Origin of the sequence: Pantoea ananatis PA13, assembly GCF_000233595.1 — a bacterium.
Lineage (GTDB): Bacteria > Pseudomonadota > Gammaproteobacteria > Enterobacterales > Enterobacteriaceae > Pantoea > Pantoea ananatis.
Window position 1 is genome coordinate 3500328 of the sequence record NC_017554.1, and the last position, 56643, is coordinate 3556970.

The window sequence follows — 56643 nt, forward strand, 5'->3', positions numbered from 1 at the left end:
CGATTATATGCGCAACGACGGACTGAAAAAGGGCAATCCTGTTTTGCTGGCGAATGCGGTAATCTATCCGCAAATTAAAGCGCTGCTCGCCACGCACGAAATTGAGGATTGATGATGTCTGCCTACCTGCCCCGACATTGGTTTATGCTCTGCACTTTTTGGCTCCTGGCGGGGCCGCTGTACGCCGCCCCCGAGTACCAACTTGAGAAAGTCGTGGAGCTGAGCCGACACGGGGTACGTCCGCCGACGCCGGGTAACCGCACAGAGATTGAAGCGGCAAGCCAGCAGCCGTGGTACGTCTGGAGCACGGCGGACGGCGAACTGACGGGCCATGGCTACAGCGCGGTCGTCAATAAGGCCCGCTGGGAAGGCGACCACTATCGCCAGTTGGGTTTACTTAACGCAGGTTGCCCTGACGCGAAGGCGATCTATGTCCGTGCCAGCCCGCTGCAGCGCACGCGGGCGACTGCCGAGGCGTTGGTGGATGGCGCGTTTCCCGGCTGTGGCGTGGCGATTCATACCGTTGCCGGCGACATCGATCCTCTCTTTCAAACCGAGAAACTGCCCTTTGCCCATACCGATCCCCAACGTGAACGAGAGGCAAAACGTGACGCGGCCGGGGATTTAGCGCAGCGTCAGCAGCAGCTTCAGCCCGCGATCACGCTGCTTAAACAGTCGGTATGCCGGCCCGGCAGCGATTGCCCCTTTTTCGATCGTCCGTGGGCGTTGAAACAGACGAAAAGCGGAAGCGTCTATGTTGAGGGCCTTAGCGCCATGGCCGCCATGGTCGAGACGTTGCGTTTGGGCTACAGCGAGAACCTCCCTTTCGCGAAACTGGCATGGGGACACATCACCTCTGCCCGGCAGATCACCGCTCTGCTTCCTCTGCTCACCACTAATTATGATCTCAGCAATGACGTGCTCTATATGGCACAACGTCACGGTTCCCTGCTGCTGTCCCAGATGCTTGAGGCCATTAAAGGTAACGACCCTGACGTGCGCTGGCTGCTTCTGGTGGCACATGACACCAACATTGCGATGGTGCGCCGCTTAATGGGATTTGAATGGCAACTGCCTGGTTATACGCGGGGCAATATCCCCCCTGGCAGCAGTCTGGTACTGGAACGCTGGCGCGACAGTAAGACGCATCAGCGCTTCCTGCGCCTCTATTTTCAGGCACAAAGTCTGGACGGCCTGCGTCAGTTACAACCCGTGAACGACAGCCATCCGCTTTTACGTCAGGAGTGGCGGCAGCCCGGATGTCAAATCACCGCAGTCGGGACGCTGTGCCCGTTGCAGGCTGCCCTGACGCAGTTGGGTAAACACCTGGATAACGACGCGATGGCTCCGGTCAGCATGATCTTGCCGCCTTCGGGCTAATGAACCCAGACAGGCCGGGCGTTTACGCTGATGCGCGCGCTGGCATTTGTCTTATTTTACGGCAACTTATTTAACGGGGATGCATTTTGCATTAGCATGATTTTGTCAATCATCCCTCTGTTTGTTTCACTTGCCCTGTCCCGTTTCGGCGAGTCATTTCGCCGATTTTATTTTGTGTTGCCGGTCATTATTGGCTGTCCCAACCCCGCACATATCGGGACCGGGACAGCAAGCGTGGGTTATTTGCGCACCAGCTTATAGCCCAGCAACAGCACCACGATCCATACCATCCCGACATACAGCGAAACGCGGGTATCCGGGAAATAGCCGATCAGGCCAATGATGAAACATAAAAACGCCACGCCTGCGCCTGCCGTCCAGCTTCCACCGGGCAAGGCAAAGGTTAACGTCCGGGCGGCCGCTTTGCCGATCTTGCGTCGAAACGCCATCTGCGACAGCAGAATCATGATCCAGACCCAAACGGTGGCAAAGGTCGCCAGCGAGGCGATAACCAGAAAGACTTTTTCTGGCATCAGGTAGTTGAGATACACCGCAATCAACATGGCGAACATCATCACCACCACCGTCACCCAGGGAATACCGCGTTTAGAGACCTTCATAAACATTTTGGGTGCATGGCCCTGCTGAGCCATGCCGTGCAACATACGCCCCACGCCGAAGACATCGCTGTTTATCGCCGACAGCGAGGCGGTCAGCACAACAAAATTCAGGATGGACGCGGCGGCGGCAATGCCCAGATGCTGGAACGTCAGAACAAACGGGCTGCCGTTAGTGCCGACCTGATTCCACGGGTAAATGGACATGATGACAAACAGCGTGCCCACGTAAAACACCAGGATACGCATCGGAACCGAGTTGATAGCGCGTGGGATAGAGGTTGCCGGATCTTTGGCCTCACCCGCCGTAATACCGATGATTTCAATGCCGCCGTAGGCAAACATCACCATCTGCAGCGACAGCAACATCCCAACGATACCGTGGGCAAAAAAGCCGCCATTGGTCCACAGGTTATGGATACCGGTCGGTTGGCCGCCGTTGCCAATCCCCCAGACGATCATGCCAAACCCGGCCAGAATCATCACAATAATGGTCGCGACCTTAAAGAAAGAGAACCAGAACTCCACCTCACCAAACACCTTCACGCTCATCAGATTGACCGCGCCGATGATCAGCACCACGCTCAGCACCCAGATCCAGTGCGGCACCTCCGGAAACCAGACGCCCATATAGATCCCGAACGCGGTGACATCGGCAATGGCCACGATCAAAATTTCAAAGCAGTAGGTCCAGCCGGTGATGTAACCCGCCATTGGCCCGAGATAATCCTGCGCATAGCGGGAAAAAGAGCTGGCCTGAGGGTTATTGACCGACATCTCCCCCAGCGCGCGCATGATGATGTACGCCACCGCACCGCCAATAATATAGGCCAGCAGCACGCTGGGGCCCGCCATTTTGATGGCGTCCGCCGAGCCGTAGAACAGCCCGGTGCCGATCGCCGATCCCAGCGCCATAAAACGGATGTGGCGCGTGCTCAGTCCGCGTTTGAGCTTGTTGGTTTCTTGCATAACAACCTGTACCTGTGAAATGAAAAAACCACGGGCAAGCCCGTGGTTAAAGAAGAATCGATCTTAGCCGTTACGAGTGAACCGACACCTGTTCAGCCCCTTTTAACCGATCAACCAGCGCCACAATCAGCAACATCACCAGTGATGGCGGCAACCAGGCAAGGCCCTGGTCGGCTAACGGCAGATGCTGACTCAATGCGGGTAACGCTGCTGTAAACCCGGTGGTTTTGATGGCGTCAAGGATACCAAAGAGCAGGCTGACCAGCATAGTCGGCGCGATAATACGGCTGCTTTTATTCCACCAGTTCAGCGTAAAACTCAGCACGACCAGCACGATACAAGGCGGATAAATAGCCGTCAGCACCGGAATCGAAATCTGAATCAGATGGCTCAGCCCCAGGTTCGATACCACCATCGAGAACAGGCCCAGTACAAAGACCAGCGTTTTGTAAGACAAGGGCAAATACTGCGCGAAAAACTCTGCGCAGGCACAGGTCAGCCCGACCGCGGTCACCATACAGGCAATAAAAATCAGGGCGGCAAGGAAGAAGCTGCCCATATCACCAAAGGTCTGCTGAACGTAAGCATGGAGAATTGCCGCACCGTTGGCATTCTGATCCACTAATGCACCACTGCCTGCGCCCAGTTTAAACAGACTAAGGTAAACCAGGGTCAAACCAATGCCGGCGATAACCCCGGCTAAAACCGTGTAACGGGTTAACAGCGCCGCATTATCAATCCCGCGCGAACGTGCGGCGTTAACGATGACAATGCCGAAGACCATTGCGCCCAGCGTATCCATGGTGAGATAGCCGTTAACAAAACCACTGGAAAATGCGGCGCGCTGATAGTCCGCCGTCGCAGGAATCGTTCCTCCCGCCGGCCACAGCAGAGCCGCGACGCCCAGCAGCGTCAGGGCTGCAATTTTTAGCGGTGCCAGAAAATGGCCGACCGTATCCAGCAATTTCCCCGGATAGAGGGAAATCACCATCACCAGCACAAAGTAAATCAGGCTGTAGATAAACAGCGGCAGCTCGCCATCGCCGGTAAGTGGAGCAATGCCCACCTCAAATGAGACCGTGGCGGTACGCGGCGTGGCAAAAAGCGGCCCTACCGCCAGGTAGCAGACCGTGGCCAGAACCACACCCGCAACTTTGCCGATGGGCGTGCTCAGGGCATCAATCCCGCCGCCGACGCGCGCAAGCGCGATCACGGTGATAACGGGCAGACCGACTGCGGTAAGCAGAAAACCAATAGCGGCCACCCAGACATGTTCGCCTGACTGAATACCCACCATGGGAGGAAAGATGATGTTACCCGCACCAACAAACAGGGCAAACGTCATGAAGCCCAGCGCGAGAATGTCTTTAACGGTTAAACGATGTGTCATACGGCCTGTCACTGATGTTGCGATGAAAGATAAGTTTGCGTTGCCCCCTCGCTGCGTTAATACAACGACCGACCAGATGATGACAGCGCATTATGCGCAGCGTCTGGTTTAGCGCAGGTGATTTAAGCTGCTTTTTTTCTGTTCACAGAGGGATAAATCGACAACGGCGGTAAGTAAAACGTTTATAGCGAAGAAAGGCAATACGGGATCGGAAAACCAGAGGGTTATTTCGCAATTTGAATCAATATTAGAGGATCACATCAATATTCTCTGCAACAGCATCAGATGATGTGCTTTAAAAATAAACAAGCGATGGTAAATATCAGCATAAATGCGGGTTTGTATGCACAAGTGGCGCATTTATTGCGCCACGCTGCACACATTCCGCTATCACCAGACCTGATTCGCGACGTTCACGACCAGTCGAATCTTCTGCCACTGCTCTGCTTCGCTCAGGCTGTTGCCCTCTTCCGTCGAGGCAAAACCACACTGCGGACTGAGGCAAATCTGATCGAGGCTGATGTACTGGGTCGCTTCCTGCAGGCGCGCTTTCACCTGTTCGGCATCTTCCAGTTCACCCACCTTCGTGGTAATTAAGCCAAGCACCGCCTGCTGATGGCCGGGCTTGATGAACCGCAGTGGTTCGAATCCGCCAGAGCGATGATTGTCGTATTCAAGGAAAAACGCATCCACATTCACGGAGCCGAACAGGATCTCGGCCACCGGTTCGTAGCCACCTTCAGAAATCCAGGTGGAGCGGAAATTGCCACGGCACACATGCAGGCCTACGGTCAGGTCGGCCGGTTTCCCTTCTAACGCCTTATTCAGGACGCGCGCGTAGGTGCGGGCCAGCTGGTCTGGATCGTCGCCACGTTCGCGGATCTCCCGCTTTTGATCGTCTGAACAAAGGTAGGCCCAGACGGTATCGTCCAGCTGTAAGTAGCGACAGCCCGCGTCGTAAAAAGCTTTGATCGCCTCTTTGTAGGTCTGTGCCAGATCGTCAAAGTACACATCGAGATCGGGGTAAACGTCAGCGTCGATGACTTTTCGGCCGCCGCGAAAATGCAGCACGCTCGGGCTGGGAATCGTCATTTTGGCTACCGCATCACCTGCTACGCTCTGCAGGAAACGAAAATGATCCAGCATCGGATGCCCGTCAAAACCCAGTTTGCCGGTGATTTTTACGCCGTGCGCTTTCGTCTGCACGCCGTTGAACTGAATGCCCTGCTCGGCTTCAAAATGCTCAACACCTTTCAGACCGTAGAAAAAGTCAAAATGCCACCAGCCGCGGCGAAATTCGCCATCGGTCACGACCTTAAGGCCATTTTCACGCTGCTTCGCGACCACGTCCCGAATCGCGTCGTTTTCAATATCGCGCAGTTCATCAGCGTCGATCTCACCCGCATGAAATTTTTCGCGGGCATGCTTAATAGCGGCGGGACGAAGAAAGCTGCCAACGGTGTCGGCGCGAAACGGGGCGGTTTGTCTTTGCATGATCACTCCTGGTCACCGGCCAGATAATTTCGGGCGGGAATAGTTACACAATGTTATTTTAGCCTTCCAGATGGCTAAACGTCTGGATGTAGATTCCCACGCGATGTGCTCACGTGCAAACGAATAATATTCACTTGAGATGAAATAATTTCATGTTGCGAGGCCGGATTCTGACTGTGCTCCCCTTGAGGTTTGCACCGAGGCAATCGGCGGGAATTTATGCCCCTGATGCGGCACAGGTCCCCGCCAGCCATGCGGCAGGAACGGGAAAACATGGGCGAAGGCGGTAACCCCTTCGCCTGTGGGCGAGCGGGGAAACTTACCGGAGGGAGGCGCGCGCCAGGTTCATTTGCGTTTCAGACAGCGGCAGATAGCCGGCCTCGATGACGCGCTGCTGCCCTGCACTAGACAGAACCTGTTCCAGAAAGGCGGCTAACAACGGCGGCAAGGGCTTACCTGGCACTTTATTAACGTACAGATAGAGCGGACGTGCCCAGGGATAGCGACCGCTGCGGATGGATTCAGGATCAGGCGCAACGGCTTCCCCCCTTTTTGTGATAACCGGCAGCAGTTTTACCCCACTCAGGTGAAAACCGAAGCTGGCATAACCGATGCTGCGCGGATCCCCGGCGACCGCCTGTACCACCGCCGCCGAGCCGGGAAACTCCGCCACGTCGTTGCGGAAATCGCCCTGACACAGCGCCTGCTGCTTGAAGAATCCCCATGTGCCGGAGGCCGAGTTGCGGCCATAGCGCTGGATAGATCGCTGCTGCCACTCAGCCTGATGCAGACCCAAATCGCCCCAGCGTTCGGGCACCTGGTTTGCGCCACACAGACGCGTGACGGAGAACAACGCATCAAGCTGGTGGGGATCGATGGACGTCAGCGGATTGCGCTGGTTGACCACCACCACCAACGCGTCCATCGCTACCGGCACGGCCAACGGAGGATATCCGTATCGCGCCTCAAACGCCTGGCGCTCATCCGCCTGCATGGGACGGCTCATTGCCCCTAACTGGACGGATCCGGCTGTCAGCGCGGTTGGCGCCGTTGAGGAGCCCGATGCCTGAACCTGCACATTTACCCCGGGTGACTGACGGCTAAAGTCATCGCCCCACAGGGTCATCAGATAGCCGAGCGTGTCCGAGCCTGCGCTGCTGAGATTGCCTGAAAGCATCACAGGCTGTGCCTGCACCAAGGCAGGCAAGAGAGAAAAGAACAGCAAAAAAAGAAGGCGCATCGTTCCGGTCCGTCAGCAGTTAATGAACCGCATTCTCCTGCATCCCGTTAGTCACAATCAACCGTGGTGCCAGGGTAAAGGTAAAACAGGTTTCCTGGTGCGGGATGCTGGTGATCTCCAGCCGCGCATTGTGATGGCTGAGCGCATGCTTCACGATGGCCAGCCCAAGACCGCTGCCGCCGGTCGCACGTGAACGCGCTTTATCCACCCGATAAAACCGCTCTGTCAGGCGCGGGATGTGCTCAGGTGGAATGCCGGGGCCGTTATCACAGACTGTAAATACCGCGCCCTGCTTGCTGCGCAGCCAGCTGATATCAATGCGCGTCCCCTCGGGCGTGTGGTTCACCGCGTTGTAGACCAGGTTGGAGATAGCACTGCGTAATTGTTCATCATTGCCAAACACTTTCAGGTGAGGATCGGTATGAAAATGGATGGCGTGACGTCCGCCGCTCAGGGTTTCAGCTTCATGCTGCAGGAGTTTGAGCATAACCGGTACATCAACCTTTTCTTTCAGATTAATGGCCGGAGCCGCCTCGATGCGCGACAGCGTCAGGAGCTGTTTGACCAGGCTATCCATTCGCCGGGTTTGCTCCGACATGGTGTGCAACGCTTTGTCCCGTGAGCGCTGATTCATGACGGAGTCATTCATCATTTCCAGATAGCCCTGAAGCACCGTTAAAGGCGTGCGCAGTTCATGGCTGACGTTGGCAAAGAAGTTTCGCCGTGCCCCTTCAAGCTGATGCATCTGGGTTACGTCGCGAGCCACCATCAGCCACTGGCCTTCGCTGTAGGGCATCACACGGAATTCCATGTGGTGCTGGTTATTCAGCACCAGCGTAAGCGGCTTATCGAAATCACGTTGCCGCAGATAGCGAGAAAATTCAGGATAACGCAGCAGATTAAGGATATTTTGCCCGTTATCTTCTGGCCAGCGCAGCCCCAGGTGCTGCTGGGCCAGGCCGTTGCACCAGAAAATAGTGCCCTCTTCGGTGGTAAGTATCACGGCGTCCGGCAGCGACTCCGCGCCGCTGCGAAACCGCTTAATCAGATTACCTAATTCGCGCCGCCGCCGCCGGTTGCGCAGTTGCATTTGATACAACCCGTAAAACAGCGGTTCCCAACTGGCCTGTCCGGACGGTGGCGTCATCGTGCGATCCAGCCACAGCCAGTGAGACAGGCGCATCAGGTTGTAAAAATGCCACAGTAAAATACCGACTACGCTCAGTAACAGCAGCCACGGCAAATAGCCGAACAGCAGGCCGAGCACCAGCGCAGGCAGACACGCCAGCACCAGTTCGGACAGTAATCTCTTCCAGGAGAGGCGTTCCAGCACGGTTAAAGCTCCGTTTAAAAGCGGGCAGAGAAACGATAACCTGTTCCGCGTACGGTTTGTACCATGCGATCGTGGCCGGTCAGTTCCAGCGCCTTACGTAAACGACGAATATGAACGTCAACCGTACGATCTTCAACATAGACGTTAGTGCCCCAGACATGATTGAGTAACTGCTCACGGCTGTAAACACGTTCAGGATGGGTCATAAAGAAATGCAGCAGCTTGTATTCTGTCGGCCCCATTTCCAGCGGTGTGGTTTCTGACATCACGCGATGCGAAGAGGGATCCAGGCTCAGGCCCTGCATTTCGATCACATCTTCTACCGCCATCGGCGAAATACGACGCATAACGGCTTTAATTCGCGCCATCAGCTCTTTCGGGGAAAACGGTTTGGTGATGTAGTCATCGGCACCGACTTCCAGTCCGCGTACCCGATCTTCTTCCTCGCCGCGCGCGGTGAGCATCATGACCGGTATATCACGCGTCATGGCTTCACGCTTAAGATGTTTAATAAATTGTATGCCGCTGCCGCCGGGTAACATCCAGTCCAGCAGGATCAGGTCAGGCCAGGGTTCAATCAGCTTGCTGACGGCGCTGTCATAATCTTCTGCCTCAATCGGCTGATAATCGTTTTGTTCCAGTACGAAACATAACATTTCACGGATTGGAGCTTCATCTTCCACAACTAAAATGCGCTTAGCCATTATTACTCCTGCAGGTAGGACGGCTTTCACTGATATTTGCGGCGCCATTATGCGTCAGTTTTGTGACACTTTTATGAAAAAGTTAGCCATAAAAACCGGCCTGCAACAACCATTTATGACAACATGACGACATGTTTTGTGGCTTTAGTGACTGAGCCAGTATAATTGCCGGGCAAATCGATTTGGCAGGGAGTTTTATGCGCATTATTCACACCGCGGACTGGCACCTGGGGCAGTTCTTCTATAACAAGAGCCGCGCCGCCGAGCACCAGGCCTTTCTTGACTGGCTGTTAATACAGATCGAACAGCATCAGGTCGATGCGCTGATTGTGGCGGGTGACCTGTTTGATACCGGTACGCCGCCCAGCTATGCGCGTGAAATGTTTAACCGCTTCGTGGTGGCGTTACAGCCCAGCGGCTGTCAACTGGTGGTGCTGGCGGGCAATCATGACTCGGTGGCAACGCTGAATGAATCGCGCGAACTGCTGGCCTGTCTGAACACCCGGGTCGTTGCCACGCCGCAGGAGAGTGACGACGTCATGATCCTGACAACCCGTCAGGGTGAACCCGGCGCGCTGCTGTGCGCGATTCCCTATCTGCGCCCGCGCGACATTATGCGCAGCCAGGCCGGTCAGTCTGGACGGGATAAACAGCTCAGCCTGCTGGAGGCCATCAGCGCCCATTATCAGCGCAGCTTTGCGGCGGCACAGGCGCTGAACATGTCCCTGCCGATCGTGGCGACCGGCCACCTTACCGCCCTTGGCGTCAGCAAAAGTGACTCCGTGCGCGATATCTACATCGGCACGCTGGATGCGTTTTCTGCCTCGGCGTTTCCGCCGGCCGATTACATCGCCCTTGGACATATTCATCGCGCTCAGCGCGTCGCGAACAGCGACCATATTCGCTACAGCGGCTCCCCTATTCCGCTGAGCTTTGACGAGCTGGGCAGCGAAAAAAGTGTCTGTCTGCTGACTTTCAGCCCGCGCGGCCTGGAAACCCTGACCCTGCCGGTTCCCACCTTCCAGCCGATGCAGATGCTTAAAGGCTCCCTGGCGCAAATCAGTGAGCAGCTCGCCCACCTTTCCCCTCCCAGCGGAGAGAAGCCGGTCTGGCTCGATATAGAAGTCACCACCCAGGAGTACTTAAGCGATCTGCAGCGCCAGGTTGAAGCGCTGACGGCAGATTTACCGGTGGAAGTACTGCTGTTACGCCGCAGTCGTGAACAGCGCCAGCACAGCCTGGCGCAAACGGATAACGAAACCCTGAGCGAACTTAAGGTCGAAGAGGTTTTTGCCCGACGCCTGGCGCTTAATGAGGAGCTTGATGACAAGCAGATCGCCCAGGTCACGACCCTGTTTAAGCAGACGCTGGCCGACCTGGAGGCGAACCCATGAAGATCCTCACGCTGCGATTCAAAAACCTGAATGCGCTGAAAGGAGAATGGTTTATCGATTTTCGCACCGAACCTTTCGCCAGTAATGGTCTGTTTGCCATTACCGGCGCGACAGGTGCCGGTAAAACCACCTTACTGGACGCTATCTGCCTGGCGCTGTATCACCAGACGCCGCGCCTGGGTGCGATTTCTCAGGGCCACAACCCGCTGATGACGCGCGACTGCGCCGAATGCCTGGCCGAAGTCGAGTTTGAAATCAAAGGCGAGGCCTGGCGGGCATTCTGGAGCCAGAACCGCGCACGAGGCACGGCCGACGGCAAACTGCAGGCTCCCCGCGTCGAGCTGGCTCGCTGCGCAGATAATCAGATCGTTGCAGACAAAGTGGGCGACAAGCTCAAGCTTACCGAAACGCTTAGCGGCCTGGATTTTGAACGTTTTACCCGTTCAATGATGCTGTCACAGGGCCAGTTCGCCGCATTTCTTAACGCCAAAGCGAATGAGCGCGCAGAGCTGCTGGAAGAGCTGACCGGAACGGAAATTTACGGGCTGGTTTCCATGGCCGCGTTTGAGCGCCATAAAGAAGCCAAAAATGCGCTGGAACTGATGCGCAGTCGGGCAGACGGCATGGCACTGCTTGATGAGGCGACCCGCGCCGGGCTGCAGCAACAGGAGGCAGCCCTGACTGAGGCCGAGCAGCAACTCAGCCGTCAGTTTGACACCGCTCAGCGGCAGCAGCAGTGGCTGCAGCTGGCACAGCAGCTGAGCGCGGATGCTGAACAGGTGAACGCCGCCCGTCAGGCCGCCGACGCGGCGAGTCAGGCGGCAGAGGCCGATCGCCAGCGTCTGGCACGAAGTGAACCGGCAGAAAAACTGCGCGGTGCGCTGCAACAGCGCGACAACCTGCAGACTGAACGCACGGAGCTGCAACAGCGTCAGCAGCAGTTAAACCAGCAGATGCAGGCGGCGGCCCACGAGCAGCAGCAGTTGCAGCAGCGTTATCAGGAAACCGAAGCGGCGCGCGAACAGGTGCGTTTGCAACAGCACCAGCAGGAAACGCTACTGAGCGGACAGGTTATTCCACTCGATCAGGCGCTCTCGGCCCTGCAGCAGCAAATTCAACAGCTGCAGCATGAAACCGCACAGCAGCAGGCGAGCTGTACGCAGCGTGAACAGGCGATGCAAACCGAGCAATATAAGGTCAGCGATCTCCAGCAGGCGCTGGCACAGCAGCAGTCGCGTCGGCAACAGCTGGCGGATATGCCGGTTTGGGGCGAAAATCTTCCGCTGTGGCAGGACCGCTTTGCTCAACTGGCCCGCCATGAAACCGATCAGGCGGCGTCGGCGCAGCAGATTCAGCAACAGGCACTGCAGCTTCATCAGCGCCAGCAGCAGGTCGAACAGCTGCAACAACAGCTTGCGCCATTGAAGCAGGCCGGGCAGCTTACGCAGCAGACCTTGTCTGACGCTGAGCAAGCACTAACATCGCTTCATAAGGCGCATCCTCCCGAAGCCTTGCGTCAGGCCTTAAAGCAGTTAACTCAACAGCGTGACGCACGTCAGACGCTGACGTTACTTGCAGCCCAGTGGCAGCCGCTACATCAGCAGCGCGGTCAGTATGAAAAACGGTTACAGGATCTGGAAAAAGCCTGCCAGCAGGCTGAGGCTGAATTACTGATGCTGCGGGAAACATGGAAGCGGGAGAAACAGCAACTCACCGATGTGGAGAAGATTTGCCAGCTTGAAAGCCATATTGCCGATCTGGAAGAACACCGGGCGCGGCTGGAGGCCGGGCAACCCTGCCCTTTATGCGGCTCCTGCGAACATCCCGCGGTTGAAACCTACCGCACGCTCGAAGTCAGCGCCAACCAACAGCGCAAAGCCGTGCTGCAAAAACAGGTGGAAGCGCTGAGCGAAACCGGTACGGCCAAAAATGAGCAGATAAAACACCTGAAGGGCCAGCAGCAGTCTCTGCGCGACGAGCTCGCCAGTATAATGCAGCAGCTGGATGCATTGACCCAGCGCTGGCAGGCACTGAGCGGTGAGCTTGCGCTTACCTTCACTCTGAACGACACCGACGCCCTGGACCACTGGCTGCAGGCGCAAAGCCGTCAGGAACAGGCATTAACTTCGCAGACAGAGACGCTGGAACACGCCGAGCGAACGTATCAGGCGGCAAAAGAACAGCATCTGCAGCAGCAGCAGACACAGCAGCAACACCAGCAAACGCTGCAGTTGGCGCAACAGCAGTTGGAGAACGAACACCAGGCGTTACTGACTATACAGCGCCATCACCAACAGGCTCAGGCGAATGCTCAGCCGCTCCAGGAGGGGCTGGCGCAACAATTCGCAGGCTTCGGCCTGACGCTGCCTGACAGCGCACAGCGCGACAGCTGGCTGGCTGAACAGCAACAGCGCTGGCAGCAGTGGCAGGAAAGTGAGCGGTTGCTTGCTAACTTGCAGCCTCAGTTGGCGCGTGCGGAAAGCCAGGCTGACGCCCTGCGCCAACAGCTGCAGCTTGAGCAGCAGCGCCTGAATCAGCAGCAGCAGCAGCTCGCCGCACTGGACCAGCAATACCGCGAAAAACGTCAGCAGCGTGAGGCGTTGTTTGGCGATCGGGATGTCATTCAGGCCCGTCGGCAGATGCAGGAGAGCGTCGAGCATCATGAGGCGCAGCTGACGCAGCAGCGTGAACGGCTGCAGCAGTCTCAGGCTGAAGCCAGCCGCCTCCACGGCCAACTGACGTTGCTGGAGAGCCAGCTACACAGGTTGGGCACTCGCCTGACGGACGCTGAGCAGCACTTCAACGCTGCGCTGGCTGCGGCGGAATTCCCGGACGAGGCGAGCCTGCGGGCCGCGTTGCTTGACGAGCATGAAGCGCAGCAGCTTCGCCAGCGACTGCAGCAGATCGATCAGCATCTGCTCCATCAACAATCCCGCCTGGCAGAGCTGCAGCAACGGCTGGCAACCCATGAGCAGGCTAAACCCGATAAGATGCCTGAGTCCGCCGATGCACTGACCACACAGCTGGAAGCGTTGCGGCATTCCCTGAGGGAGAACGCCAGTCAGCAGGGACAACTGCAGCAGCAGTTGCAAAGCGACGCCAGCCTGCGGACCCAGCAGCAAACGTTGCTGGCACAGATTGCGCAGGAGGAAACCACGCTGGCGCAGTGGGCGTTGCTTAACGATCTGATCGGCTCGGCGACCGGGGATAAATTCCGGCGCTTTGCCCAGGGACTCACGCTCGATCACCTGGTGGCGCTGGCTAACCGCCAGCTGGATCGTCTGCATGGTCGCTACCTTTTACAGCGCCGCGCCATCGATGCGCTGGAACTGGACGTGGTGGATACCTGGCAGGCGGACAGCGCACGCGATACCCGCACGCTGTCAGGTGGAGAAAGCTTTCTGGTGAGCCTTGCGCTGGCGCTGGCGCTGTCCGATCTGGTCAGCCATAAAACGCGCATCGAGTCATTATTTCTTGATGAGGGTTTCGGCACGCTGGACGCAGAGACGCTGGATACCGCCCTGGATGCGCTGGATGCGCTCAATGCCAGTGGAAAAACCATTGGCGTGATCAGTCACGTCGAGGCGATGAAAGAGCGCATTCCGGTGCAAATTAAGGTCCGCAAAATGAATGGCCTGGGTTACAGCAAACTTGAATTGCCGGGTACGTAAGAGGTTAATTATGTTGAGATGTACAGGAATCATGGCGGCCACGATGCTGCTGCTGGCAGGATGCAGTCATCATCCTGAGGCTTCCGAAGCGCAATGCGCGTCAGGCCTGCCCCAGGCGCAGTGCCAGGACGTGAACCGCTATATTCGCGAGGTTAACGCGTCCGTCATGCGCAATTTTCACAATGCGAAAAACTATGTGGGCCAGCGTTGCCTGGTGACGGCACAGCGTCGCCCGGATGGGCGCTATAACGTGATGCGAACGGAAGGAAATGAGTCGCTGTGCCTGAAGGCCTGGCAGAGCGTCAGCAGCGCGCGGGATATGCCTTTGCCTCCACCGCACGCCCCACAGCAGCTCGTCTTTGCCTTCGCGCCGGTTCGCTGAGCCAGCCCTGTGCATCCTTCAGTATGTTGCACAGGGCCGCAGGCCACGGCGGCGTTTATTCCGGCCACAGCCAGGCCGCGCCGCGCACACCACTTGAATCCCCGTGCATCGCTTTCAGCACCGGCGTTTCACACTCGCCGCCAAAAACCCATTTCTTCATCAGCGTGGGCACCGTCTGGTACAGGCGGTCCACGTTGCTCATGCCGCCGCCCAGCACAATCACGTCGGGATCGATCAGGTTGACAACCTGAGCCAGGGATTTTGCCAGACGGATTTCATAGCGGCTCATTGCCAGGGCAGCCACGGGATCCTGCTGCTCCAGCAGTTTGACAATCTCAGCGCCTTTGCGCGCCACACCGCTTAACCGCTGATAGTCGATAGCAAAGCCGGTACCGGAAACAAAGGTTTCAATGCAGCCCTGCTGGCCACAATAACAGGGGACTTCCGCGCGGTAACGCAACTCGTCTTCATCCATCCACGGCAAAGGATTATGACCCCATTCGCCCGCATTGCCGTTGCCGCCAATGCGTGACGCGCCGTTTATCGCTACGCCTGCGCCCGAACCGGTGCCGATGATTACCCCAAACACCAGTGCCTGCCCCGCGCCTGCGCCATCGACCGCTTCGGACACGGCCAGACAATTCGCGTCATTGGCTATGCGGATGTCACGATTCAGCGCCTGCGCCAAATCTTTATCCAGCGGCTGACCGTTTAGCCAGGTGGAGTTCGCGTTTTTCACCCGCTGCGTATAGGGCGAAATCGTGCCCGGAATACCTAAGCCTACCGTCCCGGTTTGGCCGGTTTTTTCTTCGGCGAGGCGGACTAAATCAACGATGGCCTGCACGGTCGCCCGGTAGTCGTCACGGGGCGTGGAAATCCGATGGCGAAACAGCTCTTTTCCCTCGCCGGACAGCGCAATCACTTCTGTTTTGGTGCCGCCCAAATCAATGCCTATGCGCACGGTTTATTCCTCATTATTCGTTAGGGTGTTTTCTACACTAAAAGGCGAATGCCTGAAAGGCAATGAAACCGCTCCGATGTTTCGCTATCATGCGCACACTTAGTGAGATTTGTGCGCCCGATCGCGCCACGGTAAGGAATCCCGATGTTGTGGTTTAAAAATATGATGGTTTATCGTCTGAATCGTGACATTCCGTTGTCCGCAGACGACATGGAAAAACAGCTGGAGGCTTTCACCTTCTCGCCCTGCGGCAGTCAGGACATGAGCAAGACCGGGTGGGTGGCACCGATGGGCAATCGCAGCGATGCCCTGACCCACGTCAACAACGGTCAGATTGTCATTTGCGCGCGCAAAGAAGAAAAAATCCTGCCCTCTCCGGTCGTGAAGCAGGCGCTGGAGGCCAAAATCGACAAGCTTGAGGCAGAGCAGAGCCGCAAGCTAAAAAAGACGGAAAAAGATTCGCTGAAAGATGAAGTGCTGCACAGCCTTTTACCGCGTGCGTTCAGCCGTTTCAGTCAGACCTATATGTGGATCGACACCGTGAACAACCTGATCATGGTGGACTGCGCCAGCGCTAAAAAAGCCGAAGACACGCTGGCTCTGCTGCGTAAAAGCCTGGGTTCGCTGCCAGTTGTGCCCCTGACGCTGGAAAGTCCGATTGAACTTACCCTGACCGAATGGGTGCGTTCCGGGGATGTTCCGGCCGGTTTTGCCCTCATGGACGAAGCCGAGCTCAAGGCCATTCTGGAAGATGGCGGCGTGATTCGCTGCAAGAAACAGGATCTGGTGTGCGATGAAATTGCCAACCATATCGAAGCCGGTAAGCTGGTGACCAAGCTGGCGCTGGACTGGCAGGAGCGTATTCAGTTCGTATTATCCGACGACGGCTCGGTGAAACGCCTGAAGTTCAGCGATACGCTGCGTGACCAGAATGATGATATCGATCGGGAAGATTTTGCGCAGCGTTTTGATGCAGACTTTATTCTGATGACCAGCGAACTGGCGGCCCTGACCAGCAATCTGGTTGAAGCGTTAGGTGGCGAAGCTCAGCGTTAATGCATTTGGCCGCAGATTGCCTGCGGCCGTTCTTCTTAGTCTTTCAGATAGCGGCAAAGATATGCGCTCGGCTCGCCTACCTGCAGATGAAACTCGCTGTGGCCCGGTACGTTAAACACCGATCCCGCCTCAAACCATTTCCACTCTGTCTCACCCGGCAGCAACACTTTCATTGAGCCGCTTACCACGGTCATCTCTTCCGGTTGGGCGGTGCCAAACGTGTATTCACCTTCTGCCATAACACCGACGCTGGCACGGCCGGTGCTCGCACTGTCAAAACCGATGGATTTAACTTTTCCGTCAAAATACTCACTTACATTGAGCATAAACCTTCCTCACAGCACATTAGGGTGACTGGCAGTGTAGAAGGGAACTTGCTGATCTGTCACGCGAAATAGTGAGTGATTGTGATCGCCGCGCGGCAATGGCTGCCGCGGGAACCAGGGGAAATCAATGGCTTCCTTGCCAGAGCAGAGGCTTACTCTTTTTCTACATCTTCATAGCGATCTTTTGCATCATGCGCTTCCTGCTCTGATTCGTGCTCGCTGATTAACGAATCTGGCTTGGGATGGTCGGCCCGCAGTTGCCATGACGTCACTTTTTTGCCTTCGGGGCCTTTTTCCACAGTGACAACGCGCGCTTCTCGGGGGTAAGGAGGTCTTGTCGGCATAATGTGTCCCTCTTCGCTAAATGACATTCCACACGACAGGCGATTGCCTGCCATGGGATAAGTATAGTCAATACGGCGGAAAGGACGGCGAAAGCGGGATAAATCTGAGGGTTAACTGGCACGCGCCAGAGATAACGACTGCAGGATCTGTTCAACGACGCGTTCAGGTGCCAGCATGGCGTTCACCTCGTGATGCGCGGCAGAACGGTACAGGTGCGCACGGGCGCGCAGCACTTCACCCATTTCTTCCGCGATGGGGCGTCCGGTTAACGTGGGGCGCTGAGCATTTTCCGGCTGGCTTTCCAGACGACGAGCCAGGATATCAGGCGGTGCACTTAACCAGATCACCTGACCGTGCTCACGCATATAACGGCGATTACCTTCCGCCAGCACCATTCCGCCACCGGTGGCGATAATGGTTGACGGGGCGGTTACGGCTTTGAGCGAGTCGGTTTCACGCGCACGAAAGCTCTCCCATCCTTCCGCAGCCACAATTTCCGCTACGGTACGCTGCGTCGTGAATTGCAGGTGATGATCGGTATCGCGAAACGCATAACCCAGCGCATGAGACAGGGCTTCACCGATAGTGGTTTTTCCGCATCCGCGCGCACCGATCAAAAAAATGGACAAGGACATCAGGGCAGTTCCTCCGCCGCGCAGCCCATCACAGCTGCAGGTTAGGCTCAATAATAGGACGCATCATAGCGGGAATTTATTTCGTCCTCTACCCATTGAGCGTATTTTACGCATGATTGCACCCAATCTTGCAAAAAAACAAAGAAATACAGAAGGTTAACGATGCACATTTTGTGCATTAGGTAAAAAAGTTTACGTCAGCAACATTTGCTTACCGCCACGAATTTACATTGCTGCACGTCGCCCCCATATACTGTTAACAGTCGCAACGGGAGAGTCATCATGCAACGCGAAGAACAAGAACTGATTGAAAATCTGTTTAGCCGTTTGAAACAAGCTGAAAGCCAGACTGTGGCACGCGATGCTGCTGCCGAACAACTGATCAAACAACACCTGCAGGCGCAACCAGGCGCGCCCTACTATATGGCTCAGGCCATTTTGATTCAGGAAGCGGCACTTAAAAAACTGAATGAGCGGGTTCAGGAGCTGGAAAATCATCTGGCTCAGCAACAGGCTCAGCAACAGCAGCAGCAGCCAAAAAGCAGTGGCGGGTTTTTATCCAGCCTGTTTGGCGGCGGCAGTCAGCAGGCCCAACCGGCTCAGCCATCGCCCCAGTGGAACAGCGCACCGCAACAGCCGCCGCAGCAGCCCTATGCCACCGCACCTGCGCCCCGTGGCAGCGGATTTCTGGGCGGCGCACTGCAAACCGCCGTGGGCGTAGCAGGCGGTGTGGTCATGGCCGATATGCTGACCAACATGTTCCACCACTCGCAGCCGGAAGAGATCGTTAACATCATTAACGAACCCCAGTCGCTGCCTCAGGTCGATGACAGCCTGAATACCTTTAATGGCGGGAACGATCAGTCGTTTCTCGATCAGGGAACAGGTGCCGACAATCAGTCCTTCCTGGATCAAAGCAACGGCTGGAGTGACACCTATGCCGACAATGGCGATCTGAATGACTTCGGCGGCAATGATTACGATGACGACGACAGTTTTGTTTGATTTAACGTTGTCGCTGTCTGAGCCAGCTGTCTAGTTCATTGGCAAACTGCTGGCGGTCCCGCGGGCTCATGGCGGCGGGACCGCCTGTCTGTACGCCGCTGGCGCGCATCGTGTCCATAAAATCACGCATCGTCAACCGCTCGCGTATGGTGGCAGGTGAATACCGTTCCCCGCGCGGATTCAGCGCCGACGCCCCTTTTTCAATCACCTCTGCGGCCAAGGGAATATCTGCCGTAATCACCAAATCGCCAGCCTGCACACGCTTCACGATTTCATTATCGGCAACATCAAACCCAGCCGGCACCTGTAGCGTGCGCAACCAGGGCGATGGCGGTACGCGTAAAAATTGATTCGCAACAAAGGTGACCATGGTTTGCGTTCTGTCCGCCGCCCGGTACAGCACGTCTTTTATGACGTTTGGGCAGGCGTCCGCATCGACCCAGATAGACATTGGTGTTCCTTATTCTGGAAAATAGCGACGATGTTAACCTGTTTTGCAAAACGGGGTTAAGTAAAATTCCCCGGCTTCCGGCATCCCCAGATCTCGCGTTTAGAACGCACGTCAGCCCCCCGAATATCGTCAACGATGAAGGGAGTGCTCAACGCGCGTTCACCACAAAAACGTGCCGCCATCACTCTCTTTTGCTCTCTGGCACCGGCCGCCGTGCGTTACCGCTAACTTGTTATTAATCCTGTCTGCAGTAAGCTACAGCGTTGATAACGGTGAAAACAGGAAAGGAGACGGTGATGCTGGAAAAGAAAATCGGATTTATTGGCGGTGGCAACATGGCAAAAGCCATCATTGGCGGGCTGATAAACAGCGGGCAAATGACACCGTCAGCTATCTGGATTTACGACCGCAAACCGAGCACCAATCAGCAAATGGCCGAACAGTACGGTATTAACGCCGCGGAGAGTGCGGAAGCGCTGGCCCAGCACGTGGATATTCTGTTTGGTGCGGTCAAACCCAATGTGATCCTCAAAGTGCTGAAAGAACTGGCTAACAGCCTGAAAAAAGAGGCAGTAGTCGTTTCAATTGCCGCGGGCGTGACGCTGGATAACCTGGCTTCCGTGCTGGGGCACGATCGTAAGATCATTCGCGCAATGCCAAACACCCCTTCCCTGGTCGGTGAAGGCATGACCTCCGTTACGCCCAACGTGCTGGTTGAACAGAGCGAGACCGATGAAGTGGTCGCGATATTTGAGAGCTTTGGTCAGGCGGCGGTCGTCGATGAATACCTGATCCACTCGGTGGTTGGCGTCAGTGGTTCAGCTCCGGCTTACGTGTTTATGTTTATTGAAGCCATGGCCGATGCCGCCGTGGCGGGCGGCATGCCGCGCGCGCAGGCTTACCGGTTTGCGGCCCAGGCTGTGAAAGGCTCCGCACAGATGGTGCTGGAAACGGGTAAACATCCCGGTGAGTTGAAAGATATGGTCTGCTCGCCCGGCGGCACCACCATTGAAGCGGTGAAAGTACTGGAAGAAAAAGGCTTCCGTTCAGCCGTGATCGAAGCCATGCAGCAGTGCATGGCCAAGTCGGACAAGCTGAGCCGCAGTTAACCGATATATCTGGCAAACATGCCGTTTGCCAGACGGTTTTGCGGGCCCATTATTGTGCAGAATGGTGGGCCTGATACCATGCCAGTGCCTGTTCCATCGTCATGGGCTCCTGCATCTTTTCGACCAGCGCGGCGGTCAGCGTGTAGAGTCCACACGAGAAAACCGCAGCCAGCCGCCCTTCCTTGCCGTAAAAGGCCATAAACGTTTTCTCTTCCAGCGATCCCACCTGCTGGTAGTCGTCCCAGTCTGTGGCATGACCAATATATTCATAGCGGGTACCATAATGCGCGGTCCAGAAAAACGGCACGCGGTCATAGTGATGAATATTTCCCAGCATATTCATTGCTGCGGTCTGGCCCTGCTGCTCTGCCACGCGAAAATGCTCGATGCGCAGCGGCCCCTGGGCGGAAGGATAGGTTGCAATATCGCCGGCTACCCAGACGTTTTCTGCCACGCGTAGCTGCTCATCAGTTTGCAGGCTGCCATCTTCAACCCGCGGCAGGTCGTGAATAAACGAGGTGGCCGGTTTAACGCCGGTGGCGAACAGCACCACATCGGCAGCGATCTGCTGACCGGTTTTTAACCGCACGCCCGTCACGTGGTTTTCGCCCTGAAGCGACGCAATCTCACCTTCCACAAATGTTACGCCGTTGGCCTGATGCAGTTGATGGAAATAACGGCCGATCGCCTCACCAAACTGCGCCGCAAACGGCAGCGCGTGACGTGCGATGACGGTCACCTCAACGTCACGGTTACGCAGCGACGAGGCCAGCTCCATGCCAATAAAGCTGTTACCGATAATCACAATCTGCTGGCTTCGATCGACGGCCGCTAGCAGGGACGCGGTATGCTGCTTGTTGCGCAGAATATGTACGCCCGCTAAATCAGCGCCGGCAAGCGACGGCTTGACAGGTTCTGCGCCCGTTGCAATTAATAATTTATCGAACTGCAACGTGCTATCGTCGGCAAACACCAGACGGTGCGCCTCATTATCAACTCGCTCAACGCGCTTTTGGATGCGCTCGACGTGATCGAGTATGTCACTGCCAAGCAGCGACGGCACATCATCGATATCCATTTTGCCTGAGGGAACAAATTTCGTCAGCGCCGTGCGGTCGTAAGGGGCTTCAGGCTCACTCTCTACCAGCACCAGGCGGCCCTTAAAGCCGTCGTGGCGTAATCGCCACAGTGCCGCACTCCCGGCCGCGCCCCCGCCCAGTACCACAAAGACCGGGGCGCTGGCACCGCTGCCCACTGGCGAAGCAGGTGACATCGCTTTAGGGTTAACCAGAATCTGGCCATTTTCGATGCGAACGGGATACTGTTTCAGGTCGGCCAGCGCCAGCGGCTCGCACATTTTACCGCTGCTCAGTTCAAACGCCGCTTTATGCCAGGGACAGATGAGCCTGTCGCCGCAGATAGCGCCCTGCTCAAGCGGCGCGCCTGCATGAGGGCATTTTGCCTGGAAAGCCTGGACGCTGTCAGCCTCACGGATGAGTAAAAACTCTGTTTCACCCAGCTTTTTTTTAACCGGCTGACGTTGCGGTAAATCCTTGAGAGCAATAACAAATTGATAGTTCACGACATGGCTCCTTTTCCAACCGTCACGGGTAAAAGCACCGCGCCCGCACGCGCGCGGCGCAATCCCTTATAAACAGTAAGTGTGGCAAAGGATTGGAAAAGCTTGCGCCTCAATGGCGATTTTTTTCGCTAATCATCTGTTTCTTCAGTAATTAAAAGCGTGCTGCAGCGCACTGATGGCAGGCGAAGAGAGGAGGCGGCCACCGAAATGGCCGGCTGAGTCTTAGCTTTTTTTGAGGCATTGACTCATAAAGGTTTTACGTGCGTCACCGGTCAGCTTTTTATCTCCGGCCTGGAGATTACAGGTTTTCATTTTTATTTGTTGCGGTGACATGTCCGCGACTTTGCTGTCTTTCTTCAGGCAATCGCTCATAAATTGCTTACGCACATCGCCTTTTAACGATTGGCTGCTGGCATGTTCATTACACATCGCCATTTTTTGCTGCTGCGGCGTTTTATCTGCTGCGCTGGCGTGGCTGCTCATCATTATTCCTGCCAGGACTATCATCAGGATATTGCCTTTCATTGTTTTCACTCCGTTGTGATAAAGACAGTATTTATTCTGGCATGCCAGAAAAGAATCAGACGACTTTTGCTTTGGAATAATACAGAGATCGCAATTTTATTCTGGTGATCGGCGTGATTTCAGCTGTGGGGCCGGTGAAGTAATCGGGTGACAGCGTTTTTTAATAACGCGGCATTGTGATCGTTGTGATCCACTTCGGCATGAATCATGGCCGTATCAATGCTGTTGACGAGGGACTGATGCTGCTCAGGCGGCATCATGCGCAGCATTGCGGTGATCACAAGTTCCAGCGCTTCGATCTGCACGACCTGCTCTTTAGACGCTTCTTCTTTTTCTGCCAGCGTAATTAATAGCTCAGCAATCAGATTTTTCATGCCGGTGCCTCTTCAGCAGGGTGAAGAAAAAAATATCACCCGCCAGAATAAAAAAAAAGGAATTTTTTATTCTGTTTATCAGTACATTAAAATAACAGCGCGGGGGCGGTGTTATCTTATTCTATTTATTGTGAGCGAAACGTTTTTATTCCACTGACAAGCGAGGCGTAACCATTTTGTCATCATGGTAAGCGTCGATAAATGCCCTGTTTTTGTTGCCAGCACGTTCTGCACTTAACTGGCAAAGCGTATCTGACGCTTCTCTGGCCACGGATTTATCATCATGGTAAGCGTCGATAAATGCCTTGTTTTTGCTGCCAGCACGTTCTGCATTTAACTGGCAAAGCGTATCAGACGCTTCTCTGGCCACGGATTTGTCATCATGGTAAGCGTCGATAAATGCCTTGTTTTTGCTGCCAGCACGTTCTGCATTTAACTGGCAAAGCGTATCAGACGCTTCTCTGGCCACGGAAAGACAGGGCAGGAAATCTTTCAGCGTCACCGCCTTTCGAAAGGTCAGATCCCGCAGTCCCATGCCACGAACCCTGCAGATTTCCTCTTCACACTACGCGTGTGTCGGGCGACGTTTCCCGAGATAAGCACGATTTTTTTGCCTCCGCTCTGGGGTTTATCTGCGGTAATAATAAACTTATTAATCAGTTAACTACGTGCTAAAACCCTGTCGTAACCTGTCGGCATTATTTGAAAATCACTCATCACATTTGAAAAATATTTCAGGTTGTTACTGACAAGACGTAACGGCAGACCTATGTTTAAAAAACCGCCAGATTCGTGCGGGACGTGGGTCGTTCTGATCAACGTAATGCGCCCGATTAAACCCTTGCCGTGCATATCGGGAGCCACTAACTCACCTGACTCTGCCTGCTGCGCATTCGCGTACCGGGCGGGCTGTCTGTTTGCGGAGATGGAGAATGAGAGTGCAATCTAACAGCGCCAGCCGTGCTATCACCGATTATTTCAACAGCCCGGACTGGAATGTCCCGCCAGAGTCGGATTTGCTGGCCGTTATTATGCGGGAACTGATGGAAGCCGGGCAGCCCACGACCAATAAAGCCGTTATCGCACGCGTGATCAATAAGCTGGAATTTGAAGGGGATGAGCAACGCCTGCAACGCTATCGTGCCCTGTTAGCCCGGCTGATGGAGGCGCGGCCCCACGAGTGAGCCGCTGTTAACCTACTTCGCCAGCCGGTACTGGTTGGCCTCGCTTACGCTGGCCCGACCGCTGCTGCGCTGAAACAGGCAAAGCTCTCGTCCCCGGCGGTTTTTCATGTGCTTCTGCGGATAGAGCCCTTCAAGCAGTAACGCGCTGTAGCCTACGCTGTCATCGTACTCGACAACCTGACCCAGTACTTTTGCCTTGCTTAAGGTGCTGGCGTTGATGCACGCCTGCCGCATCACCTGCTGGCTTTTCTGCCATGCCTCCGGGCTTGAAGCCAGAGCAACCGGGCTGACCAGCAGCAAAAATAAGACTGAAATCCTCTGGAAATATTCCATGCGTTGCTCCTTCTTCGGGCTTAACCAGAAAAAAATTCCCGCCTGAGCGGGAATAAACAAGACGAGCATTGCATATTGATGTAACGAGGAAATCCTTACCCTGTTGATTGAACCGATCGATAACGGTTATCGCCTACCCACAGGGTACAGGCGTTATCTTCGCCTGACGCCATGACAACTCTATGACAATGCGCTGTTTATTTGCCACTTAACCGCAATAGACACGGCTGATATTACCGCTTTTGTCGGCCATAAAGTTCAGACGGGTGAAATTAAAGTCCATCGTTACCGCTGAATTCCACGGGATGGCACGCACTTTTTGCGTGAAACGCTGATTATCGATGGCAGACAACGGCTTGCCCACAAAGTGTTGATACTGAGATGCGCCACAGCTGTCCGCCTGCGCATCCAGCGGCACGGCGGCCTTGTCGGATTGTGTGGCCGACTGGCAGCCCGTCAGCAGTAAAAAACCGGCGGCCACCAGCGCTTTTCCATAATGATTCACGTGTTTTCTCCTCATGGACGTGTAAAACCTGACTCCGAAGAGTAACAAGCCTGTCAGCAGGTATGAACCGCTAAAATCAAACTTACCGCACAATACCAGGGATTAAATGCTAGGGAATGCGGTTATTGACAGATGAATCGCACTTGCTGGCTAAAATTACCGCGAGAAGCCTCTGATAGTATTTGCGGAATCACCCATGACACGATGAGTTATTGAGGAAGCGCGAGTGGAACTGATCCTTTTTATTAGCTTTGCCCTCTTGTTGACCCTGATCGCGGTCAGCATCCGCTAGCCAGTCCTCATGCCCTTGTTGCTGCACGTCTTGTTCTCAGGCTGCGGCGCAAGCGTCTCACAGCCTGTTGCAACCCTCTCTGACAGTGGGTTTGCCTCCTGAATCCATGCACATCAAACCGGCATAACGCCCTGACGGCGTTGAACAAAAAATATTGTATCGTACGCTCTCTCGACAGCGATCCGACGCGTTGCTACTATGCGTTTATCATCGCTGGCTGGGTCGCCTATGAACACCAATTCCGACAGAGTGACGCTGACACTGTTTTATGTCGGCAGCTTTGTTGTCTATTACCTCGTTACCATGCTGATTACCCTGTTTCCGAATTACGGTATTCTGCGTAATGACGGTTTGCTGGTGCCTGTACTCTGCCTGTTCGAGTTTGCGGTCATCTATCCGCTGTATCGGTTCTACTGCCAGCGTCGTACGGATATTCCATTGGGCTTTTTACGCTCAGGTCAGACGTTACTTTTTATTGGCGCCCTGTTTATTTTAATGGCGGCGCAAACCCAGTACTTACAGCCTGAAGGCTGGCTGGTCGCGCAAACGCAGCAGGGACGCAGCTCGATGCTTATCCTGTTGCTCACCGCCGTCTTGCTGGCCCCGGTATTTGAAGAAGTGCTGTTTCGCGGCTTTTTGTTGCAGGGCTTTCTGCTCTGGGCACCCAACAGCCGTTTTGCCTGCATGCTACTGACCTCCCTGCTCTTTGCGCTGATGCATACGCAGTATGTTCACTGGGAAACCGTGGTAGCGCTGACGCTCTTCTCTCTGCTGCTTTGCTATGCCCGCCTGCGCAGCAATTCGCTGGCCTTGCCGGTCTTTCTGCATACGCTGAACAACCTGATTGCTATCCTGCCCGCCTGGTATTTCGCCTGACAGGCTTCATTTTTTTATTGCCCCTCCGTCAATAACCTGCGAAAAATCAGCTAGTATCCTTTTTTAACCGCAGGGATGGATGGTCTGTAAGCCAATGATTACCATGCTGGATGTGGCCCGCAAGGCCGGAGTTTCTAAAGCCACCGTCTCGCGCGTGCTGGCGGGAAATCGTTACGTCAGTAAAAGTACGCAGCAAAAGGTCTATCAGGCCATTGCCGAAACCGGTTATCGCCCCAATCTGCTGGCGCGCAGCCTGGCCACACAAAAGTCCCAAAATATTGGCTTAATTGTTACCCACTCGCTTTTTAACGGCCCCTACTTCAGCGAGCTGCTGTTTCAGGCTGCCACCCTGACCAATAACTACGGTCGCCAGTTAATTCTGGCTGATGGCAAAACCTGCGCGGACGACGAGCGCGCCGCAATTGAGTTTCTGCTCGACCTGCGCTGTGACGCGATCATTATCTATCCCCGCTTTCTGGACACCGAGGCACTGGATGCCATTATCGAGCAGCACGATATCCCAATTATGGTGGTGAATCGCCAGCTGCCGCGTCATCCGGCCCACTGTGTCTGGGCTACACATCAGCACAATACCTTTCAGGCGACGCATTATCTGATCGCGCGCGGGCATCACGACATTGCCTTTATTCGTGGTATGACGGGTTCCCCTACCGCTGCCGCTCGCCTGGCAGGTTATGAGCAGGCCCTGGCTGAGCAGGGGCTTGCGGACAGGGCCTGCATCGTGCAGGGCGCGTGGACGCCGGCCAGTGGGATGGCGGCGGCAAAGCAGCTGCTGGACGCGGGCGTGACATTCAGCGCCCTGATGGCGAGTAACGATGACATGGCAATCGGGGCCGCGCTGGCGCTTCATGCCGCGGGAAAACGGCTGCCACAGGATGTTTCTCTGCTGGGATTTGATGATATCCGTATGGCCGAGTTTTTCCTGCCGCCGCTGACCACCGTGCATGTGCCGGTCGCAGAAATGATTCAGCACACGCTGGCGCAGCTGGTCGCCATGCTGGAAGGTCAGGAGGTGGAAGCCTTGCCGCCCTTTAGCGGCCATCTGATTGAGCGCGCCTCGGTCGCGGACGGGCCTCATAAGCGGTAAGTCGCGGCATCCCTGCCGCGCGGTCTTAGTAGTCCACCGACGCGTTCAGCGTTGCGCCGTTACTGCGAATCAGCTTCTGATACCAAAAGAAGCTTTTTTTGCGGTAGCGTGCCAGGTCCTTTAACGCTTTTTCATCGCGGTTCACATAAATAAATCCGTAACGTTTGCTGATGCCCTGATGGGTACTTACCAGATCAATAGCAGACCACGGGCAATAACCGAACAGCTCGACGCCATCGGCAATGGCCAGCTGCAGCTGAGCGATATGCTCACGCAGATAGTCGATACGGTAATCGTCATGCACCTTGTTGTCGGCCGCCAGGGTATCAAACGCCCCTAAGCCATTTTCGGTAACGATGAGCGGCAAGGCATAACGTGCATAAATCTGGCGCGCGGTGATGCGAAAGCCCACCGGATCGATATACCAGCCAAACTGATTTTGCTGCAGATGCGGATTATTACAGCCCACGTAGACGGAGCGGTCGATGCCGGCCATTTGCTGATCGGCATGGGGCCGACTGTCGGGGTCATGATGTTCGCCCTCTGCCCCGACGGTGGCCGAAGCATAATAGTTAAAGGCGATAAAATCGGGCTGACCGGCGGCGATGATGGCCATATCCTCATCCTCGATCGTCGGAAGCCAGCCGCGCTGTTTTAAGAAAGCCCATACCACAGGGTTGTAGCGCCCGTGAACGGCTAAATCCAGATAGAGCCAGTTACGGATTGCAGAGAAATTGTCCGCCGCCAGCACATCCTCTGGCCGCGAGCTTGCCGCATAGACGCAGGAGATATTCGGTGCCGGGCCAATTTTAGCGTCTGGCAAGCGTTCGTGGCAGGCAATCATCGCCTTTGCCTGCGCCAGCATCATGTGGTGATTTTGCTGATACAGGGTTTTCTGTGGATCGGCGGTGCCAGGCGGTAACGTCCCGATCACGTCGCCTTTCAAAATCATCATGTTCTGTTCGTTGATGGTCAGCCAGTATTTGACCTGGCTGCCATACTGCTCAAAACAGGTAATGGCAAAACGTTCAAACGCCGCTACCGTGCGGCGAGAAGACCAGCCTCCGTCCTGCTGCAGGGCCCAGGGCAGATCGAAGTGATAAAGCGTGACCAGCGGTGTAATGCCGTGCCGGCAAATCTCATCAATTAACTGCTGGTAAAAGGCCACGCCCGCCTCGTTTAACGCGCCGTCGCCTTCAGGATAAAGACGGCTCCAGGCGATGGAGAAGCGGTAGGTTTTTAGTCCCATTTCCGCCAGCAGGGCGATATCCTCTTTAAAGCGGTGGTAGTGGTCACTGCAAACGGTAAAATCCGTAATTGCCTGGCTGAACGTGGCTTTGTCGATAACCGACGGCCCTTTACCATCTGCATCCCATCCGCCCTCCACCTGATATGCCGAGGTCGAGGCGCCCCAGAGAAAACCGTCCGGAAATGCGGTCAGTGTCGAATGTTGCATAAAATCTCCTTTTTTAACGTGCGGCAAGCTCCCGACGCAGTTGAATAATTTCTTCTGCCAGCTCGCGGCAAAGCATCGCGTTCATCAGGTGATCCTGGGCGTGAACCATAATCAGGTTGACCGGGATTTTTCCGCTGCCCTCATCAGCACCGATGAGCCGGGTCTGTATCTGATGCGCCGCCTTTGCCGCCGCCGTCGCGGCGGTCAGCATGCTGTCTGCTCGTTCCCAGTTTTGCTGACGAGCTGCACGCAACGCTTCCATTGAGCAGGAGCGCGCTTCGCCCGCCTGAATAATCAGTTCGATTACCGTGCTTTCATCGATTTCCATGCATTACTCCTTTACCGGTTGTGCTGCACTCAGTTCCTGCTGCAGCAGTTGACGCTCGTACATTTTAAAAAACGGGTAGTAAATCAACGTGGCAATCGTCACCAGCACGGCAATCAGCACGATGACGCGCCAGTCCCAGCCGGTTGACCAGGCCGCACCAATTGGGGCTGGCGTGGTCCACGGTGCCAGCGAGATGACGTGGTTAATCAGATTGGTTTTAGTGGCGACCCAGGCAATGACGGCATTGACCAAGGGAGCAAGAACGAAGGGAATAAACAGAATGGGGTTCATCACGACAGGCGAGCCAAAAATAACCGGCTCGTTGATGTTGAACATACTGGGCACGATGCTGAGTTTGCCAATGGAGCGCAGATGGGCAGACTGGCTTCGCAAATAAAGTAATACCAGCCCCATGGTGGAACCGGAACCGCCAATCACGATAAAAAACTGCCAAAAGGGTTCGATAAACACATGGCTGACAGGCTCACCCGCATTCAGTGCCTGCTGGTTCAGGCCGAGATTGGTCAGCCAGAAGGCCTGCAAAATCCCGCCGACAATCACGGCACCGTGAATGCCTGCGAACCACAACAGGTGGCACAGCAGGACGGCGACCAGCACGGCGGGCAGTGAATCCGAGGCGGAGATGATCGGAGAGAAGATCGCCATGATAGCCTGCGGCAGCAGCATGCCAAACTGTGCCTGTACCCACAGGCTAAGCGGAAATAAGGTAATAAAAATGGTAATGATGGGAATGAGCAGGTCAAAGGACTGACGAATTTTCGGCGGCACCTGTTCGGGTAATTTAAAGCCGATGTTGTGTTTCTGCAAAAAGTGCATCAGCTCCGTGGCAAAAAGCGCGACAAGAATGGCGGTAAAAATCCCCTCCCCGCCCAGCGATCCTACCGGCAGCATTTTGCCCGTTTGCGGTGCGGCCACGACCAGAAACGCCATCAGCGACAGGCTGGCCGCCATAAAGCCGTTCATCTTATAGCTGTTTGCCAGGTTGTAGGCGATAGCACTGGCGATATAGAGCGCCATAATGCCCATCGTCATGTTGTACGGCATCATGATTTGTTCTTCATGTGCCTTGACCATGCCGAGCCACCACTGTGCGAAGGCCCAACTGCTGTCTGCCGAAAAAGGAGGATGCGCAAACAGCAGCATGAAGGAACCCACAATCAGAAACGGCATTGAGGCAATAAATCCATCGCGGATGGCGATGACGTGGCGCTGGCTGGAGAGGCGCCCCGCCAGCGGACTGATGCGGTTTTCGATAACGCCGAATAACGATTCGCTTAAGCGGCTCATCCCTTAACTCCTGCTCAGGAAAACGAGAATAACGCTGCACAGGCAAATACAGGCCTGCGATATATTTTTCAGTTTCTTACTCATCAGGAATGAATAAGCTTAAGTGCATCACTTAATATCTTTTCACCCTTCATCATTCCGTAATCCATGCTGTTAATCACTGCGATGGGTTTACTGTGTTGTTGGGCGACAGGCTCAAAATCCGCCAGCTTATATTTAATCTGCGGCCCCAGCAGGCAGCAGTCATAGTCGGCAATAAGATCAGTAAACTCTTCAATTCCCACAGCTTTTATCTCTACCGCTATGCCTTGTTCTTTAGCGGCTTTTTCCATTTTCTGTACCACCATACTGGTGGACATTCCGGCGGCGCAGCACAGCAAAATCTTTGGCATTGTTAATTCCTCCGTGTGATGAATGATTAACGAATACACAGGGTAAAGATTTTCTGCAACCGGTTTCAGATTTGCATGTCAGAAGTGTGAGAAATATCAAAACGTACCGGCATCGCTGTTGAGCAATAAAACCTTCAACAGGCGCGATCATTTTCTGACCCTGAACATCGTCACGGCAGAGATAAAAATCGATGGGGTTGCGGCGTCAGAAATTAACGCGACGGCGTGGCGGCGCGTGCTGTTAACAATAAGATTTCACTGCTGTTCAGGCGCGCAAGCCTTATAATGCGTCAGAGCAATCCGATACCGTCCAGCGTGATGAGTGCCCCGACGGCAATTAGCTATACTGGTTTTATAAAAAAGGAACACTCATCCATTTCGTGATGTGCGAACCGGGAGAAGGAGTCGGTTATGTTGATTGGTTTTGTATTGTTGGTGAGCGCCTGTGGACATGATGCCTGTGAAGCGTTGCCGGTGTCGGAGCGCATCTATCCAACGAAAGCCGCCTGTGAAGTCATGGCAAACCGCATTCATAAAGTCCGCCCAAACGTGGTGCTGCTTTGTGGTGAAGTGCATCGTTCAGATAACTGAACAGGCGCAAGGACACAAAAACAGGCAGACAACATTGCAAGGATGCCGTTTAGCGTTCAAAATATAAGCTGTTTTACACCAACACAGTCGTGAATCCCATGAAAAGTAGTCGTCCCCGCCGTCCAACTGGGCGTTGGGTTTATTACATTTTGTATGAAGGCATTCTGTGGCCCTGTCCGGTACGCTGGGAATGGGAAAGCGCCTATGGCGGCTGGCTTCCGTTCTACTATTCGCCAACATTTGAATTTGTGGCAGGCGATCCCGGTAAGGCTTACCGTATTGCGCGCAGCGACGTGCGGACTAAGCGTGGAGAAGAGATGTATGCCTGACGTGTCAGGTGGCGTTCCAGGGAAACCAGGATGCGGTAAGCAGAAAGCAGAGTAACTCCATCAGCAGTACCACCATTAGCAGCACACCAAGCTTGTGGCGAGAAAGCCACGATTTCATGCGCATATTATCGCTGTCCCCTCATTCGACAACAGTACGTCACGCGTTACTGGCAAGACGAACCGCCTTTTTCTCGTGCTTTGCAGAACCGCCTGCCCCTGCGACGATTGGATGCCGCACACGAAGATGCGCCCGCAGGCGCATCTGGATTCGGTACTATCAACGATGACATCACGACCGATTGCATCACGAAAAGTGACGCAGGATCGTCGTCAGTTGTTCAGGGTGTAGTCGAGCGTGATTTCTGCATTCAGCACCTGAGAAACCGGACAGCCTGCTTTGGCTTTATTGATGATTTCATCAAAGGTGTCGTTATCAATGCCCGGCAGAGAAACGGTGCTGGTTAAGGCGATTTTGGTGATCGCGAAGCCTTCACCTTTTTTATCCAGCGAGACGTCTGCAGTGGTATCGATGCTTTCAGGCTTATGGCCTGCGTTACCCAACATCAGCGACAGCGCCATAGAGAAACAGGCCGCATGTGCCGCACCAATCAGCTCTTCTGGGTTAGTGCCTTTTTGTCCTTCAAAGCGGGTGTTGAAGCCGTAGGGCTGTTGGTTCAGTACGCCGCTCTCGGTGCTGACTGTGCCTTTGCCTTTAATATCGCCTTCCCAATGCGCCGAGCCTTTCTTATGAATGGTCATGTCATTCCTCCTGTTGGTAAAGAAGGTAAGTATAGACAACGCATCTGATTTCGCAGCGGGCGACTATGCCGGACGCAGATTGGCTTCCTGCAGGAGCGCATTTGCCTGCACCAGCGAAGCCTGGGTGATATCGGCAATGCGCTTCGCGCCGGTTAAGGTCATCGCGACTTTCATCTCTTTTTCAATCAGCGTCAATAAATGCTCAACGCCGCGCTGTCCCTGTGTCGCCAGCGCATAGATAAAGGCGCGCCCCAGCAGGACGCTGTCTGCGCCCAACGCAATCATACGCACCACATCCAGTCCATTACGAATACCGCTGTCGGCAAGGATCGTGATATCGCCTTTGACCGCATCCGCAATCGCAGGTAAGGCACGCGCCGAGGACAGCACGCCGTCCAGCTGGCGTCCGCCATGGTTAGAAACCACGATACCGTCAGCGCCAAAGCGCACCGCGTCACGGGCGTCCTCAGGGTCCAGAATGCCTTTGATCACCATCGGGCCATCCCAGAAATCACGAATCCACTCCAGATCCTGCCAGGAAATGGAAGGATCAAAGTTCTTCGCCAGCCAGCCAATATAGTCCTCCAGGCCGGTAGGCTTGCCGAGATAGGTGGAGATATTCCCCAGATCGTGCGGCCTGCCCTGTAATCCTACATCCAGTGCCCACTTTGGATGGGTGATGGCCTGCCAGTATCGCCGCAGTGCGGCATTTTCACCGCTCATGCCCGAATGCGCATCGCGATAACGCGCGCCCGGCGTCGGCATGTCCACGGTAAATACCAGCGTAGAGCAGCCCGCCGCTTTGGCCCGCTCCAGCGCGTTGCGCATGAAGCCTCTGTCCCGCAGCACATAGAGCTGGAACCACATAGGGCGATTGATCTGCGGGGCAACCTCTTCAATAGGGCACACAGAGACGGTGGACAGCGTGAAAGGAATGCCTTTGCCTGCGGCGGCGCGGGCAGCCTGCACTTCGCCCCGACGAGCATACATGCCGCACAGCCCGACCGGTGCCAGCGCCACGGGCATTGACAGCGTTTCATTAAACAGGGTGGTTTCGAGACTGAGTTCGGACATGTTGCGCAGGATGCGCTGGCGCAGCGCCACCTCCGAGAGATCGGCGACGTTGCGCTGTAATGTGTGCTCCGCATAAGCCCCGCCATCCAGATAGTGAAACAGGAAAGGCGGCAAAATACGTTGTGCAGCGGCGCGGTAGTCACTGGCGGCAGAAATGATCATCAGCGTGTCTCCTTGTGGTTGTCCAGGTGATGGCCTGGTAAACGCGTAATACGCGCCTGTCTGGCTTCATCTTCATCAAGCGTTTTCATCGTGGTATGAACAAAACCAAGATGATCCATCGCCGCTAAGCGGGCGGCCTCGGCATCACCCAGTAAAATGGCGTCAAGCATTGCCCTGTGCTGAACGGTGAGGCGGTCGAAAATCGCCGGGCTGGTGTACATCAACCTGCGGCTGTGCAACATCGAGGACTGCAGCAAATCAAAAAATCCGCGCATGGTTTGTAGCAGCACCACGTTATGCGAGGCTTCCGCGATAGCGAGGTGAAAGCGCAGATCGGCCTGACCGGCCAGATGGGGATCGTCGCTCTCCTTTAACGCCAGCGTGGCGTCAAAAGCGTACTGCAGTCGTTCCTTATCTGACTCTGTTGCCCGAAGTGCCGCATGCCATGCGGTGCTGGCTTCAATCGCGTGGCGCGCTTCCAGAATGTCATAGCGGTAATCCGGATCGTTGGCCAACAGCTGACGAATCGGCTCAACAATGCGCTGTTCAGACCAGGGCTCCTGGGGCTGACGCAGCCAGGTGCCGTCGCCGCGTCGGCTCGTCAATATTCCGCTGCTGATAAGCTGCTGAATAGCTTCGCGCAGCGACGAGCGCGAGACGCCAAGCGCCGCAGCCAACTGGCGCTCGGCAGGCAAACGCATGCCGGGCTCAAGCTGATGGTCGTGAATATACTGTTGGAGGCGAACCCGCAGCGGATCGGCGGACGGCAGTAAGTTTGGTGTCATGGGATCATCCAGGGAAAAACGTAAGCCTGAAGCGTGGTAATGATGCCCACCAGGCAGGTAAATATCAGGCTGTGCTTGACGGTAAAACGGAACAGATCCGACTCCCTGCCTACCAGCCCGACGGCGGCACAGGCAATGGCTATCGACTGCGGCGAGATCATCTTACCGGTCACGCCCCCGGTGGTATTTGCCGCCACCAGCAGGATATCGGAAACGCCGATCTGCTGCGCGGTCGTCGCCTGCAAGGCGGCAAACAGGGCATTCGATGACGTATCCGAGCCGGTCAGAAACACGCCGAGCCAGCCCAGGAAAGGCGAGAAGAAGGTAAACGCATGGCCGGTGTGGGCCAATGCCAGCGCCAGTGTGGCAGAGAGGCCGGAGTAGTTAGAGATAAAAGCAAACGCCAACACCATCCCGATGGAGTAGATGGGCAACATGAGCTCTTTCAGGGTTTCAGCAAAGGTCACTACCGCAGCCCGGGGCTTCATCTTCAGGAAAATGATAGCCACGAGGGCGGCAACCAGAATAGCCGTACCGGTTGCCGAGAGCAGGTCGAGTTTAAAAATGGCCGGCCAGCTACTGGGCTGCGCGACCACCGGCGGCATTCTGGTTACCCAGCCATCAAGGCCGGGCACAGGGAGGCTGAGCACCGATTCCGCTAAGGCCCCGCCTTTTGCGAACAGCGCTTTAAAAGGTGGAATGCTCCATAACGTGACGGTTGCCGTCAGAAACAGGAACGGCATCCAGGCGCGCACCACCTGACCTGTCGTGTATTTTTGCCGGTTCACAGGCTGGCCCGCGTGCGGGCTTTCTGTTTCGCTGAAGCGAAAGATGCGCACTGGCTGCCAGATGCGCAAAAACAGCGTCAGCGAAATGAGTGAGGCGAGCGAGGAGATAATATCGGGCAGCTCCGGCCCCAGAAAGTTGGAGCTGAGGAACTGGGCTATCGCGAACGATCCCCCCGCCACAATCACGGCGGGCCAGGTTTCTTTGACACCGCGCCAGCCATCCATAATCGCCATGATCCAGAACAGCACGACGATCGTCAGTAGCGGAAGCTGACGGCCTGCCATCTGACCGATGGCAAAGCTGTCCAGCCCGGTCACCTGGCCCGCCACAATTATCGGGATCCCCATCGCGCCAAACGCCACGGGCGCAGTATTGACGATCAGGCACAAGCCTGCGGCATAGAGCGGATTAAAACCGAGCCCCACCAGCAGCGCGGCCGTGATGGCGACCGGCGCGCCGAAACCTGCCGCACCTTCTAAAAAGGCGCCAAAAGAGAACCCCACAATCAACATCTGTAAGCGCTGATCGGGCGTGATCGATAAGATGGAAGCGCGGATGATGTCGAACTGACCTGTCTTAACCGAGATCTTATAAACAAAAACCGCCGCCACGATGATCCAGGCGATGGGCCACAGGCCATACATAAAACCGTAAACCGCTGACGCCAGCGCCTGCTGTAGCGGCATCCGATACAGCAACAGCGCGACCAGCAGCGCAAGGACGACCGTGAGCGTGGCGGCCTGATAGCCTTTCATCTTTAACCTGATTAACGCAAAGAAGAAAAACAGAACAGGAAGCAAAGCAATCAGGCTGGAGAGCCAGATATTGTTGAGCGGATCGTAATTTTGCTGCCAGATCTGCATGCCATGATCTCCATAAGAGGATGAAAGCGATGCGCGATCGGCAAACCAGGTGGCGCATCTGTCACTTCAGCCGCGCCGATTGGTCCTACCAATCTGGTAATCAGCGCTTGCTTGCTACAGATACTTAACCCACTGTTAACTCTAGGCAACAGTTACTGCACTATTTTTAACGTTATGTGAGCCGCTGAAAACGTTTTGCTGGTTTGGTAGGACCAATTACCGTTCAGGAAAAGCCTGTTTGTAGCTTTCTGGATGAAAACGCAGGTTCAGGCCGATCAGCATGACCGTTACGCTCCCCTGCAACAGCCAGATAGAGGAAAAGTGGCCTGTAAGCTCATGCAATTGCCCGGCAAGAAACGGCATACTGCCCGCGATAATAAAGCCGACGCCCTGCATGAATGCCACCAGACGCGCCCCGGCCTGAGGATGCGCCAGATGGTCCAGCGCCAGCACCAGGGCAAGGGGAAATGCGCCGCCCAGGCCAACGCCCGCTATCCCTGCCCACAGCCAGGCTGGGTAGAGCGGTGCCACCAGCAGGCCTGTTAATCCGCAGAGCTGAAGTGCCAGCGTCAGCAGAAGCAGCGGTCGCCTGTCCGCCCCCCGCACCAGCAGGGGAAACACCAGGGCACCGGCAACCTGACAGGCAATCATCACGCCCAGCAGGCCGCCGCCCGCCTGCGCGCTCCAGCCCTGTTGATGATAAAAATCCGGCAGCCAGGCCACACAGATGGCGTAGCCGCCGTTTACTAACCCAAAGCTCAGCGCCAGCGTCCATGCGCGCGTATTGCGCCAGACCGAGGGCATAACGGCTGATGTCTGCCGGGACGGGGACGCCGCAGGGATCCTCCACCACAGCATGACGGCCAGCAGCGCAGGCACACTCCAGCTGCTGAGCGCGCCCTGCCAGCCCAGGTGCGCACTGATCCACGGCGTCATCGCCGCGCCCAGCCCACCGCCGCCCATTAACGCCGCCGCCCATAGCCCGGTGATCATGGCGCTGCGCTGCGTAAAGCGCTGACGGATCAACCCCGGCATGGCCATTTGTACAATCCCGATGCCGATACCGCCAGGAACCGTGCTCCACACCAGCCAGGCGCCTTGCGCGATAAAAAACCGGCTGGCCAGCGCCAGTACTAACAGCGCCAGCCCGCTACACAGCAGCCTACGTAGCGGGATACGTTGCAGCAGCGGCGCGCTCACTAAGGCTATTGCCCCCATCATCATCATGGGAATCGCGGGCAGAAGTGAGGCCGCCAGCGAAGATAATCCAATACTTTCCCGTAGCTGCTCCAGCAGTGGACTAACGGATGTCATCAGTGGCCGCATGTTCAGTCCGGCCAGTATCAGGGCGGCAATCATCAAAAAAGGGTCTTTTTTCATAGGGGATCCTGGAATTAAACGTTGTCAGCCTGACAGCAGCGATTACTATTTGGAAATGAAATAACAGGATGACAGGCAGTGGAAAAATGAATCGCCAGCCCATGTTTACGCCCCAACAGCTGTTGAGCTTTGTTGCCGTATGCGAAACCACCAGCTTTACCCGCGCCGCCCAACGGGTGCACCTGTCGCAATCGACGGTCAGCCAACAGGTGCGACGGCTGGAAGAGATGGTTGGTAAAACGCTGCTGGCACGCTCGTCCCACCAGGTGCAGATCACGGAAGAAGGCGAAAAACTGCTGGGCTATGCCCGCCGGATCATTGCCCTGAACGGTGAAGCCCACGATGTACTGAGCGATAAGTGGCGCGATGGCATCCTGCGCCTTGGCGTTCCGGAAGACTTCGCCGCCCCCACAGCGGGACTGCTGGCGCGGTTTAGCCGCGAACATCCGCACCTGCGGCTGGATGTCATGAGCGGAATGCAGGTGGAACTGCGGCGCGCCTGGCAACGGGAAGAGCTGGATATCATGCTGATCAAGCAGCCTTACGGTGAGCGCCCACTGGCTTCGCGCCCGGAGCCGCTGCTGTGGCTGGACAGCGCCGCGCATCCCTGCTTCGAGCAGTCGCCGGTTCCGCTGGTGTTGTTTCCGCAACTGGGGCTGTACCGGGAGGAGATCTGCCAGACGCTGGATTTACTTGGTCGCAGCTGGCGGATTGGGTACAGCAGTGCCAGCCTGGTGGCACTCTCCGCCGCCAGCGCCCAGGGCTTAGGGATAACGCTGCTGCCGGCCAGCTGTCGCTTACCTTCGCATCGGGTTCTGGATAGCCAACAGGGTTTACCGGTGATTGATACGTTTGAGCTGGCACTGTTTTGTCGTCAGCCCGAAGATGTGCTGCAGCGCCAGCTGGCGGATGCCCTGGCCGACTTCGCCGGTCTGAACTGGCAGTGATTTTTTAAATAGCAGGCAGTGGAAAACAACCCAGCAGAGAAAGCCGCAGTTTGTCAGATTAAAGACTCACTCACTTTCGCAGGAGTCGCTGATGCAGACCGCTTTACCTACCAGCCGCCGCCGCTTTCTCCGCCAGGGGGTTCGCCTGACCGCCGCCAGCAGTATGATCATGGCCGGAATGACCGCCCCGGGCATGGCCGCCAATCGCAGCGCACCGCCCGCGTCCTCTGGCAAAGCTTTGCCGCAAACCGCTCACTACGTTTTACGTAATGTAGTGCTTGAAGAGGGCTTCGGACGTGACGGTGACGAGATTGTTGAGACGAAAACGGCGCGCTACGACATCACACTTCGCGATGGTCGATTTCATCAGATCAGTCCGGCCGGACAAGGTGACCGTTCACTGCCGTTTTGGGATGCGCAAGGTGCGCTGCTGCTGCCGTCTACGCAGGATATGCACATCCATCTCGACAAAACCTTTTACGGCGGCCCCTGGCAGGCACCGCGGCCGCGTAAAGGCAAAACGATTATGGACATGATTGCCCGCGAACAGGTGCTGATTCCACAGCTGCTGCCCACCTCTCAGGCCCGAGCCGAAGGGCTTATCGCCCTGCTGAACGCCATGGGCACGACCCGGGCGCGCAGCCATTGTAATATCGATCCGGTCAGCGGCCTGCAAAGCCTGGAACATCTGCAGGCCGCGCTGGCAAACCATCCCGATTTCCCCTGTGAGATTGTCGCCTTCCCCCAGCATGGATTGCTGCATTCTCAGGTTGATGGGCTGATGCGCGAGGCCATGCAATCTGGCGTGCAGTATGTTGGCGGACTCGATCCCACCCATGTGGATGGCGCGATGGAGAAATCCCTGGATGCCATGTTCCAGATTGCGCTCGACTACCAGCGCGGTGTCGATATCCACCTGCATGAAACCTCTGCTGCTGGCGTGCAGGCGATTCGCTACATGATTAAGACCGTGCAGAATAATCCCTCGTTACGCGGTAAGGTCACCCTCAGTCATGGTTTTGCGCTGGCAACCCTACAGGGCGCAGAGCTGGACAAGATGATTGCCGATCTGGCCGAGCAGCAGTTCAGCATTGCCTCCACGCTGCCCATCGGCAAGCTGACCATGCCCGTGCCGCAGTTGCAGGCGGCAGGGGTAAACGTCATGACGGGCACCGACAGCGTGATCGATCACTGGTCGCCATTTGGCACCGGCAGCATGCTGGAAAAGGCCAATTTATATGCCCAGCTGTACGGGGGATCGGATGAATTCTCTTTAAGCCGCGCGCTGGCGATTGCGACTGATGGCGTGCTTCCGCTTTCTGCCAGCGGCGAACGCCAGTGGCCGCGCATCGGCGACAGCGCCAACATGATGCTGGTTGAGGCCAGTTGTTCGGCGGAAGCGGTGGCACGGATTTCGCCCGTGATAGCGAGTTTCTCGCGGGGTAAACCGCAGTTTGTGCGACAGCAGGTTTAACGCAGATGCGCCTCACTTCAAGCAACGGCGCTAAAGTGAGGCGCGGACATCTCAGGCACAGCGATGTTAAGCCCGGCCAGCCTCCCTCTTTTTCGACATTAACTCCATCGCCAGCGCATAGAGCGGCGCGCCGTCAGGGGCAACAGGATCGTCTTCTGCATAACATCCGATCATAGAGGCAACTTTATCTGCCGATAAGGTTTCACCATAAAGATGGAGCGTCAGGACAGCACGACCAACGATTTTTAGTACGTCTTCATGCAAGATCTGCGGGATATTATTCAATGAAAAAACCCTCTGCCAGTGGTTATATCGATCTATGTCGCTCAATATAAAGGAGTTACTCAATGATTTTTACAGGGGCTGAAGCCAATACTTTTACATTACTAATGCTATTTACCCTGTAAAAAAAACGGGCTTCACCGGTTAACTCAATATTCGCTCTTATAAACAAAAGATTATGAATTTATTAACGTTGTCAGACGGTTATCGGACCCGATCCTGGCGAATGTATTCCGCTGTCATTCATTAAAATAATCCACCTAACGCACATCATCTTCAGTTTATTCTTAAAAAAACTCGCGTGAAATGGATATTATTTATTCACAAGGTTAACGTTGCCGTTGCGCACGCTTTCTGACAGACTTGCGCACGCAATGATGCCCCCCACTTTTAGCCGCAGAGGCCGCACCCGTGACCGCTTTTTCCTCGCTTAATTCTCTTCCCGACAGCCAGCTCGATAACCTGCGCGAAATGGGCTATACCCGCATGACGCCGGTTCAGGCCGCCACGCTGCCCGCGATTTTAGACGGACGCGACGTGCGTGCGCAGGCCAAAACCGGCAGCGGTAAAACCGCCGCATTTGGCATTGGGTTGCTGCAGCATATCGACAGCGCTCACTTTCAGACGCAGGCGCTGATTTTATGCCCGACCCGGGAACTGGCCGATCAGGTCAGTAACGTCCTGCGGCAGTTAGCCCGCTTCACGCGCAACATTAAGATCTTAACCTTATGTGGCGGCCAGCCTATGAGCGCCCAGCGCGATTCGCTGGTGCATGCGCCTCATATCGTGGTCGGCACACCGGGCCGTATTCTGGATCACATTAAGCGTGAGACGCTGAAGCTGGAGAGCCTGCGTACGCTTGTACTGGACGAAGCCGATCGCATGCTGGAAATGGGCTTCCGCGACGATATGGAAACGATTATCGCTGCTACGCCAGCATCACGTCAGACGCTGCTGTTCTCCGCGACCTGGCCGGAAGGCATTGCCGCCCTGAGCCAGCGCTTTCAGCGTGAGGCGCTGAGCGTGGTCACGGAAGAAGTGAGTGAACTCCCTGCTATCGAGCAGCAGTTTATTGAAGCCAGCCACGGTGAAAAGCTGTCACTGCTGATCAGTCTGCTCAGCGAACGCCAGCCCTCTTCCTGCGTGGTCTTCTGTAATACCAAGCGGGAGTGCGATGATATTGCGGCTGCGCTCAATGCACGCGATATCAGCGCCCTGCCCCTGCATGGCGATCTGGAACAACGCGATCGCGAACGGGTGCTGATCCGTTTTGCCAACGGCAGCGGCCGCGTATTAGTCGCAACCGATGTTGCGGCCCGTGGGCTGGACATCAAGTTACTGTCGCTGGTGGTAAACTATCAGCTGGCCTGGGATCCGGAAGTGCACCTGCATCGCATTGGCCGCACCGCGCGCGCTGGCGAACAGGGCGCAGCGGTGAGCTTTGTCGCTGCAGACGAAATGGCACGCGCTCATGCTCTTGAAGACTTCCTGCAACAGAAGCTGCCCTGGGTTGCGGCCAGTTCGTTAAAGAAAAGCAGTAAAGCGTTACCTGCCGCCATGATGACGCTCTGCATTGATGGCGGGCGTAAAGCCAAAATCCGCCCCGGCGATATCCTGGGGGCACTGACGGGCGAGGCGGGTTACCGGGCTGACCAAATCGGTAAAATCGATCTTACCGCGACTCATGCATATGTGGCGATAGAAGCGGCCCAGGCTAAGCAGGCATTGGTCAAGCTCAAGCAGGGTAAAATTAAAGGCAAGACCTGCCGCGCAGTCCTGTTAAAAGATTAAAAAAAAGGGCGAGACTCACTCTCGCCCACGCTTTTATGGCTCATCTATCCGCGTCACGTGCAGCGTTGTTTTATCGCCTTTCCCCTGCACCTTGCCACTCACTCGCACTTTGTCATTAGCGGTATAGGTTTTACCACCGAACGTTTTTTCCGGCGCGATAAGGGTCACATGGCCGGTATCGTCACGAAACTGATAATTATCGCCCTTTAATTTTTTAAGGATATAGCCTTCCAGCGTGACGTAACCGCCCTGGCGGAAGTCACGGATCTGATCGATGTGGGTTTGCCCGGTATCTTCAGATCCTTTATAGCCCGCATCCTGTTTGCTCTGCGGCGGCGGCGTATCGCCTGTCTTAAAACCACCTTGCTCTGCATATGCACCAGACGTTGCCATGGCTAACAAGGCGGCCAGTAATACTTTTTTCATCTCGTACTCCTTTAAGGGAAGGTGTCCATGTTGAATAGTCACTGTTAAGCCTGGCACAAGAATATGCTGCCGTTAGATTTTCCCCTCTCACCTTTTTGCACTTGCTGCCGATAACTTCATCACAACCCTTTTCACCTGCTGCGCTGATGCTGAGGCAACAATGGATAATTTTCAGAAAGAGATCGACGAGAGAGCAAATCTCGCGTTATCGAACAAATTTGAGCTGCTGCTGTTTCGCCTGGGCTCTGACCAGTTAAAAGGTAAATCAGAGCTGTTTGGTATCAACGTATTTAAACTGCGTGAAATTGTACCGATGCCGCCGATTACCAAAGCCGCAGGCATGCGTTCGCCGTTGCTCGGCATGGCCAGTATCCGCGGACAGTTTATTCCGGTGATTGATTTACCGGCTGTAGCAGGCTGTGTTCCAGAAACGGGACTTAACCTGCTGCTGGTGACCGAGTACGCGCGAAACACCCAGGCGTTTGCCGTCGAGTCTGTCGAAAACATCGTGCGCCTTAACTGGAGCCAGGTGCATACCGCTGAAGCCGGGATCGGTGGCCGTAATATCACCAGTATCGCCTGCCTTGATGACGATGAACAAAAAAGCAATCTGGCCATGGTGCTGGACGTTGAGCAAATTTTGTATGACATCATCCCGTCTGTGCGCGGCGTTGAGCCGGAAGCCCCGAAAGAGCGTCAGTTCAAAATGAAGCCGGGTTCAGTGGCGATTGTGGCGGAAGATTCTAAAGTTGCCCGTCAACTGCTGGAGCAAGGCCTGAAGAGCATGGGTATTCCCGCCATCATGTGCAACACCGGCCTGGAAGCATGGGAAAAAATCAAAGAGATGCATCAGCAGGCTCAGGCCCAGGGTGAATCCATTCACGACAAGATTGCGCTGGTGTTAACCGATCTGGAAATGCCAGAAATGGACGGCTTTACGCTGACACGCAATATCAAGCGTGATACGACGCTGCGCCATATTCCTGTGGTGATCCACTCCTCGCTTTCTGGCAGCGCAAACGAAGATCACGTGCGCAAAGTCGGTGCCGATGGCTATGTGGCGAAGTTCGAACTGAACGAACTGTCTGACGTGATTTTTAAAGCAATGGAAGCCGCGAGCTAAGACGTAACGGGCAGCTTATCCCTGCCCAGTAAGGCTTGATATCCACCACTCGAGAATATAAGAATGCATAGTGAAACGCTTCCCGTCATCCGTAAGTCACTGTTTCGTGGGCGTGTCCGTCAGCTGAGCTGGATTGCAGCGATCGCTTTCTGCCTGCTGTTCTGGGGCGGCGTGCTTGCCCTGATGGTTTAGTCAATAGCAGCGGAACGTTGCCTGAAGGGAAACAAAAAAGGCTGCCAGTGGCAGCCTTTTATTACGGTAAATGCAACAACGCTATAGAACTCTTTAGCCTTTTCAGAGCGCCTGAGGCTGGCTCTGAGCTGCAATCCTTGTCGCGTTAATTTGAACAACGACCGTTTTGCAAAAAATGCATTTCGCTCCATGCGGGTTGGCTCTTGTCACATCGAAATGTGATGTACGGTACTGCGAGCCACTACAGTGAGGACATTTAAAACGCGTAATTTTCAGTCCTTAGAGACCAACAACGTTCGCAGCAGCTGGGCCTTTGGCACCATTTTCTACTGTAAACTCAACTTGTTGACCTTCATCTAATGAACGGAAATCTGTGCCCTGAATTGCAGAGAAGTGTACGAATACATCTTTGCTGCCGTCCTGAGGAGAGATGAAACCGAAGCCTTTCTCAGCGTTGAACCATTTAACGGTACCGCGGATTTTGTTAGACATGTTTAATTCCTTAATAATAGAGCCTTCCGGCGTAATGGCCTGAGAACAGATTTTAATCAGAACGTAAGAGAAGACTCAAAAAGAAGGAATGTCTCGCGACAGGCTTAGAGATGAGAACTGCTTTGGTTACTTACTTTGATAGTGTCTGTTAATCAAACCGACGATTCATTAGGTCATATCCTGCTGATGCATGCAAGGGTTATTTTAAAATAGTTGCGAGTGGGCCAGATGAACGTCATGCGCAGAAATCTGGCCCGCTCATCTGTTACGGTTTGCGAATATGCACGTGGTGCCCCTGCTCGCCTGCCGCCAGGTCGTCGCGCAAAGTAAGATCCGGTATCCTGTAATCGCCGTCGTTTTGCCGATAATAGGCGACAGGTTCGGTCACAAACAGATTATCCAGACGCTCGCCCAGCTCTGCACACAGTGCTGCAAAGCGCGCGCTGTCGGTGCGGCCGGTGCGATAAAGCGTGAAAGGCGGCAGCACGTCAAAACCGGGATAAAACAAGATGCCATGCTGAATGGGGAACAGAATGTCATCGATATGGCCGTTGATGCCGCGTGGGCTGTAGTGGGATTCCCATCCGCCCATCGTGACAACCAGCATCGCACGCTTCCCTGCCAGCGTTCCTTCGCCATAGCGGTCGCCCCAGTGCGTATCTGAGTGCTCCCCCACGCCATAGGCAAAGCCGCAGGCGTAAACACGATCGATCCAGCCTTTCATGATTGCCGGCATGGAAAACCACCAGAGCGGAAACTGTAGAATTACCGCATCGGCCCACAACAGTTTTTCCTGTTCCTGGACAATATCTTCACTCTGGACGCCGCCTTCAAAAGCCTGGGTGGATTCAAAAGAGGGATCAAAGCGTTCGGCATTCTGGCGATGCTGCGTATCAGCGGGCGATACGCGCGCCTCCCAGTTCATGGCATAGAGATCGGAAACGCGCACCTGATGACCCATCTGCTCCAGGTGGCTGACGGAGAAACGCGCCAGCGCGCCGTTAAGGGAATTGGGTTCAGGATGGGCAACAACGATTAACACATTCATAAAATCACCTGCTTTGATGGGAATCTAAGATGTAGCCTGCATCCGAATGTGCTATCAGTAAAAGTAAATGAATGGATATTCACTATAGGCAAGACTGATACCATGAAACCCGATCTCAACCTGTTAATGACTCTGAATGTGCTGTTACAGGAAAACAGCGTGAGCCGGACGGCGCAGCGGCTAAATCTTTCTCAGCCTTCTGTCAGTGCCCGGCTTGAGCGCCTGCGTGAGTGGTTTAACGATCCCCTGCTGATCCCGGTATCTCATGGCATGCGCCCCACCGCGCGCGCCGAGGCGTTACGTCTTTCGCTTGAGCAACTGAGCGGCATGATCGATGAGGTGATTGCTGCGCCAGGCCCGTTTATCCCTGCCGACGCCGTTCAGGAGTGGCGCGTGGCCGCCACGGATTACGGCGCACAGACGGCACTGGTTCCACTAATGGCAGCATTACGTCAGGAAGCACCGGGCACCCGGCTCGCCATTCTGGATATGAAACCCGCGTTGATCGCGCAGCAGCTGGAAAAAGGCACGGTCGATCTGGTGCTTCATTTGCGTGACGGCGTACCTGACGGGCTGCATATCCGCCCGCTGTTTCAGGAGCGTTATGTGGTGGCAGGACGTCAGGGTCATCCCGCCCTGCATTCTGATATCACCGCCGAAGCACTCTGCGCGCTGGAGCATGTAGTGGTATCGCCCGACGGCGGCGGCTTTCGCGGGGTGACGGATAGCGTGCTGGAAGCCAGAGGGTTGAGCCGGAAAGTGGTGCTCTCTGTGCCCCACTTTCTATTGATGGGCAGCGTGCTGAGCACCAGCGATTTGGTGGCGTTGATGCCGGAGAGAGTGGCGGCGATGATGCCAGGATTAATGACCGTGAAGCCCCCGATGGCGATTCCGGGCTTTGAGCTGGTGATGCTGTGGCATGAGCGATCGCACCGGGATTTGGGGCATCGGTGGTTGAGGGAAAGGGTGGTGGGGATGTTCTAGAATGGGTGTTGGGATGGTGGGGTTTTTTGTTGGTGCTGAGTTTACATAGTGCTGAACTTTTAACAACGATGCCGCTTTGGTATTCTTCTGCAAAGTCATATATAAGAGATGCTACGGCTCGCTCGGTTCGGGGGCTTGAGATAAAAATTTTTGGGTTTTAGCCAATTTTTTAAATATAATCAAACTGCTCGCCCGCCGCTAAAAATTTCAATTTGAATATATAAACATGCTCCGTGAGATTACTTTAACAACGAAATTGACGTTCGAAAAATATAATCAACCATAGCGTTACCCGAAACATTTAGAAGCAATCAATTATTCAGACAGATAAACACTCTAAAGCGTAAGCGAACTTCATTAAGTATTTATCCGCCTTCGTCAAGAAAAACCAGCCTAAGACTCAAAAAAATCATAAGATGGCTTAACGCCTCATCCATTCAATAAAAATCGACAGCACCCTTATTAATAAAATCCATTTATGAAAAAAATCAACCCACATGGTGAGTAATTAAATCAACATTGAACTCTTTTAATGCCACCTGAAATTTAGATAAAAAATCATCAACTTCTTTCGGCGGTAAAAACTTAAAAAAAACCTCAATACAGAATTTACTTTTCCCACATGCAGCGGGGAATAACTCTATCATTTGCCCACTAAGAATGAAGTTTAAATAAGCATTTACTTTATCTTGAAGCAAAAGTAAATGCTCATTAACATCATCCCCCCATGATAAATGATCTGTAATACCCAAAAGTACTAACTCATCATCTTCATTCGATGTGTTGATAAAGTCGATCTTATTTATTTCTTCAATTGACATAGCTACTCCCGTTTACTTTCTGGCCTAATAATTATCACCTGAGTTGGCGGGATTTTAGTGCCTCCCTCAAAGCCGGGTTTGCCTGCCTCCACTATAATGCCACCATTTTTCTCTAGGTCAGGAGAACCGATCTTTTGATTCTGTGTTAATGGTGCAGTTGATAAAGATTTACATTCGATGCAAGAAAGCCCACCATTCCCATCCCTCGTCATAATATCACCCCTGACGTTTGTGCCACTGCCTGTTTTGATTGTAATCTCACGTGCCGATTCTGGTTGTCCCTTTGAGTATTTATTATACATTTCATCTTAGAATGATTTGCCCTTTTGCGTAAGGACTGATAAAAAAAACGGCTTGTTAAGTTCGGCATTTGCATTTTTATAGAGCACCATTTCATTAAAGGCCCATTTATGATCAACTCTCTTTTCTTTGAAAAACACTATAACCCTGGCCTAGAATAATTTTTTCTGGGCAGTCAATTCTTTTTATAATAGTTTCTATATCAAAATCGTCTTCAAAATCAGCCATGACCTCTGCTTCAATTATAGAGATATTCTCTTTATCATCATCTTTAATTCCCCCATCAATAAAAAAATACAGAAATATTTTATTTTCATAAATATCTACAGCTATGTTTCTCATATTTTCAGTAACAGCACCAAGAAGAGCCGATTGCATTGATAACTTTAACCTTTTTATATATTCATAGTTATTTCTCATCATAATCTCCCGTTCATGGACGCGCTGGCACTATATGAGTACCATCCTTACCATAATGAACAATTCCTTTTGTCGTCGGCACAGATAAACCCGTATCTTTATCGACAAAAGTGCCGATAGTCTTGCCAAAATCAATTCGTTCTTTAGAACCAGCCAAACTCACTACTACCTTCCCGACCTGCTGTCCTGTTCCCAATTGAGGCAACAAAGATTTTGGGTCAGCCGTTAAGATACTAAGTTGACTTCCTGATGAAGCGGCTGCAGTTTTATACTCATTGGTGCCGGGGATGTGTTTATTCTGCTGACCTTTATTAATAGTAATAACCTTACCGCCAGATGCCAGTACATTTCCTGAATCATCTACTATCCCGGTTTTCATCGGATTTATAGGGATAACTTTTACCGGGCGATTGCCATGTTCCCACGGCAATTCCTCATCATCATCTCCCAGCGCATTATTCTCAGCCGCATTTTTCCCCGCCTGAGCGCCCGCTATTGCTCCTGACGCACTGCCGTCTGCCAGACCGCCAGCAAGCCCCGCTGCCAGCGTTCCGAGTGCGCTGATGGTTTGCTTCTGCTCTTCATTCAAATTCGTCCGCGCGATACCCGGATACATCTCCTGAGCGATAAATTCGCCCAGCGCTGCCCCACTGGCACCGGACAGCGCACTGTTGCCCTGCGCCTGTGCAATGACGGCGCCTACAACCGCATGCGCCATCAGATTTGCTGCGGTATTCACCACTTCCTTGCCGTCAGGGCCTGTTGTGGTGGTATTTTTGTGGATCAGTTCGGCGAGGTAAGGGGCGGATGCGCCAGCCAGTGCCGCTTTAAAATCTCCGCCTGCCAGTCCCTGCACTGCTGCGGTGGCCGCCTGAATCCCCCGCTGTAATGAACTTCCGGTACCGGAGTCAGCGATTGCTTTTTTGTACTCAGTTGTGGCTTTAGGCTCTCAATGTAGGCATTACGTACTTTTTCAGACGCGCCTTCAGGTGCGGGGCCTTTTACCTTCTGGGCTTCCTTCAGCGCACCAATCTCGCCCTGCGTACGAGCAATATCCGCCACCTGACTGCCAATCTCGCCAATCATCTGCGCGGTATGCAGTCGCTGCTGTTCTTTCTCTTTGTTAAAGATCGGGCTGATGCCGTCGTTGGCATGCGCCGTGTCACGACTCAGCGTGGCGGTATCCTGCTTTTGATTAGCCTGATCGCGCACCACTATCGTACCGTTAGCCACAGCTGACTGGGTAGTCCCTTCAGCATGGCCCTTATCGCCAGTACTTGCCAGCATGGTGTTTGCCATATTACCGGCAAACTGACCGCACAGACTGGCACACGAAATCATGCCAATGCACGCCTTAACCCAAATATGATTTTAAAAATATTCCCTTAACTAAAATGCACTCTCTTGAGCCTTTCCCGAATAAAAATAAACATGAAATCCCAAGGTAGTCCCTGGCCGAAGACCATTTGTGGGACGCGATTTATTTATGTTTTCTGATTGAAATATCGAGTAATTATTGGATAAAAATGCGCCAAAATGAGAGGGGAGTTGTCGAAAGGTTAAGGGAACAAAAAGAGATTTAACTGAAATTTTTTGTCAGGGCCAAATAAATTAAAGCCCCTGAAACAGATACCAGAGGCTAATGAACACTAGCGTTATGCGCAACTCACGCGCTGTGCAGCGGGATCAATCAATAGTCTGTCCTCTGGCTGAATGATATCCAGCACTGCGCCCTGCTGACAGATAAAGGCAATACCGGCCTGCTGAGCAATGATTGCGGCATGTGACAGCGTGCTGCCCTCCCGCAGGCAAATGCCTTTTACCAGTTGCGCATCCAGATTAACGACCGCTGACGGAAAGATATCGTCTGCCACGATAATGGCGGGCACGTCTGGTGTCGGCAGCCTGATGTCGCGCCCTTTCAGATGACACAGAGTACGGTACAGTATGTCTTCGATATCAATAAACCGCGCCTGCAAATACGCATCATCCAGGTGCTGATATTGCTGGCTTAATTCCATTAGCACCTGATACCAGGCTGATTCAGCGCAACACGAGTCATTACGGATGACCTTACAGGCAGCGTCAAACAGGTCGGGATCGTCCAGCAACGTGTGATGGCCTGAGAAAATAGCCGCCACCGAAGCACCATATTTCTTCTCTGCCAGGGCAGCCAGCGCATTCAGGTCATTGAGCGTATCTACTATCGCCTGCTGCAGCCGCCGCTCTTCCTGCCCGACATCGCTGCAAGGGTGCCTGGCAGGCTGCGCCAGCGGCAGGGGATAAAACACCGCTTTACCCTGTACCTTCTCGACGGTGGACGCCGATGTTTTTAACGCCATCGACTCGGGATGTTCGCCAAAATCTTCCGCCGCAAGGGATTCAAATGCCGCCAGGGCACGCTCAGCATCGGGCCCACTCGCCGACAAGGTAACGGCGTCATGACAGCGAACCTGAAGCAGAGCAATCTGGTTGAGGCTGTCTGGCTTCACGCACTGCCCCTGTTTCTCTAACACCAGATCAGCGTTCATTCCCGCCAGTGCAGCGACCAGCCGCGAAGCAGGACGAACGTGCAGACCGTGGTGGTTCCTGATGGTGACTGTAACCGAACGCGCGTCAGAATCGGGCGCTTGCGCGGGCAGCGAAGCGGCGTGCGCGGGAGGCGTTATCCCTAACTGGGCCTGTTTCGCCGCCAGCGCATTCATGGCAACGTCAATGACTGTGTCGATGTCCGCCCCCGCCGCCGCGCTAACGGTGGCCGCCAGCGTGCCTTCCACCAACGGTGCTGCACACAGGCGCACTTTTTCAGCAATGACCGGATCGAGCAGATCAAGTGCCGTCTCAGCACTGAGCAGGGCACTTCCCATATCCATCATGACCAGCACATGATCGGTATCCGCGACAGCCTCAATCGCCTCCATCACTTTTATCGGATCCGTGCCGATGGGATGATCAGGATCATCAATGCCGGCGGCGACCGCGATCCTGCAGTTATCGCCGGTTAACATTTGCCGGGCCAGCATTTCCACGCCCTCGCCTAACATTGCACTGTGTGACACGATCACCAGGTTTACCATTCCTCTCTCCTTACTCCCAGGCGGCGGCGGCCAGCATTTGCATCATGAACATGACCGAGGTTGCACCGGGATCCTGATGACCGATACTGCGCTCACCCAGATAGCTGGCGCGCCCTTTGCGGGCCTGCATGGTGATGGTTGACTGGGCGGCTGACTCCGCCTGTTGGCAGGCGGCATCAAGAGCGGCGATGAGTGAGACATTCTGCTCACTGGACTGACGCAGTGACGCTACGACCGCGAGCCAGACGTCGCACATGGTTTTATCGCCAGGCTCGGCTTTACCGCGGTTAATGACCCCTTCCGCCCCTTCGCGAATCATCTGATACAGCTCTTCCAGCGTCAGGCTCTGGTGCGCCTGGGTAACCTGAGCCGCACGAATAAAGAACGTACCAAACAGCGGCCCGCTGGCTCCGCCTACGTTTGAGAGCAGCGTCATACCGGTATTTTTAAGAATAAAGCCGATATCTTTATCTTCGACAGAAGGCAGCTTCTCGACAACTTTACTGAATCCCCGATGCATATTTAACCCGTGATCGGCATCGCCGATTTCACGATCCAGTCCGGTCAAAAAATCACTTTCACGGGTAAAAACTTCACCACAGCGGTAAAGCCAGCTCACAATTTGGGCGCGGGTCAGTGACATATCGATCTCCTTATTGGCCCCAGTTCAGGGCTGGTGTATGGACCGGCGCATCCCACAGCGCCAGGGAATCATCGTCCACGCTCAGCAACGTGATGGAAAAGCCCACCATATCCAGTGAAGTGCAGTAACTGCCTACCAGACTGCGCTCAAGGGTGATCCCCTGCTCTTCACAACGCTGCGCCAGGCGGTTGTACACGCCATATAATTCTGATAGCGGCGTCGCGCCCAGGTTATTGACCAGCGCAATGACTCTGTCGCCGCGTGTTAAAGCCTGCTTGGTGTGCTGCACTTCTTGCCAGCTACCGGTCTCGACATCCCAGTGACGCAGCGGGCGGCTGTAGGTGCCATTCTCCAGCAGGGTTTCAAACATCTCATCGACCGTGTTATCCAGTGAAGTAAAGGTGCGGCGATCGATACCCGGCTCGCCATGAATCCCGACACCAAACTCCATTTCATTGTCCTGAAGTTCAAACGAGCGCTTTCCTGCAGCGGGAACGGTACAGGCGCCCAGCGCGATGCCAATAGAGTGACCACAGTTATTCAGCTTACGTCCCAGCGCAGCGCAGGCTTCAAGAGAATCGCCCCGCTCTGCGGCAGCGCCAACCAGTTTTTCAATCAGCACGGTATTTGCCACGCCACGACGTCCAGCCGTATACAGGCTGTCTTTTACGGCGACATCATCATCCACGACTATCGTCGTGACCTTCACGCCGCTTTCGTGCAGCAGTTCGGTTGCCGTTTCAAAGTTGAGGATATCGCCGGTGTAGTTTTTAATGATCATCAGTACGCCCTCACCGCCGTCAATTTTCATGGCGCACTCAAACATTTTGTCTGGCGTGGGTGAGGTAAAGATTTCGCCGGGGCAGGCGCCAGACAGCATGCCATGACCAATAAAACCGCAGTGCATCGGCTCATGGCCGCTGCCGCCGCCCGAAAGTAGTGCAACCTTTCCCACTACAGGCGCATCGGCTCGCGTCATGCAGACGGGATCCTGATGAAGCGTCAGTTCAGGATGGGCTTTTGCCAATCCTGCCAGTTGTTCACTCAATACATCTTCCACACGGTTAATCAGCTTTTTCATTCTTTATGCTCCGTTGGATGCGGTTAGCTGTCACTCTGCCTGAGGCAAAGACAACCCGATTACGGGGGGAACGGTAACGGCGGCAGACCGCTCGTCGACGCACTGATTCTCATGGAGTCGACGAGAAAAAAAATGTCAGGATGAAGAGTTTCATAACGGAACATCGTGAGGTTTTTTATGTTCCATAATGAAACATATCACGCGTCTGTTGGGTAAAAATGAGAGGCAAAGCAAGTCATGACAGCGGAAGCGATAAATAAAGGCCGTTGAGCAGGCAGGTTTTTTAGCGGCAGACAGCATCGCGCGTCATGTAGTCAGGAAAATCGTCGCCACATTTTGCCGTTTTACACTGCTGGAGACGATCGCGATCGCAACATAGCTTTCAAACCTGGTTTATTGTTCCAGTATGAAACGTGCGGAGCGGTAAGGTGTTCCATATCAGAACGTTGGCCGCAAAACTTTTTCACCTCCATGTCGCGCGTAAAGTGAAACGCGACGTCGGCCATCATTCGGCTTTCACTGCAAGTCGAGCCAGAGAGATGCCAGCGTTCACTATGCGAACATGTTCTTACTTGAGGGTGAAAGGAATGCCAAAAATTATCCAGTCTCCAGCGAAATATATTCAGGGCCCCAATGCCGCCATGTCCTTCGGCCAGTACGCAAAGAACCTGGCCGATCGTTTTTTTGTGATTGCCGATGACTTTGTAATGAACATGGCGGGCGATAAGGTGTTGAGCGGCCTTGCTGAACATGACGTCACCTGTCATGCAGAACGTTTCAGCGGGGAATGTTGCCGGACTGAAATCAACCGGCTGATGACGTTAGCAGAACAAAACGGCTGCCGCGGCGTCATCGGATTAGGGGGCGGTAAAACGCTGGATACGGCCAAGGCGATTGCGTGGTATCTCAAACTGCCAGTGGTGGTTATCCCCACCATCGCCTCCACCGACGCGCCCACCAGCGCATTGTCGGTTATTTACACCGAAACCGGTGAGTTTGCAGAGTATCTGATCTATCCCAAAAACCCCGATATGGTCGTGATGGATACTACGATCATTGCCAAAGCACCGGTACGTTTACTGGTCGCGGGAATGGGCGATGCCCTGTCCACCTGGTTTGAAGCCAAAGCCTGTTACGATTCTGGCGCAACCAGCATGGCAGGCGGCAAGTCGACGGCCGCAGCGTTAAGCCTGGCGCGGCTGTGCTATGAAACACTCCTGGCGGAAGGCGAAAAGGCTCGCTTTGCGGCTCAGGCAGGCGTGGTAACAGATGCGCTGGAACGTATCGTTGAGGCCAACACTTACCTCAGCGGGATTGGCTTTGAAAGCAGTGGTCTTGCCGCCGCGCATGCCATTCATAATGCGTTTACCGTACTGGAAGAGTGCCATCACCTTTATCACGGTGAAAAGGTCGCGTTTGGTACGTTATCCCAGTTAATTTTGCAGAACAGCCCGACAGAAGAGATCGAAACCGTGCTGGCGTTCTGCCAGAAAGTAGGATTGCCTGTCACCCTGGGGCAAATGGGCGTGAAACAGGATATCGAGAAAAAAATTCAGGCGGTTGCCGAGGCGGCCTGTGTGGAAGGCGAAACCATCCACAATATGCCGTTCCCGGTCACACCAGACAGCGTTTATGCGGCGATTATCACTGCCGATCTGCTAGGACAGCAGTGGCTGTCGCGTTAATCTGTCACAGGTAAACCGCTGGCCCGAGTCTCCGGGCAACGACTTCCCCCTGGCTGCGCGGCTGGGGGGATTCTTTATGGTCTTTCAGCGGAAATGGATATGACAGTGTTCGCGCCCGAGAGCGATAAACACGTTTCAGCGGTGATAGCTCAGTCATGGCACCGCTGCAGTAAATACATGCAGCGTGATAACTGGCAAGCACCGCATCAGGCACAGGGATTAACTTACGCGTCGATTTGCCGCCGCAAAACCGCCCTGCTCACCATAGGCCAGGCCACGCTTGAGGATGCGTGGGAATATATGGCGAACCGCCCTTGTGCGCTGTTTATTCTTGATGAATCCGCCTGTATCTTAAACCGTTGTGGCGATGCACAGATGCTGCTGGATCTTGAGAAATTAGGCCTGCAGGAGGGAAGTTACTGTGCGGAAAGTATCATCGGTACCTGCGCCCTGTCGCTGGCCGCGCTTGAAGGCCAGCCATTAAAAACCAGCCGGGAACAGCATTTCAAACGGGCTCTTCATCCCTGGTCTTTCTGCTCTACACCCATATTCGATAATCACGGTCGTTTATTTGGCTCCATCGCGTTGGCCTGTCTTTATCAGGATCAGGCGCCCTCCGATCTCTCGCTTACGCTTTCTGTTGCCCGGGAAATAGGCAATTCACTGTTAACAGACAATTTGTTAGCCGATTCCAACCGCCATCTGAACCAGCTTTATGGCCTGCTGGAGAGCATGGACGACGGCGTCATGGCGTGGAATGAGCAAGGCGTCCTGCAGTTCCTGAATGCTCAGGCAGCCCGACAGTTGCACCTTGATGCCTTAACCAGTCAGGGAAAGAATATCGCTGACCTGATCACGCTGCCGGCTCTGCTGCGCCGGGCGATTAAGCAGGTACAGGGATTAAAACATGTGGAAGTCACCTTTGAGAGCCAGCATCAGTTTGTTGATGCGGTGATTACCCTGAAACCCATTGTTGAAGTTCAGGGCAACAGCTTTATTTTACTGCTCCATCCGGTTGAGCAGGTCCGTCAACTCATGACCAGCCAACTGGGTAAAGTCAGTCACACCTTTGAACAAATGCCAGAAGAGGATGCCGACACGCGTCGTTTAATACATTTTGGTCGTCAGGCAGCCAAAGGCAGCTTTCCTGTCTTACTGTGCGGGGAAGAAGGGGTAGGTAAAGAGTTGCTTAGTCAGGCAATTCATAATGAAAGTGACCGGGCAAGCGGCCCTTACATTGCGGTTAACTGTCAGCTTTATGCCGACAATACACAGGGAGAGGATTTTACAGGCAGTGCACCCGGCGAGGATAGAGATGGCCGTTTAAGCCGTCTGGAACTGGCCAGCGGCGGCACGTTGTTTCTGGAAAAGATTGAATATCTGACACCCGGACAGCAATCTGTCCTGCTTCAGGTCATCAAGCAAGGCGTGCTGACTCGCCTTGATGCGCGGCGGCTGATCCCCGTTGATATTAAAGTGATTGCCACGACTACCGTTAATCTGGCCCATCTTGTGGAACAGAATCGTTTTAGCCGTCAGCTTTATTACGCATTACATTCCTTTGAGATTGCCATCCCGCCCTTGCGCGCGCGGCGTAACAGCATTCCCTATTTAATTAATCACCGCCTACGCAGGCTGGAAAAACGTTTTTCCTCGCGCTTTAAACTTGATGACGAGGTGATGACGCAATTAATGGGTTATGGCTGGCCCGGTAATGACTTTGAATTAAACAGCGTGATTGAAAATATTGCTATCAGTAGTGAACATGGCCATATCCGATGGAATAACCTGCCAGAATCGCTTTTATCTGAGCAACCTGACAATGCCGCAAACGCCTCTCTGCTGCCGGATAATCTGTCATTTAGCGCGATTGAAAAAGAAGCGATCCTCCAGGCTGCCCGCATGACTCAGGGCAAAGTACAGGCGATGTCTGATCTGCTACACATCGGCCGCACCACGTTGTGGCGAAAAATAAAACGATACGCGATTGATGTAAGGCAGTTTAAACCCAAATAACGGTGTTCACTGCCTGTATTATGGATTCAGCCAGACGCTGAGTGCTGTTCTGGCTGTCATTCCCTTTCTACATCACGATACTCGGCACGATGATCGCAAGGAATATCAGTACAATCGAGGAGTGCTTAACCCAGTAATAGACTGTCCTGTTCCGTTTTTTTAAATTTTGTCCGGCATCGCGAATCGCATTAACGTATTTAAAAATGCGGTTGATGAAACCCGTTTTGTCATTTTCGTCATTGGGTGAGGCTGCTGCCGACATCAGGGTACTGCCTACCCAGTGATTAATGGCCTGTGCCCAGCGCCACTTCATAGGACGCTCAATATCGCAGAATAAAATGATACGCGTTTGCTCACTTTCATTCTGTGCCCAGTGCACGTAGG

At 54.5% G+C, this 56643-nt stretch carries 59 protein-coding genes and 1 pseudogene (2 of these 60 running past the window's edge); 21 read left to right on the forward strand and 39 right to left on the reverse strand.

All coding sequences use genetic code 11. The features are described from left to right. Together PAGR_RS16630 and PAGR_RS16635 are read left to right on the forward strand one after the other, a co-directional pair. Positions 1–112: the 3' end of an inositol monophosphatase family protein gene (locus PAGR_RS16630; protein ID WP_014606454.1), read on the forward strand. The gene continues 701 nt to the left of window position 1, outside the view; only the last 112 of its 813 coding nucleotides appear in the window; the start codon falls outside the window, past its left edge; the stop codon is at positions 110–112. Continuing rightward, entirely contained in the window at positions 112–1380 is a 1269-nt protein-coding gene (locus PAGR_RS16635) for a histidine-type phosphatase (RefSeq protein ID WP_014593057.1), read from the forward strand. The genes PAGR_RS16630 and PAGR_RS16635 overlap by 1 nt, the downstream gene beginning before the upstream one ends. Positions 1381–1619: 239 nt before the next feature. Here the strand turns inward: PAGR_RS16635 and proY are convergent, their stop codons facing one another. The 6 genes from proY to phoB all read right to left on the reverse strand — a co-directional run bounded on the left by proY (position 1620) and on the right by phoB (position 9127). Continuing rightward, entirely contained in the window at positions 1620–2966 is a 1347-nt protein-coding gene (proY, locus tag PAGR_RS16645; protein ID WP_013024849.1) for a proline-specific permease ProY, read from the reverse strand. Between the two features lie 70 nt (positions 2967–3036). Then, complete coding sequence (brnQ, locus tag PAGR_RS16650; protein ID WP_014593055.1) at positions 3037–4356, reverse strand: branched-chain amino acid transport system II carrier protein; 1320 nt, start codon at positions 4354–4356, stop codon at positions 3037–3039. A 390-nt stretch (positions 4357–4746) separates the two neighbouring features. Next, the gene (locus tag PAGR_RS16655) at positions 4747–5850 is read right to left on the reverse strand and encodes a cobalamin-independent methionine synthase II family protein (protein WP_014606455.1); all 1104 of its coding nucleotides are present in this window, start codon (positions 5848–5850) and stop codon (positions 4747–4749) included. Between the two features lie 319 nt (positions 5851–6169). Next, the gene (locus PAGR_RS16660) at positions 6170–7090 is read right to left on the reverse strand and encodes a PstS family phosphate ABC transporter substrate-binding protein (protein WP_014606456.1); all 921 of its coding nucleotides are present in this window, start codon (positions 7088–7090) and stop codon (positions 6170–6172) included. A 19-nt stretch (positions 7091–7109) separates the two neighbouring features. Then, complete coding sequence (phoR, locus tag PAGR_RS16665) at positions 7110–8423, reverse strand: phosphate regulon sensor histidine kinase PhoR (protein WP_013024845.1); 1314 nt, start codon at positions 8421–8423, stop codon at positions 7110–7112. 14 nt (positions 8424–8437) lie between these two features. After that, the gene (phoB, locus tag PAGR_RS16670; protein WP_014606457.1) at positions 8438–9127 is read right to left on the reverse strand and encodes a phosphate response regulator transcription factor PhoB; all 690 of its coding nucleotides are present in this window, start codon (positions 9125–9127) and stop codon (positions 8438–8440) included. Between the two features lie 197 nt (positions 9128–9324). Between phoB and sbcD the strand changes: the two genes are divergently transcribed. The 3 genes from sbcD to PAGR_RS16685 are packed head-to-tail and all read left to right on the forward strand — an operon-like array spanning position 9325 to position 14574. After that, positions 9325–10521 (forward strand): exonuclease subunit SbcD, encoded by a 1197-nt coding sequence (gene sbcD, locus PAGR_RS16675; protein WP_014606458.1) that lies wholly within the window; start codon positions 9325–9327, stop codon positions 10519–10521. Next, a complete protein-coding gene (locus PAGR_RS16680) occupies positions 10518–14192 on the forward strand; it encodes an AAA family ATPase (protein ID WP_014606459.1) in 3675 nt (1224 codons plus the stop codon). The genes sbcD and PAGR_RS16680 overlap by 4 nt, the downstream gene beginning before the upstream one ends. Positions 14193–14202: 10 nt before the next feature. Beyond that, positions 14203–14574: a cell envelope integrity TolA C-terminal domain-containing protein gene (locus tag PAGR_RS16685; RefSeq protein ID WP_014606460.1), complete on the forward strand. Its 372-nt coding sequence runs from the start codon at positions 14203–14205 to the stop codon at positions 14572–14574. Between the two features lie 55 nt (positions 14575–14629). On the opposite strand, the gene mak is transcribed toward PAGR_RS16685, so the two are convergent. Then, positions 14630–15535, reverse strand: a complete 906-nt coding sequence (gene mak, locus PAGR_RS16690; protein ID WP_013024840.1) for a fructokinase — start codon at positions 15533–15535, stop codon at positions 14630–14632. 144 nt (positions 15536–15679) lie between these two features. Between mak and rdgC the strand changes: the two genes are divergently transcribed. Then, complete coding sequence (rdgC, locus tag PAGR_RS16695) at positions 15680–16591, forward strand: recombination-associated protein RdgC (RefSeq protein WP_013024839.1); 912 nt, start codon at positions 15680–15682, stop codon at positions 16589–16591. Positions 16592–16626: 35 nt separating this feature from the next. Here the strand turns inward: rdgC and ppnP are convergent, their stop codons facing one another. From ppnP to aroL, 3 genes are all read right to left on the reverse strand, one after another. Then, entirely contained in the window at positions 16627–16917 is a 291-nt protein-coding gene (gene ppnP / locus PAGR_RS16700) for a pyrimidine/purine nucleoside phosphorylase (RefSeq protein WP_013024838.1), read from the reverse strand. Positions 16918–17069: 152 nt separating this feature from the next. Further along, entirely contained in the window at positions 17070–17261 is a 192-nt protein-coding gene (locus PAGR_RS16705; RefSeq protein ID WP_014606461.1) for a YaiA family protein, read from the reverse strand. Between the two features lie 111 nt (positions 17262–17372). Beyond that, positions 17373–17897: a shikimate kinase AroL gene (gene aroL / locus PAGR_RS16710; RefSeq protein ID WP_014593048.1), complete on the reverse strand. Its 525-nt coding sequence runs from the start codon at positions 17895–17897 to the stop codon at positions 17373–17375. Between the two features lie 282 nt (positions 17898–18179). Between aroL and PAGR_RS16715 the strand changes: the two genes are divergently transcribed. Further along, positions 18180–18902 carry a DUF2076 domain-containing protein gene (locus tag PAGR_RS16715; protein WP_014606462.1) on the forward strand — a complete coding sequence of 241 codons (723 nt, stop codon included), beginning with the start codon at positions 18180–18182 and terminating at the stop codon, positions 18900–18902. Between the two features lies 1 nt (position 18903). Here PAGR_RS16715 and PAGR_RS16720 read toward each other — a convergent pair whose 3' ends face one another. Further along, positions 18904–19353: a YaiI/YqxD family protein gene (locus tag PAGR_RS16720; RefSeq protein ID WP_014593046.1), complete on the reverse strand. Its 450-nt coding sequence runs from the start codon at positions 19351–19353 to the stop codon at positions 18904–18906. Between the two features lie 296 nt (positions 19354–19649). On the opposite strand from PAGR_RS16720, the gene proC reads away from it, so the two are divergent. Continuing rightward, positions 19650–20462: a pyrroline-5-carboxylate reductase gene (proC, locus tag PAGR_RS16725; protein ID WP_014593045.1), complete on the forward strand. Its 813-nt coding sequence runs from the start codon at positions 19650–19652 to the stop codon at positions 20460–20462. Positions 20463–20511: 49 nt separating this feature from the next. Here the strand turns inward: proC and PAGR_RS16730 are convergent, their stop codons facing one another. The 4 genes from PAGR_RS16730 to PAGR_RS16745 all read right to left on the reverse strand — a co-directional run bounded on the left by PAGR_RS16730 (position 20512) and on the right by PAGR_RS16745 (position 23478). Beyond that, positions 20512–22044, reverse strand: a complete 1533-nt coding sequence (locus PAGR_RS16730) for an FAD-dependent oxidoreductase (RefSeq protein WP_014606463.1) — start codon at positions 22042–22044, stop codon at positions 20512–20514. Positions 22045–22266: 222 nt separating this feature from the next. After that, a complete protein-coding gene (locus tag PAGR_RS16735) occupies positions 22267–22569 on the reverse strand; it encodes a PsiF family protein (protein ID WP_014606464.1) in 303 nt (100 codons plus the stop codon). Between the two features lie 119 nt (positions 22570–22688). Continuing rightward, on the reverse strand, positions 22689–22943 hold the full coding sequence (gene iraP, locus PAGR_RS16740) for an anti-adapter protein IraP (RefSeq protein ID WP_013024830.1): 255 nt from the start codon (positions 22941–22943) through the stop codon (positions 22689–22691). 145 nt (positions 22944–23088) lie between these two features. After that, positions 23089–23478 carry a hypothetical protein gene (locus tag PAGR_RS16745; protein ID WP_014606465.1) on the reverse strand — a complete coding sequence of 130 codons (390 nt, stop codon included), beginning with the start codon at positions 23476–23478 and terminating at the stop codon, positions 23089–23091. Between the two features lie 397 nt (positions 23479–23875). Here PAGR_RS16745 and PAGR_RS16750 point away from each other — a divergent pair, with 397 nt between their 5' ends. Further along, the gene (locus PAGR_RS16750) at positions 23876–24127 is read left to right on the forward strand and encodes a biofilm development regulator YmgB/AriR family protein (RefSeq protein ID WP_014606466.1); all 252 of its coding nucleotides are present in this window, start codon (positions 23876–23878) and stop codon (positions 24125–24127) included. Positions 24128–24139: 12 nt separating this feature from the next. Here PAGR_RS16750 and PAGR_RS16755 read toward each other — a convergent pair whose 3' ends face one another. Together PAGR_RS16755 and PAGR_RS16760 are read right to left on the reverse strand one after the other, a co-directional pair. Continuing rightward, entirely contained in the window at positions 24140–24460 is a 321-nt protein-coding gene (locus PAGR_RS16755; RefSeq protein WP_014606467.1) for a hypothetical protein, read from the reverse strand. 208 nt (positions 24461–24668) lie between these two features. Then, complete coding sequence (locus tag PAGR_RS16760) at positions 24669–24965, reverse strand: I78 family peptidase inhibitor (protein WP_014606468.1); 297 nt, start codon at positions 24963–24965, stop codon at positions 24669–24671. A gap of 520 nt (positions 24966–25485) precedes the next feature. On the opposite strand from PAGR_RS16760, the gene PAGR_RS16765 reads away from it, so the two are divergent. Together PAGR_RS16765 and PAGR_RS16770 are read left to right on the forward strand one after the other, a co-directional pair. Beyond that, positions 25486–26133 (forward strand): CPBP family intramembrane glutamic endopeptidase, encoded by a 648-nt coding sequence (locus PAGR_RS16765; protein WP_014606469.1) that lies wholly within the window; start codon positions 25486–25488, stop codon positions 26131–26133. A 94-nt stretch (positions 26134–26227) separates the two neighbouring features. Next, entirely contained in the window at positions 26228–27241 is a 1014-nt protein-coding gene (locus PAGR_RS16770; RefSeq protein WP_044042446.1) for a LacI family DNA-binding transcriptional regulator, read from the forward strand. A 25-nt stretch (positions 27242–27266) separates the two neighbouring features. On the opposite strand, the gene PAGR_RS16775 is transcribed toward PAGR_RS16770, so the two are convergent. The 4 genes from PAGR_RS16775 to PAGR_RS16790 all read right to left on the reverse strand — a co-directional run bounded on the left by PAGR_RS16775 (position 27267) and on the right by PAGR_RS16790 (position 30725). Next, positions 27267–28697: a glycoside hydrolase family 1 protein gene (locus PAGR_RS16775; protein ID WP_014606471.1), complete on the reverse strand. Its 1431-nt coding sequence runs from the start codon at positions 28695–28697 to the stop codon at positions 27267–27269. 13 nt (positions 28698–28710) lie between these two features. Further along, positions 28711–29025: a PTS lactose/cellobiose transporter subunit IIA gene (locus PAGR_RS16780; protein WP_013024822.1), complete on the reverse strand. Its 315-nt coding sequence runs from the start codon at positions 29023–29025 to the stop codon at positions 28711–28713. A 3-nt stretch (positions 29026–29028) separates the two neighbouring features. Next, positions 29029–30333, reverse strand: a complete 1305-nt coding sequence (locus PAGR_RS16785; RefSeq protein WP_014606472.1) for a PTS cellobiose transporter subunit IIC — start codon at positions 30331–30333, stop codon at positions 29029–29031. A gap of 83 nt (positions 30334–30416) precedes the next feature. Continuing rightward, positions 30417–30725: a PTS sugar transporter subunit IIB gene (locus PAGR_RS16790; protein ID WP_014606473.1), complete on the reverse strand. Its 309-nt coding sequence runs from the start codon at positions 30723–30725 to the stop codon at positions 30417–30419. Positions 30726–31136: 411 nt separating this feature from the next. Here PAGR_RS16790 and PAGR_RS16795 point away from each other — a divergent pair, with 411 nt between their 5' ends. Both PAGR_RS16795 and PAGR_RS16800 read left to right on the forward strand, forming a co-directional pair. Next, positions 31137–31316, forward strand: a complete 180-nt coding sequence (locus PAGR_RS16795) for a hypothetical protein (RefSeq protein WP_013024819.1) — start codon at positions 31137–31139, stop codon at positions 31314–31316. A gap of 98 nt (positions 31317–31414) precedes the next feature. Next, a complete protein-coding gene (locus PAGR_RS16800; protein WP_014606474.1) occupies positions 31415–31645 on the forward strand; it encodes a hypothetical protein in 231 nt (76 codons plus the stop codon). Between the two features lie 330 nt (positions 31646–31975). Here PAGR_RS16800 and PAGR_RS16805 read toward each other — a convergent pair whose 3' ends face one another. The 5 genes from PAGR_RS16805 to PAGR_RS16825 form a co-directional block, all read right to left on the reverse strand. Continuing rightward, complete coding sequence (locus tag PAGR_RS16805; protein WP_014606475.1) at positions 31976–32404, reverse strand: OsmC family protein; 429 nt, start codon at positions 32402–32404, stop codon at positions 31976–31978. Positions 32405–32467: 63 nt separating this feature from the next. Further along, complete coding sequence (gene lldD, locus PAGR_RS16810; RefSeq protein WP_013024816.1) at positions 32468–33640, reverse strand: FMN-dependent L-lactate dehydrogenase LldD; 1173 nt, start codon at positions 33638–33640, stop codon at positions 32468–32470. Beyond that, entirely contained in the window at positions 33640–34425 is a 786-nt protein-coding gene (gene lldR, locus PAGR_RS16815; RefSeq protein WP_014606476.1) for a transcriptional regulator LldR, read from the reverse strand. The genes lldD and lldR overlap by 1 nt, the downstream gene beginning before the upstream one ends. Then, positions 34422–36077: an L-lactate permease gene (gene lldP, locus PAGR_RS16820; RefSeq protein WP_014606477.1), complete on the reverse strand. Its 1656-nt coding sequence runs from the start codon at positions 36075–36077 to the stop codon at positions 34422–34424. Before lldP ends, lldR begins: the two co-directional genes overlap by 4 nt. Positions 36078–36293: 216 nt before the next feature. After that, positions 36294–37457 (reverse strand): cyanate transporter, encoded by a 1164-nt coding sequence (locus PAGR_RS16825; RefSeq protein WP_014606478.1) that lies wholly within the window; start codon positions 37455–37457, stop codon positions 36294–36296. Between the two features lie 86 nt (positions 37458–37543). On the opposite strand from PAGR_RS16825, the gene PAGR_RS16830 reads away from it, so the two are divergent. Both PAGR_RS16830 and PAGR_RS16835 read left to right on the forward strand, forming a co-directional pair. Next, positions 37544–38404, forward strand: coding sequence for a LysR family transcriptional regulator (locus PAGR_RS16830; protein WP_033770386.1), 861 nt, complete (start codon positions 37544–37546; stop codon positions 38402–38404). Between the two features lie 91 nt (positions 38405–38495). Beyond that, a complete protein-coding gene (locus tag PAGR_RS16835) occupies positions 38496–39878 on the forward strand; it encodes an amidohydrolase (RefSeq protein ID WP_014606480.1) in 1383 nt (460 codons plus the stop codon). 66 nt (positions 39879–39944) lie between these two features. Here PAGR_RS16835 and PAGR_RS16840 read toward each other — a convergent pair whose 3' ends face one another. Beyond that, a complete protein-coding gene (locus tag PAGR_RS16840; RefSeq protein WP_014606481.1) occupies positions 39945–40163 on the reverse strand; it encodes a hypothetical protein in 219 nt (72 codons plus the stop codon). 408 nt (positions 40164–40571) lie between these two features. On the opposite strand from PAGR_RS16840, the gene dbpA reads away from it, so the two are divergent. Next, entirely contained in the window at positions 40572–41951 is a 1380-nt protein-coding gene (gene dbpA / locus PAGR_RS16845; protein ID WP_014606482.1) for an ATP-dependent RNA helicase DbpA, read from the forward strand. Between the two features lie 33 nt (positions 41952–41984). On the opposite strand, the gene PAGR_RS16850 is transcribed toward dbpA, so the two are convergent. Beyond that, positions 41985–42377 (reverse strand): YgiW/YdeI family stress tolerance OB fold protein, encoded by a 393-nt coding sequence (locus tag PAGR_RS16850; protein WP_014606483.1) that lies wholly within the window; start codon positions 42375–42377, stop codon positions 41985–41987. 160 nt (positions 42378–42537) lie between these two features. Here PAGR_RS16850 and PAGR_RS16855 point away from each other — a divergent pair, with 160 nt between their 5' ends. Beyond that, on the forward strand, positions 42538–43500 hold the full coding sequence (locus tag PAGR_RS16855) for a chemotaxis protein (RefSeq protein WP_013024807.1): 963 nt from the start codon (positions 42538–42540) through the stop codon (positions 43498–43500). A 63-nt stretch (positions 43501–43563) separates the two neighbouring features. Beyond that, positions 43564–43692: a hypothetical protein gene (locus PAGR_RS24275; protein ID WP_019106665.1), complete on the forward strand. Its 129-nt coding sequence runs from the start codon at positions 43564–43566 to the stop codon at positions 43690–43692. A gap of 102 nt (positions 43693–43794) precedes the next feature. Here the strand turns inward: PAGR_RS24275 and ymcF are convergent, their stop codons facing one another. From ymcF to PAGR_RS16865, 3 genes are all read right to left on the reverse strand, one after another. Continuing rightward, a complete protein-coding gene (gene ymcF, locus PAGR_RS24195; protein ID WP_085980249.1) occupies positions 43795–43968 on the reverse strand; it encodes a cold shock small protein YmcF in 174 nt (57 codons plus the stop codon). A gap of 3 nt (positions 43969–43971) precedes the next feature. Continuing rightward, positions 43972–44184: a transcription antiterminator/RNA stability regulator CspE gene (gene cspE / locus PAGR_RS16860; RefSeq protein WP_009091867.1), complete on the reverse strand. Its 213-nt coding sequence runs from the start codon at positions 44182–44184 to the stop codon at positions 43972–43974. A gap of 265 nt (positions 44185–44449) precedes the next feature. After that, positions 44450–45232 (reverse strand): NAD(P)H-dependent oxidoreductase, encoded by a 783-nt coding sequence (locus PAGR_RS16865; protein WP_014606484.1) that lies wholly within the window; start codon positions 45230–45232, stop codon positions 44450–44452. 102 nt (positions 45233–45334) lie between these two features. Here PAGR_RS16865 and PAGR_RS16870 point away from each other — a divergent pair, with 102 nt between their 5' ends. Beyond that, on the forward strand, positions 45335–46216 hold the full coding sequence (locus tag PAGR_RS16870; RefSeq protein ID WP_014606485.1) for a LysR family transcriptional regulator: 882 nt from the start codon (positions 45335–45337) through the stop codon (positions 46214–46216). Between the two features lie 488 nt (positions 46217–46704). Here the strand turns inward: PAGR_RS16870 and PAGR_RS16875 are convergent, their stop codons facing one another. The 7 genes and pseudogenes from PAGR_RS16875 to dhaK all read right to left on the reverse strand — a co-directional run bounded on the left by PAGR_RS16875 (position 46705) and on the right by dhaK (position 52558). Next, positions 46705–47037, reverse strand: a complete 333-nt coding sequence (locus PAGR_RS16875; protein WP_014606486.1) for a DUF6572 domain-containing protein — start codon at positions 47035–47037, stop codon at positions 46705–46707. A gap of 414 nt (positions 47038–47451) precedes the next feature. Next, positions 47452–47760 (reverse strand): MafI2 family immunity protein, encoded by a 309-nt coding sequence (locus PAGR_RS16885; RefSeq protein ID WP_151243574.1) that lies wholly within the window; start codon positions 47758–47760, stop codon positions 47452–47454. 10 nt (positions 47761–47770) lie between these two features. Next, positions 47771–48136, reverse strand: coding sequence for a polymorphic toxin type 50 domain-containing protein (locus PAGR_RS24035; RefSeq protein ID WP_193372497.1), 366 nt, complete (start codon positions 48134–48136; stop codon positions 47771–47773). A 63-nt stretch (positions 48137–48199) separates the two neighbouring features. Next, a pseudogene (locus PAGR_RS23300) lies at positions 48200–49104 on the reverse strand (VENN motif pre-toxin domain-containing protein); the annotation flags it as partial. A 308-nt stretch (positions 49105–49412) separates the two neighbouring features. Next, positions 49413–50834 carry a dihydroxyacetone kinase phosphoryl donor subunit DhaM gene (gene dhaM / locus PAGR_RS16895; RefSeq protein WP_014606489.1) on the reverse strand — a complete coding sequence of 474 codons (1422 nt, stop codon included), beginning with the start codon at positions 50832–50834 and terminating at the stop codon, positions 49413–49415. A gap of 10 nt (positions 50835–50844) precedes the next feature. After that, entirely contained in the window at positions 50845–51477 is a 633-nt protein-coding gene (gene dhaL, locus PAGR_RS16900; protein WP_014606490.1) for a dihydroxyacetone kinase subunit DhaL, read from the reverse strand. A 10-nt stretch (positions 51478–51487) separates the two neighbouring features. Beyond that, the gene (gene dhaK, locus PAGR_RS16905) at positions 51488–52558 is read right to left on the reverse strand and encodes a dihydroxyacetone kinase subunit DhaK (RefSeq protein ID WP_014593024.1); all 1071 of its coding nucleotides are present in this window, start codon (positions 52556–52558) and stop codon (positions 51488–51490) included. A gap of 587 nt (positions 52559–53145) precedes the next feature. Between dhaK and PAGR_RS16910 the strand changes: the two genes are divergently transcribed. Continuing rightward, a complete protein-coding gene (locus PAGR_RS16910; RefSeq protein WP_014606491.1) occupies positions 53146–54243 on the forward strand; it encodes a glycerol dehydrogenase in 1098 nt (365 codons plus the stop codon). Between the two features lie 99 nt (positions 54244–54342). Then, on the forward strand, positions 54343–56259 hold the full coding sequence (dhaR, locus tag PAGR_RS16915) for a dihydroxyacetone kinase operon transcriptional regulator DhaR (protein WP_014606492.1): 1917 nt from the start codon (positions 54343–54345) through the stop codon (positions 56257–56259). Positions 56260–56326: 67 nt separating this feature from the next. Here dhaR and lpxO read toward each other — a convergent pair whose 3' ends face one another. Then, positions 56327–56643 carry the final stretch of a lipid A hydroxylase LpxO gene (gene lpxO, locus PAGR_RS16920; protein ID WP_014593021.1) on the reverse strand. Its footprint extends 595 nt past the window's final position, so only the last 317 of its 912 coding nucleotides appear in the window; its start codon lies off the right edge, out of view; its stop codon occupies positions 56327–56329.

Coding starts and splice junctions, on each gene's coding strand:
- PAGR_RS16635 (WP_014593057.1), top strand. CDS start 112: ATGATGTCTGCCTACCTGCCCCGACATTGGTTTATGCTCTGCACTTTT.
- proY (WP_013024849.1), bottom strand. CDS start 2,966: ATGCAAGAAACCAACAAGCTCAAACGCGGACTGAGCACGCGCCACATC.
- brnQ (WP_014593055.1), bottom strand. CDS start 4,356: ATGACACATCGTTTAACCGTTAAAGACATTCTCGCGCTGGGCTTCATG.
- PAGR_RS16655 (WP_014606455.1), bottom strand. CDS start 5,850: ATGCAAAGACAAACCGCCCCGTTTCGCGCCGACACCGTTGGCAGCTTT.
- PAGR_RS16660 (WP_014606456.1), bottom strand. CDS start 7,090: ATGCGCCTTCTTTTTTTGCTGTTCTTTTCTCTCTTGCCTGCCTTGGTG.
- phoB (WP_014606457.1), bottom strand. CDS start 9,127: ATGGCTAAGCGCATTTTAGTTGTGGAAGATGAAGCTCCAATCCGTGAA.
- sbcD (WP_014606458.1), top strand. CDS start 9,325: ATGCGCATTATTCACACCGCGGACTGGCACCTGGGGCAGTTCTTCTAT.
- PAGR_RS16680 (WP_014606459.1), top strand. CDS start 10,518: ATGAAGATCCTCACGCTGCGATTCAAAAACCTGAATGCGCTGAAAGGA.
- PAGR_RS16685 (WP_014606460.1), top strand. CDS start 14,203: ATGTTGAGATGTACAGGAATCATGGCGGCCACGATGCTGCTGCTGGCA.
- rdgC (WP_013024839.1), top strand. CDS start 15,680: ATGTTGTGGTTTAAAAATATGATGGTTTATCGTCTGAATCGTGACATT.
- ppnP (WP_013024838.1), bottom strand. CDS start 16,917: ATGCTCAATGTAAGTGAGTATTTTGACGGAAAAGTTAAATCCATCGGT.
- PAGR_RS16705 (WP_014606461.1), bottom strand. CDS start 17,261: ATGCCGACAAGACCTCCTTACCCCCGAGAAGCGCGCGTTGTCACTGTG.
- aroL (WP_014593048.1), bottom strand. CDS start 17,897: ATGTCCTTGTCCATTTTTTTGATCGGTGCGCGCGGATGCGGAAAAACC.
- PAGR_RS16715 (WP_014606462.1), top strand. CDS start 18,180: ATGCAACGCGAAGAACAAGAACTGATTGAAAATCTGTTTAGCCGTTTG.
- PAGR_RS16720 (WP_014593046.1), bottom strand. CDS start 19,353: ATGTCTATCTGGGTCGATGCGGACGCCTGCCCAAACGTCATAAAAGAC.
- proC (WP_014593045.1), top strand. CDS start 19,650: ATGCTGGAAAAGAAAATCGGATTTATTGGCGGTGGCAACATGGCAAAA.
- PAGR_RS16735 (WP_014606464.1), bottom strand. CDS start 22,569: ATGAAAGGCAATATCCTGATGATAGTCCTGGCAGGAATAATGATGAGC.
- iraP (WP_013024830.1), bottom strand. CDS start 22,943: ATGAAAAATCTGATTGCTGAGCTATTAATTACGCTGGCAGAAAAAGAA.
- PAGR_RS16745 (WP_014606465.1), bottom strand. CDS start 23,478: ATGGGACTGCGGGATCTGACCTTTCGAAAGGCGGTGACGCTGAAAGAT.
- PAGR_RS16750 (WP_014606466.1), top strand. CDS start 23,876: ATGAGAGTGCAATCTAACAGCGCCAGCCGTGCTATCACCGATTATTTC.
- PAGR_RS16755 (WP_014606467.1), bottom strand. CDS start 24,460: ATGGAATATTTCCAGAGGATTTCAGTCTTATTTTTGCTGCTGGTCAGC.
- PAGR_RS16765 (WP_014606469.1), top strand. CDS start 25,486: ATGAACACCAATTCCGACAGAGTGACGCTGACACTGTTTTATGTCGGC.
- PAGR_RS16770 (WP_044042446.1), top strand. CDS start 26,228: ATGATTACCATGCTGGATGTGGCCCGCAAGGCCGGAGTTTCTAAAGCC.
- PAGR_RS16775 (WP_014606471.1), bottom strand. CDS start 28,697: ATGCAACATTCGACACTGACCGCATTTCCGGACGGTTTTCTCTGGGGC.
- PAGR_RS16780 (WP_013024822.1), bottom strand. CDS start 29,025: ATGGAAATCGATGAAAGCACGGTAATCGAACTGATTATTCAGGCGGGC.
- PAGR_RS16785 (WP_014606472.1), bottom strand. CDS start 30,333: ATGAGCCGCTTAAGCGAATCGTTATTCGGCGTTATCGAAAACCGCATC.
- PAGR_RS16790 (WP_014606473.1), bottom strand. CDS start 30,725: ATGCCAAAGATTTTGCTGTGCTGCGCCGCCGGAATGTCCACCAGTATG.
- PAGR_RS16795 (WP_013024819.1), top strand. CDS start 31,137: ATGTTGATTGGTTTTGTATTGTTGGTGAGCGCCTGTGGACATGATGCC.
- PAGR_RS16800 (WP_014606474.1), top strand. CDS start 31,415: ATGAAAAGTAGTCGTCCCCGCCGTCCAACTGGGCGTTGGGTTTATTAC.
- PAGR_RS16805 (WP_014606475.1), bottom strand. CDS start 32,404: ATGACCATTCATAAGAAAGGCTCGGCGCATTGGGAAGGCGATATTAAA.
- lldD (WP_013024816.1), bottom strand. CDS start 33,640: ATGATCATTTCTGCCGCCAGTGACTACCGCGCCGCTGCACAACGTATT.
- lldR (WP_014606476.1), bottom strand. CDS start 34,425: ATGACACCAAACTTACTGCCGTCCGCCGATCCGCTGCGGGTTCGCCTC.
- lldP (WP_014606477.1), bottom strand. CDS start 36,077: ATGCAGATCTGGCAGCAAAATTACGATCCGCTCAACAATATCTGGCTC.
- PAGR_RS16825 (WP_014606478.1), bottom strand. CDS start 37,457: ATGAAAAAAGACCCTTTTTTGATGATTGCCGCCCTGATACTGGCCGGA.
- PAGR_RS16830 (WP_033770386.1), top strand. CDS start 37,544: ATGAATCGCCAGCCCATGTTTACGCCCCAACAGCTGTTGAGCTTTGTT.
- PAGR_RS16835 (WP_014606480.1), top strand. CDS start 38,496: ATGCAGACCGCTTTACCTACCAGCCGCCGCCGCTTTCTCCGCCAGGGG.
- PAGR_RS16850 (WP_014606483.1), bottom strand. CDS start 42,377: ATGAAAAAAGTATTACTGGCCGCCTTGTTAGCCATGGCAACGTCTGGT.
- PAGR_RS16855 (WP_013024807.1), top strand. CDS start 42,538: ATGGATAATTTTCAGAAAGAGATCGACGAGAGAGCAAATCTCGCGTTA.
- PAGR_RS24275 (WP_019106665.1), top strand. CDS start 43,564: ATGCATAGTGAAACGCTTCCCGTCATCCGTAAGTCACTGTTTCGTGGG.
- cspE (WP_009091867.1), bottom strand. CDS start 44,184: ATGTCTAACAAAATCCGCGGTACCGTTAAATGGTTCAACGCTGAGAAA.
- PAGR_RS16865 (WP_014606484.1), bottom strand. CDS start 45,232: ATGAATGTGTTAATCGTTGTTGCCCATCCTGAACCCAATTCCCTTAAC.
- PAGR_RS16870 (WP_014606485.1), top strand. CDS start 45,335: ATGAAACCCGATCTCAACCTGTTAATGACTCTGAATGTGCTGTTACAG.
- PAGR_RS16875 (WP_014606486.1), bottom strand. CDS start 47,037: ATGTCAATTGAAGAAATAAATAAGATCGACTTTATCAACACATCGAAT.
- PAGR_RS16885 (WP_151243574.1), bottom strand. CDS start 47,760: ATGATGAGAAATAACTATGAATATATAAAAAGGTTAAAGTTATCAATG.
- PAGR_RS24035 (WP_193372497.1), bottom strand. CDS start 48,136: ATGAAAACCGGGATAGTAGATGATTCAGGAAATGTACTGGCATCTGGC.
- dhaM (WP_014606489.1), bottom strand. CDS start 50,834: ATGGTAAACCTGGTGATCGTGTCACACAGTGCAATGTTAGGCGAGGGC.
- dhaL (WP_014606490.1), bottom strand. CDS start 51,477: ATGTCACTGACCCGCGCCCAAATTGTGAGCTGGCTTTACCGCTGTGGT.
- dhaK (WP_014593024.1), bottom strand. CDS start 52,558: ATGAAAAAGCTGATTAACCGTGTGGAAGATGTATTGAGTGAACAACTG.
- PAGR_RS16910 (WP_014606491.1), top strand. CDS start 53,146: ATGCCAAAAATTATCCAGTCTCCAGCGAAATATATTCAGGGCCCCAAT.
- dhaR (WP_014606492.1), top strand. CDS start 54,343: ATGACAGTGTTCGCGCCCGAGAGCGATAAACACGTTTCAGCGGTGATA.